51 protein-coding genes (1 of these 51 running past the window's edge) are annotated in these 56,942 nt (G+C 64.7%); 32 read left to right on the top strand and 19 right to left on the bottom strand.

The genetic code is table 11. The features are described from left to right. The 7 genes from VIM12_RS13100 to VIM12_RS13070 form a co-directional block, all read right to left on the bottom strand. On the bottom strand, positions 1-128 hold the 5' portion of the coding sequence (locus VIM12_RS13100; RefSeq protein WP_331942095.1) for a hypothetical protein. It extends 43 nt beyond the left edge of the window; the window shows 128 of its 171 coding nt (coding positions 1-128); it begins with the start codon at positions 126-128; its stop codon lies beyond the left edge, outside the window. Positions 129-218: 90 nt separating this feature from the next. Further along, positions 219-2,492, bottom strand: coding sequence for a glycogen debranching protein GlgX (gene glgX, locus VIM12_RS13095; protein WP_331942094.1), 2,274 nt, complete (start codon positions 2,490-2,492; stop codon positions 219-221). Positions 2,493-2,855: 363 nt separating this feature from the next. Then, entirely contained in the window at positions 2,856-3,260 is a 405-nt protein-coding gene (locus VIM12_RS13090; RefSeq protein ID WP_331942093.1) for an NUDIX domain-containing protein, read from the bottom strand. 109 nt (positions 3,261-3,369) lie between these two features. Next, positions 3,370-3,648: a hypothetical protein gene (locus VIM12_RS13085; RefSeq protein WP_331942092.1), complete on the bottom strand. Its 279-nt coding sequence runs from the start codon at positions 3,646-3,648 to the stop codon at positions 3,370-3,372. 148 nt (positions 3,649-3,796) lie between these two features. After that, the gene (locus tag VIM12_RS13080; protein WP_331942091.1) at positions 3,797-5,401 is read right to left on the bottom strand and encodes a hypothetical protein; all 1,605 of its coding nucleotides are present in this window, start codon (positions 5,399-5,401) and stop codon (positions 3,797-3,799) included. Positions 5,402-5,484: 83 nt separating this feature from the next. Then, complete coding sequence (locus VIM12_RS13075; RefSeq protein ID WP_331942090.1) at positions 5,485-7,296, bottom strand: hypothetical protein; 1,812 nt, start codon at positions 7,294-7,296, stop codon at positions 5,485-5,487. Between the two features lie 187 nt (positions 7,297-7,483). After that, positions 7,484-8,218 (bottom strand): hypothetical protein, encoded by a 735-nt coding sequence (locus VIM12_RS13070; RefSeq protein WP_331942089.1) that lies wholly within the window; start codon positions 8,216-8,218, stop codon positions 7,484-7,486. A 90-nt stretch (positions 8,219-8,308) separates the two neighbouring features. On the opposite strand from VIM12_RS13070, the gene VIM12_RS13065 reads away from it, so the two are divergent. From VIM12_RS13065 to VIM12_RS13035, 7 genes are all read left to right on the top strand, one after another. Then, on the top strand, positions 8,309-9,421 hold the full coding sequence (locus tag VIM12_RS13065) for an MBL fold metallo-hydrolase (RefSeq protein WP_331942088.1): 1,113 nt from the start codon (positions 8,309-8,311) through the stop codon (positions 9,419-9,421). Between the two features lie 212 nt (positions 9,422-9,633). Continuing rightward, positions 9,634-10,098, top strand: a complete 465-nt coding sequence (locus VIM12_RS13060; protein WP_331942087.1) for a sterol desaturase family protein — start codon at positions 9,634-9,636, stop codon at positions 10,096-10,098. Next, complete coding sequence (locus tag VIM12_RS13055; RefSeq protein ID WP_331942086.1) at positions 10,095-10,808, top strand: fatty acid desaturase; 714 nt, start codon at positions 10,095-10,097, stop codon at positions 10,806-10,808. Before VIM12_RS13060 ends, VIM12_RS13055 begins: the two co-directional genes overlap by 4 nt. Further along, positions 10,805-12,091, top strand: a complete 1,287-nt coding sequence (locus tag VIM12_RS13050) for a glycosyltransferase (RefSeq protein WP_331942085.1) — start codon at positions 10,805-10,807, stop codon at positions 12,089-12,091. The genes VIM12_RS13055 and VIM12_RS13050 overlap by 4 nt, the downstream gene beginning before the upstream one ends. Beyond that, positions 12,084-13,232, top strand: a complete 1,149-nt coding sequence (gene crtY / locus VIM12_RS13045; protein ID WP_331942084.1) for a lycopene beta-cyclase CrtY — start codon at positions 12,084-12,086, stop codon at positions 13,230-13,232. Before VIM12_RS13050 ends, crtY begins: the two co-directional genes overlap by 8 nt. Continuing rightward, positions 13,229-14,722 carry a phytoene desaturase gene (locus VIM12_RS13040; protein ID WP_331942083.1) on the top strand — a complete coding sequence of 498 codons (1,494 nt, stop codon included), beginning with the start codon at positions 13,229-13,231 and terminating at the stop codon, positions 14,720-14,722. The genes crtY and VIM12_RS13040 overlap by 4 nt, the downstream gene beginning before the upstream one ends. After that, positions 14,719-15,657: a phytoene/squalene synthase family protein gene (locus VIM12_RS13035; protein WP_331942082.1), complete on the top strand. Its 939-nt coding sequence runs from the start codon at positions 14,719-14,721 to the stop codon at positions 15,655-15,657. Before VIM12_RS13040 ends, VIM12_RS13035 begins: the two co-directional genes overlap by 4 nt. 6 nt (positions 15,658-15,663) lie before the next feature. On the opposite strand, the gene VIM12_RS13030 is transcribed toward VIM12_RS13035, so the two are convergent. Then, positions 15,664-16,524 carry a polyprenyl synthetase family protein gene (locus VIM12_RS13030; protein ID WP_331942081.1) on the bottom strand — a complete coding sequence of 287 codons (861 nt, stop codon included), beginning with the start codon at positions 16,522-16,524 and terminating at the stop codon, positions 15,664-15,666. Between the two features lie 252 nt (positions 16,525-16,776). Here VIM12_RS13030 and VIM12_RS13025 point away from each other — a divergent pair, with 252 nt between their 5' ends. From VIM12_RS13025 to VIM12_RS13010, 4 genes are all read left to right on the top strand, one after another. Then, on the top strand, positions 16,777-18,396 hold the full coding sequence (locus VIM12_RS13025) for a phosphoethanolamine transferase (RefSeq protein ID WP_331942080.1): 1,620 nt from the start codon (positions 16,777-16,779) through the stop codon (positions 18,394-18,396). A gap of 139 nt (positions 18,397-18,535) precedes the next feature. After that, positions 18,536-19,552, top strand: coding sequence for a tripartite tricarboxylate transporter substrate binding protein (locus tag VIM12_RS13020; RefSeq protein WP_331942079.1), 1,017 nt, complete (start codon positions 18,536-18,538; stop codon positions 19,550-19,552). A 172-nt stretch (positions 19,553-19,724) separates the two neighbouring features. Continuing rightward, on the top strand, positions 19,725-20,954 hold the full coding sequence (locus VIM12_RS13015; RefSeq protein ID WP_331942078.1) for a YncE family protein: 1,230 nt from the start codon (positions 19,725-19,727) through the stop codon (positions 20,952-20,954). A 78-nt stretch (positions 20,955-21,032) separates the two neighbouring features. Further along, positions 21,033-21,725: a Crp/Fnr family transcriptional regulator gene (locus VIM12_RS13010; protein WP_331942077.1), complete on the top strand. Its 693-nt coding sequence runs from the start codon at positions 21,033-21,035 to the stop codon at positions 21,723-21,725. A gap of 8 nt (positions 21,726-21,733) precedes the next feature. On the opposite strand, the gene VIM12_RS13005 is transcribed toward VIM12_RS13010, so the two are convergent. Both VIM12_RS13005 and VIM12_RS13000 read right to left on the bottom strand, forming a co-directional pair. Further along, entirely contained in the window at positions 21,734-23,065 is a 1,332-nt protein-coding gene (locus VIM12_RS13005) for a type II toxin-antitoxin system HipA family toxin (protein WP_331942076.1), read from the bottom strand. Beyond that, on the bottom strand, positions 23,065-23,334 hold the full coding sequence (locus VIM12_RS13000) for a helix-turn-helix domain-containing protein (protein WP_331942075.1): 270 nt from the start codon (positions 23,332-23,334) through the stop codon (positions 23,065-23,067). Before VIM12_RS13000 ends, VIM12_RS13005 begins: the two co-directional genes overlap by 1 nt. A 361-nt stretch (positions 23,335-23,695) precedes the next feature. Here VIM12_RS13000 and VIM12_RS12995 point away from each other — a divergent pair, with 361 nt between their 5' ends. Then, positions 23,696-24,040, top strand: coding sequence for a BON domain-containing protein (locus VIM12_RS12995; RefSeq protein WP_331942074.1), 345 nt, complete (start codon positions 23,696-23,698; stop codon positions 24,038-24,040). Positions 24,041-24,239: 199 nt separating this feature from the next. Here the strand turns inward: VIM12_RS12995 and VIM12_RS12990 are convergent, their stop codons facing one another. Beyond that, complete coding sequence (locus VIM12_RS12990) at positions 24,240-25,265, bottom strand: GlxA family transcriptional regulator (RefSeq protein WP_331942073.1); 1,026 nt, start codon at positions 25,263-25,265, stop codon at positions 24,240-24,242. A 233-nt stretch (positions 25,266-25,498) separates the two neighbouring features. On the opposite strand from VIM12_RS12990, the gene VIM12_RS12985 reads away from it, so the two are divergent. The 3 genes from VIM12_RS12985 to VIM12_RS12975 all read left to right on the top strand — a co-directional run bounded on the left by VIM12_RS12985 (position 25,499) and on the right by VIM12_RS12975 (position 27,831). Next, entirely contained in the window at positions 25,499-26,566 is a 1,068-nt protein-coding gene (locus tag VIM12_RS12985) for a class I SAM-dependent methyltransferase (protein WP_331942072.1), read from the top strand. Between the two features lie 261 nt (positions 26,567-26,827). Further along, on the top strand, positions 26,828-27,214 hold the full coding sequence (locus VIM12_RS12980) for a DUF4148 domain-containing protein (protein ID WP_331942071.1): 387 nt from the start codon (positions 26,828-26,830) through the stop codon (positions 27,212-27,214). 350 nt (positions 27,215-27,564) lie between these two features. Beyond that, positions 27,565-27,831 carry an MbcA/ParS/Xre antitoxin family protein gene (locus VIM12_RS12975; RefSeq protein ID WP_331942070.1) on the top strand — a complete coding sequence of 89 codons (267 nt, stop codon included), beginning with the start codon at positions 27,565-27,567 and terminating at the stop codon, positions 27,829-27,831. Between the two features lie 88 nt (positions 27,832-27,919). Here the strand turns inward: VIM12_RS12975 and VIM12_RS12970 are convergent, their stop codons facing one another. Next, positions 27,920-29,230 (bottom strand): serine hydrolase domain-containing protein, encoded by a 1,311-nt coding sequence (locus VIM12_RS12970; protein WP_414691788.1) that lies wholly within the window; start codon positions 29,228-29,230, stop codon positions 27,920-27,922. Positions 29,231-29,276: 46 nt separating this feature from the next. Next, on the bottom strand, positions 29,277-30,209 hold the full coding sequence (locus VIM12_RS12965; RefSeq protein ID WP_331942069.1) for an MBL fold metallo-hydrolase: 933 nt from the start codon (positions 30,207-30,209) through the stop codon (positions 29,277-29,279). 235 nt (positions 30,210-30,444) lie between these two features. Between VIM12_RS12965 and VIM12_RS12960 the strand changes: the two genes are divergently transcribed. Beyond that, on the top strand, positions 30,445-31,329 hold the full coding sequence (locus VIM12_RS12960) for a LysR family transcriptional regulator (protein WP_331942068.1): 885 nt from the start codon (positions 30,445-30,447) through the stop codon (positions 31,327-31,329). 101 nt (positions 31,330-31,430) lie between these two features. Here the strand turns inward: VIM12_RS12960 and VIM12_RS12955 are convergent, their stop codons facing one another. After that, positions 31,431-32,243 (bottom strand): SDR family oxidoreductase, encoded by an 813-nt coding sequence (locus VIM12_RS12955; protein WP_331942067.1) that lies wholly within the window; start codon positions 32,241-32,243, stop codon positions 31,431-31,433. 272 nt (positions 32,244-32,515) lie between these two features. Here VIM12_RS12955 and VIM12_RS12950 point away from each other — a divergent pair, with 272 nt between their 5' ends. From VIM12_RS12950 to VIM12_RS12925, 6 genes are all read left to right on the top strand, one after another. Continuing rightward, on the top strand, positions 32,516-32,938 hold the full coding sequence (locus VIM12_RS12950) for a helix-turn-helix domain-containing protein (RefSeq protein ID WP_331942066.1): 423 nt from the start codon (positions 32,516-32,518) through the stop codon (positions 32,936-32,938). Between the two features lie 393 nt (positions 32,939-33,331). Beyond that, positions 33,332-33,619, top strand: coding sequence for a hypothetical protein (locus VIM12_RS12945; protein ID WP_331942065.1), 288 nt, complete (start codon positions 33,332-33,334; stop codon positions 33,617-33,619). A 44-nt stretch (positions 33,620-33,663) separates the two neighbouring features. Next, on the top strand, positions 33,664-34,005 hold the full coding sequence (locus VIM12_RS12940) for a transcription initiation protein (RefSeq protein ID WP_331942064.1): 342 nt from the start codon (positions 33,664-33,666) through the stop codon (positions 34,003-34,005). A 418-nt stretch (positions 34,006-34,423) separates the two neighbouring features. Beyond that, complete coding sequence (locus tag VIM12_RS12935; RefSeq protein ID WP_331942063.1) at positions 34,424-34,831, top strand: DUF1428 domain-containing protein; 408 nt, start codon at positions 34,424-34,426, stop codon at positions 34,829-34,831. 346 nt (positions 34,832-35,177) lie between these two features. Continuing rightward, positions 35,178-35,666: a hypothetical protein gene (locus VIM12_RS12930; protein ID WP_331942062.1), complete on the top strand. Its 489-nt coding sequence runs from the start codon at positions 35,178-35,180 to the stop codon at positions 35,664-35,666. Between the two features lie 346 nt (positions 35,667-36,012). Then, the gene (locus VIM12_RS12925; protein WP_331942061.1) at positions 36,013-36,594 is read left to right on the top strand and encodes a GNAT family N-acetyltransferase; all 582 of its coding nucleotides are present in this window, start codon (positions 36,013-36,015) and stop codon (positions 36,592-36,594) included. A 105-nt stretch (positions 36,595-36,699) separates the two neighbouring features. Here VIM12_RS12925 and VIM12_RS12920 read toward each other — a convergent pair whose 3' ends face one another. The 4 genes from VIM12_RS12920 to VIM12_RS12905 all read right to left on the bottom strand — a co-directional run bounded on the left by VIM12_RS12920 (position 36,700) and on the right by VIM12_RS12905 (position 41,121). Further along, a complete protein-coding gene (locus tag VIM12_RS12920; protein WP_331942060.1) occupies positions 36,700-37,401 on the bottom strand; it encodes a phosphatase PAP2 family protein in 702 nt (233 codons plus the stop codon). Continuing rightward, positions 37,398-39,107: a phosphoethanolamine--lipid A transferase gene (locus tag VIM12_RS12915; protein ID WP_331942059.1), complete on the bottom strand. Its 1,710-nt coding sequence runs from the start codon at positions 39,105-39,107 to the stop codon at positions 37,398-37,400. The genes VIM12_RS12920 and VIM12_RS12915 overlap by 4 nt, the downstream gene beginning before the upstream one ends. 69 nt (positions 39,108-39,176) lie before the next feature. After that, positions 39,177-40,448 (bottom strand): HAMP domain-containing sensor histidine kinase, encoded by a 1,272-nt coding sequence (locus tag VIM12_RS12910; protein ID WP_331942058.1) that lies wholly within the window; start codon positions 40,446-40,448, stop codon positions 39,177-39,179. Continuing rightward, complete coding sequence (locus tag VIM12_RS12905) at positions 40,438-41,121, bottom strand: response regulator transcription factor (RefSeq protein WP_331942057.1); 684 nt, start codon at positions 41,119-41,121, stop codon at positions 40,438-40,440. Before VIM12_RS12905 ends, VIM12_RS12910 begins: the two co-directional genes overlap by 11 nt. 437 nt (positions 41,122-41,558) lie before the next feature. On the opposite strand from VIM12_RS12905, the gene VIM12_RS12900 reads away from it, so the two are divergent. The 6 genes from VIM12_RS12900 to VIM12_RS12875 all read left to right on the top strand — a co-directional run bounded on the left by VIM12_RS12900 (position 41,559) and on the right by VIM12_RS12875 (position 49,962). Beyond that, positions 41,559-42,935: a sensor histidine kinase gene (locus VIM12_RS12900; protein WP_331942056.1), complete on the top strand. Its 1,377-nt coding sequence runs from the start codon at positions 41,559-41,561 to the stop codon at positions 42,933-42,935. Next, the gene (locus tag VIM12_RS12895; protein ID WP_331942055.1) at positions 42,932-43,414 is read left to right on the top strand and encodes a response regulator; all 483 of its coding nucleotides are present in this window, start codon (positions 42,932-42,934) and stop codon (positions 43,412-43,414) included. The genes VIM12_RS12900 and VIM12_RS12895 overlap by 4 nt, the downstream gene beginning before the upstream one ends. Before the next feature lie 8 nt (positions 43,415-43,422). Next, positions 43,423-44,922, top strand: a complete 1,500-nt coding sequence (locus tag VIM12_RS12890; protein WP_331942054.1) for a sensor histidine kinase — start codon at positions 43,423-43,425, stop codon at positions 44,920-44,922. Between the two features lie 13 nt (positions 44,923-44,935). Then, positions 44,936-47,269, top strand: a complete 2,334-nt coding sequence (locus VIM12_RS12885) for a response regulator (protein ID WP_331942053.1) — start codon at positions 44,936-44,938, stop codon at positions 47,267-47,269. A 349-nt stretch (positions 47,270-47,618) separates the two neighbouring features. Next, positions 47,619-47,864: a hypothetical protein gene (locus VIM12_RS12880; protein WP_331942052.1), complete on the top strand. Its 246-nt coding sequence runs from the start codon at positions 47,619-47,621 to the stop codon at positions 47,862-47,864. A 379-nt stretch (positions 47,865-48,243) separates the two neighbouring features. Next, entirely contained in the window at positions 48,244-49,962 is a 1,719-nt protein-coding gene (locus tag VIM12_RS12875; RefSeq protein ID WP_331942051.1) for a tannase/feruloyl esterase family alpha/beta hydrolase, read from the top strand. 112 nt (positions 49,963-50,074) lie between these two features. Here the strand turns inward: VIM12_RS12875 and VIM12_RS12870 are convergent, their stop codons facing one another. Further along, on the bottom strand, positions 50,075-52,021 hold the full coding sequence (locus tag VIM12_RS12870) for a helix-turn-helix domain-containing protein (protein WP_331942050.1): 1,947 nt from the start codon (positions 52,019-52,021) through the stop codon (positions 50,075-50,077). 272 nt (positions 52,022-52,293) lie between these two features. Here VIM12_RS12870 and VIM12_RS12865 point away from each other — a divergent pair, with 272 nt between their 5' ends. The 4 genes from VIM12_RS12865 to VIM12_RS12850 all read left to right on the top strand — a co-directional run. Further along, a complete protein-coding gene (locus tag VIM12_RS12865) occupies positions 52,294-53,184 on the top strand; it encodes an SDR family NAD(P)-dependent oxidoreductase (protein ID WP_331942049.1) in 891 nt (296 codons plus the stop codon). Positions 53,185-53,683: 499 nt separating this feature from the next. After that, the gene (locus VIM12_RS12860; RefSeq protein ID WP_331942048.1) at positions 53,684-55,336 is read left to right on the top strand and encodes a 3-(methylthio)propionyl-CoA ligase; all 1,653 of its coding nucleotides are present in this window, start codon (positions 53,684-53,686) and stop codon (positions 55,334-55,336) included. A 126-nt stretch (positions 55,337-55,462) separates the two neighbouring features. Then, complete coding sequence (locus VIM12_RS12855; protein ID WP_331942512.1) at positions 55,463-56,656, top strand: branched-chain amino acid ABC transporter substrate-binding protein; 1,194 nt, start codon at positions 55,463-55,465, stop codon at positions 56,654-56,656. A gap of 130 nt (positions 56,657-56,786) precedes the next feature. After that, positions 56,787-56,942 (top strand): ABC transporter permease subunit (locus VIM12_RS12850; protein ID WP_414691796.1); only part of this gene is annotated, 156 nt, incomplete at its 3' end.

Genomic DNA, 56,942 nt, shown 5'->3' with positions numbered 1-56,942 from the left:
GTGGTCGTCTGCTTCGCATCCCGTTCGGCCTTCACCTTGCCGGGTGCGACGCGCTTGGTATTGCGGAATTCGCTGTACTTGGTGCCGGTCTTGTCTGCAGGGAATTTGTTGCTCGGGGTCTTGGCCATCAGGTTTCCTTTCCACGGGCATGCCGCCCTGTTCAAATGTCGTTAGTCGATTTGCCGGGCCGGGGGTTTCATCATTCTTTTGGCAGCAAGCTATTCGCCGCCAGCCGGTCCGGCCGGTTCCGCCTGATCCGGCACGCCTGCCCAGGCCTCGATGTCGGCGCGGCCGAACTCTCCGCTGCGCAGCCGCCAGTCCTGGCGTCCCGTTCCCTGCAGCACGAAGACCAGCAGGGAGCGGCCGGTGACCGTGTAGCAGTGGCCGAAATCGAAGAACGCCTCGTCCGTCCTCGACGGATCGTTGGTGTCGATCAGGATGATCCAGCCGGTCCCTTCGGGCACCGGCGGCAGCGTGAAATTCACGACATCGTGATGGGCGTTGTAGATCAGCAGCAGGGTCGCGTCCGAGCCGCGGCGGCGGATGCCGGTTGCCTGGGCGCGGCCGTCGAGCAGCATGCCGAAACACTTGCCGTTCTCGTCCTTCCAGTGGTCTTCGCCCATCTCGTCGCCGTCGGGTGTGAGCCAGGTCACGTCCTTGACGCCGAAATCCTCGTTGACGTTGCCAGTCAGGAAGCGGCCGCGGTTCAGGATGGGGAAGCTCTTGCGGATTTCCAGCAGCCGGCGGGTGAAGGCAAGCATGACATGGTCGTCCGCCGTGATCTTGTCCCACTCCAGCCAGGTGATCTCGTTGTCCTGCGCATAGGCGTTGTTGTTGCCGCGCTGGCTGTTGCCCAGCTCGTCCCCCGCCAGGATCAACGGCGTGCCGCGCGAGAGCACGAGGGTGGCCATCATGTTGCGCTTCTGCCGCTCGCGCACCGCCCTGATCTCCGGATCATCGGTGGCGCCTTCCACGCCGTGGTTCCAGGAATGATTGTTCGAGTGCCCGTCGCGGTTGTCCTCGCCATTGGCTTCGTTATGCTTGTCGTTGTACGAGACCAGGTCGTTCAGCGTGAAGCCGTCATGCGCGCAGATGAAATTGACGCTTGCCCATGACCGCCGCCCGCGTTTGTTGAACAGGTCGCCCGAGCCGGAAATGCGCGACGCGAAGTCGGCCAGCGTGCCCGGGTCGCCCTTCCAGAAGGCGCGGACCGTATCACGGAACTTGTCGTTCCACTCCGCCCAGCCCGGCGGAAACTGGCCTACCTGGTAGCCGCCCGGGCCGATGTCCCACGGCTCGGCAACGAGCTTGACGCTGGAGAGGACCGGATCCTGCCGACAGGCGTCGAGGAAGCCGCCGCCCTCGTCGAAACCGTAGGGCTCGCGCGCCAGGATCGTGGCGAGGTCGAAGCGGAAGCCGTCGACGTGCATCTCCTGCACCCAGTAGCGCAGCGAATCGGTGACCATCTGCAGCACGCGCTGGTGCGACAGGTTGACCGTGTTGCCGGTGCCGGTGTCGTTGATGTAGTAGCGCTTGTTGTCGGGCATCAACCGGTAGTAGCTGGCGTTGTCGATGCCCTTGAAGGACAGGGTCGGCCCGAGTTCGTTGCCTTCCGCGGTGTGGTTGTAGACGACATCCAGGATGACCTCGATGCCGGCTGCATGAAACTGGTTCACCATCTCCTTGAACTCGTTGGTGAACGCGGAATGGAGATACGCCGAATGCGGCGCGAAGAAGCCGATCGAGTTGTACCCCCAGTAGTTCTTCAGGCCTTTCTCGACCAGGTAGCTGTCGTTGATGAAGGCGTGCACCGGCAGCAGCTCCGCCGTCGTGATGCCGAGTGCGCGCAGATAGGCCGCGGCCTCGGCCCGCGCCAACCCGGCGAAGGTGCCGCGCTCCTCCTTCGGGATGCGCTGGTTGAGGGCGGTGAAGCCTTTCACATGCATCTCGTAGAACACCGTGTTCTCCCAGGAGACCTTCAGCGGCCGCTGGGTGCCCCAGGTAAAAGCGGGATCGATGACGCGCGACTTCGGCACCAGGTGCGCGCTGTCGCGGTCGTCGAAGGACAGGTCCTTGTCCGGCGAACCGAGCTGGTAGCCGAACACCTCGGGGCCCCACTTCAGGTCGCCGACCAGCTGCTTCGCGTACGGATCGATCAGCAGCTTGTTGGGATTGAAGCGATGGCCTGCGTCCGGCGCATACGGGCCATGCACGCGATAACCGTAGACGGTGCCGGGGCGGGCCGCCGGAAGGTAGCCGTGCCATACCTCATCGGTGTATTCAGGCAGCTCGATGCGCTCGATCTCCTGCTTGCCGTCGATATCGAACAGGCAGAGCTCGACCTTGGTCGCGTGCGCGGAGAACAGCGCGAAGTTGACGCCGAGGCCGTCCCAGGTGGCGCCAAGCGGAAACGGCTGACCCTCTCTGACCACCGAGGGCTTGAGGACATGGGGGGCGGTACCCGGGACGCCTTGCGTGGGGACTCCAGTCATTCGTTCTCCTTGGTTTGCGATGCTCGCCGCTGCGGTGCGGTCGGGGGGCGACGCGGCTCCCGGGCAGGGAGGAATCATGGCGGCGAGTGTTCCATAGAGAGTTGCAAGTATTGAATCGTTCCTGTGCGCTGATGTGCGTCGCACTTCGCGGCGGTCGGGCTTGCACTTGCCCAAGCCGGCGCGCCGGCGGGCACCCGCACCGTGGATGATGAGACCATGCAGTGCACCGCGGGAGTGCCTGAGCGGACAGGCTGCGTTGCCGGCCGGCGCGGCGAAGCTGGTATGCGCCCAGGTTGCGCCGGGGATTTCCAGACGGGGACGTTCGCTGCCTCGGCACCGGCGCGCCGCGGCGGGCGCCTCACCTCAGTCCCGTTGCCAAGACGGACGGGCCAGCCAGGCGCGGATCGCCGCCTCATGCAGCGGAAACTTCAGGGGCGTGGCGTAGGGGGCGGACAGGATGCGGGTCACTTCCGTGTTCGGCGCGAAGCCGGACGGCAGCGGCACCGGTTCGGGATAGCGGGAGAACAGCAGCAGCTTGTTGTCCGGCGTGACCGAACTGAAGAACAGCCGCCAGCGGGAGGCCTGCAGCACGATGCCCATTTCTTCCCGTACTTCCCGCGTCAGTGACGTCGCGGTGTCCTCCATTGCGTCGACGTAGCCGCCGGGCAGGGCAAGTCCGCCGTCCGAACGCTCGACCAGGATCAGCTCGCCGGCAACGGTCGAGGGAATGATGCCGATGGTGACCGGCGTGGGATTCCGGTACGTCACGGCCGGAAGACGTAGCCGCCGCACGGGGCAGCGCACCACCCGCCAGCGCGGGCGCCGCGGGGCGGCGGGCAAGCCGCGCGTTCGACCGGGGAAGGCAGGAAGGGAAGCATCACGCTGCCCGGTGGATGGGCGGTATCTTGTGGAACATCCTGGCGCGCATGCGTCGTTCGCCGAGAACGGTGCGCAGCTCCTCGACCGTCCTGCCGGCACATTCGGCCATCAGGAGCAGCAGCGAAGGTGAAACGGAAATCCGGCCGGAGCGGATGCCTTGAATGACCGGCAGTGAAATCTGCAACAGGCGGGAAAGTTGCCTGTCGTTGGCCGCGTGCAGCCAGGATGCGAGGGTGTCTAGAAGGCGATCGGGTGCGTAGGAAAGAAACTGCTTCATAAGGAAAATGTTGCCTGAAGGAGGGACTTAGTTCTCATCTTTGCAACAAAGTTCCAGCTGTTTCAACGCCCGCATGCCGTCATGTGCCGGGCGCCACTCCTGGCGGGGCGGCGCCCGGTACAGCCTGCCCGGCAATGCCGGGCGCTGCTCAGGTTGCGGTGACTGCCGCCGGCGGCGTCGCCGGGTCGGCGGCAGGGGAATCCGGCGTGGTTCCGGGCGACCCGGCGACTGGCGCCGGCGACGCGGGATCGGGCGCCGGCGAGGTCGGGGTCGGTTCCGGCGAGGCCACGACCGGCGGAGGCGTCACCGGTGCCGGGTCTGGCGCGGATGAGGTCGGCGGGGTGGCAGGCGCGGGATCGGCCGGCGCGGGAGCCGTCGGTGCCGGCGTGGTTGGCGCAGGCGCGGTCGGCGTCGGATCCGGTACGGCAGGTGTCGCCGGGGCTGGCGCGGTCGGCGCAGGGTCAGGCGTGGCAGGTGTTGCCGGCGGCGTGCCCGGCGCGGACGTGCCTCCCCCGCCGGTCGCACCGTCGCCTCCGCTTCCCGCGCCGCGATCCGGGCCCCGTCCCTCGCTCGGCCGCGGCCTGCCAAACCGGTTCACCATCTCGGCAGCCCCTTCACGCAGCGCCGCCCGCAGGCTGGACCGGTCGTAGTAGGTGCCGGCGGCAGGCGGCGTCTGCGGCTGCGCAGGCGAGGGCGGCGGCGGCGCTGCGTCGTCCACCCTGCCGTCCGTGAGGTCGGCGGCGAGCTGCTCGGTGATGCCTAGCGCGGGTGCCGGGGCGGCCGGCTGCCGTTTCGCCGCGGCCTTTGCGAGGCCGCCCAGCACGGCGGCTGCCTTGCCGTAACGGTTTTGTGGCAGTGCATCTTCCGGGCTGGTGTTATCGATCGGTGTCGGCAGCGTCTTCACCGACTCCAGGTGCAGGTCGGGGTCGACGGTCGCATTGAATCCGGCGCGCACCGTTTCATTGGCTTCGCGCACCTGGTCGGCGGTCAGTCCGCGCAGGTCGCCGGCCGCGTTGCCCTGCGGCCGCAGGTTGTCGAGCGCGTAGCGGTATCCCGCCTCCGTCAGCGGCGTCACGCCCACGTTCTCGTCAAACCGGTCGACCAGGGCGTGCAGCACCCGGCCCGGCCCGAAGTCGACCATCTTGTCCATGCCCTCGTCGTAGTATTGCGCTCCCGCCTGTCCCGTCAGGGTGATCAGCACCGGGCCGTCGGAGGCGCGGGGACGGATCGTGACCAGTCCGTGCACCGGATCGGTCACGGCGGAGCCGAGCGTCGCGCCGTCGGAAAGCCGGGTCACCGTCATCAGCGCGTTCACGACCTTGCCTTCGCCGCCGCCCGCACCGGCGCCGCCGGCGCCCGAACCGCCTGAACCACCCGAGCCACCCGAGCCGCCGGAGCCACCCGATCCGCCTGCACCGCCTGCACCGCCGCCGCCGCCGTCACCGCCGCCGGCGCTTGCGCCGCCCCCGTCAATCCCCAGCGGCGAGGAACTGCCGCAGTAGTTGAGACCGCTCTGCGGCACGCCGCCCCAGCCGTCCGCATAGACCGCATTGATGTCGCCGTTGAAACCGGTGTTGATGTAGGCAACGCAGGATGCCTGCTGCGGCGCGCCCGACTGCCCGCTGGATGCGCCGGCAGAGACGCCGTCATCGCCGCCGCCGCCGCCACCGCCGCATGCCACCACGATGGCGGCGATCGCCACCAGCGCCGTGGTCTTCAGGCGTCGGGAGAATTGTTGTGGTCGGATCCTCATTGCAGTTCCTTTCTTGTCTGGCACCATCGCCGTCGTCGCGGACAGCGACTGCGGTGCCGGGTTGTGGTCCATGCCGGCGCCTGCTACTGCGCCGCCAGCGTGCGGTCGATCAGTTCGGGCCGCCGGTACTTCTGTCCGAACCGGCCCAGCGGCGAGAACTCCGCCTGCTCGCCGTCCGGGCCGTTGATGGTCCAGCCGATCAGCTCCTCCGCGCCCGGGGCCGCGTCGAAGTAGCCGTCCTCATTCCACAGCACCCAGCGTCCGTCGCGCACCGCGAACAGCGACAGCAGCAGTGCGCCGTCCCTTGTCCTGCGCCAGCGCAGCGTGCCGTCCGCCATGGCGACCACGAGCAGGCGGCCGTCGGCGCTGACGTTGACGGCGCGGGCCTCGGTCGCCAGCGGGATCCGCCATGCTTCCTTGCCGTCCGCCTGGATGCGGCGCAGCGTGCGGCTGGTGGCCAGCACCGCCGCGGTCTCGTTCGGCAGTACCGCCACCGCGCGCGAGATCTCGGTGGGGGCAAGCGCGACCGGCCTGTTTGCCACCGTGACGTCGTAGGAGTTCTCCCAGTCCTGCACCGGGAGGCGGCTCGCCGTCGTCCGCGCCGTGCGGGTGGCCCCGCGCTCGCCGGCCTGCATGTCGCGCTCGGCGACGGAGAAGGAGAAGCGCGGCTCGCCGGGTGCAAAACGCCAGGCGACCGTCCTTGCATCGTCGCTCAGCGTCAGCAGGCCGGCCTCGTAGAACTGCGCCGCCTTGGGTCCCGCCGCGATGACCGGGCGCGCGTCCTTCAGCACGCCCCAGCCGGGTTCGACGGTGGAGAACAGCACCCGGTTGTCGGTCAGCGGCAGCAGGTCGGTGATCGAGTTGCCCGCGGCGTGCGCCTCGCTGACCACGCCCTCGGGCCAGCTCACGCGCTTGACGATGAAGTCGCGCCGTCCGCGATAGCCGGAGCCCCCCGCGAACAGCGCCGAGCCGTCGCGCTGCCAGGCAACGTTGCGCAGGTTGCCCTGCTCGATATCGTCGAACACGAACGAGCGTGCCAGCGCCTGCGTCATCACGTCGAAGACATCGACCTGCACCTGCTGCGGCGAGGTGCGCGACTGGTAACCGACTGCAAGCAGGTTGCCGTCGGGTGAGAACTGGACGCCGCGCGGGTCCGGAAGGCTGGCGCGCATCGTCGCCAGGAGACGCACCTGTCCGGCGATGCCGTAGAGCCGCACGGTGCCGTCGGAGACTGGCAGCGCAAGCAGGCCGGTGTGGGATAGCGCGACGCTCCACGCATCCGCCGGCAGCCGTTCCTCGTGCACCAGCAGGCCTTCGTCGTCGAATATGCGGAATCCGGAAGTGCCGGCGAAAGCGGCGGCAAGCAGCTTGCCGTCGGGCGACCACTGCAGGCGCTTGATGTCGCCCCCGCGCGCATTGATCGACTTCACGAAGGCCATGCTGTGCAGGTCGTAGAAATAGATCCTGTGGATGCCGCCGGCGGCGGCGGTGCTGCCGGCAAGGGCAAGCCGCCCCTGCGGCGAAATCGCGGCGGCGTACAGCCGGCCGACGTTGTCCGGGCCGACGGGAACATGAAAGGTATGCAGCAGGCGGCCGGTCGCGATCTCCCACACCCGGGCCGTCTTGTCGTCCGACGCCGTGACCAGCAGCTGTTCTTCCGGATCGACGGCAAGCTGGCGGATGGCGGCGGTATGGGTACCCGGATCGATGGTCAGCGCGGGCGCGGCGGCGGCAAAGGCACTGCCCGAGACGAGCAGGAGGAAGAGCATGACGGCGCGAAGCACACGATGCAGCGTCGCGAACCGCGCCACTCGCGCGGCGGGTCCGTCCGGAAGCAAGCGCATTGCTTCCATCCGGGCACTGCACGACGGGGTCCCGAGCATCGACGATGCCATTACGGTTTGCTCCTCCGAATATTTTTATTGCGGCTCGCGCGGCATCGATGGCCGGGTGCTGGGGCCACGCAGAAAAGGATGCAACGACGCAAGGAGTTGGCAGAGATGCCACTCAGGCAAATGGACTGCACGGAGTAAATTGAAGTTCAATCACAACCCCGGCGACAGAACGTTGACATGTCCCCGGTCAGTATCTCCGGCAGCGTTGCGGCAAATCCTTCATTGCGGCATTAATTTGCGGAAAATCGCCGCGCCCAAGGTCGGAAGTCAATGTACGGCGGCGGCAGTACGACGAAATAAAGGGGGTGATGAAGGCAGCGATACCATCCTGCAGTTGCACCTGCATGGGCAAAGCACGGCGACGTGATGCACGCGACTGAACGACGGAACGTTCGCGCCGGTCGCGTCGGCATGCCGCGCCCGTGCATCCTTGTACTCCGCGGTGCCGCGTGTGAACGCTTTGCTTCAGTCCGGCCTTCAGGGCAAGCGCCTCGCGAATCTGCCGCGCGAGATAGTCGGCGCGTATCGGCCGCAACTGGTAGCGGGCCTTGTGGCGCATCAGGATCTCGCCCAGGCCGGGAACGCTCTCCGGCGCAATGAAATTGCCGAGGATGAAGACCGGCGTATCACCGCCTGCGCAGATTTCCGACACCAGCGCCGGCAGCGTCGCCGGTGCCGGCCAGTCCGCCAGGAAGTCCAGCACATAGGCGTCGAAGGGCTGGCTGGAGTGGGCGAGCAGGAAGGCAGCGGCATCGTGAAAGGCGGTGGCGCGGCAGCCGCCGTCGTCCAGCAGACGGCCCAGGCTTTCCCCGAGCCAGGCATCGCCGTCGAGGATGGCGATCGTGAAGGGTTTGGGCAGCCAGGGCGGCGTTCGGTTCTGGTCTTTCATGTCAGAGGCGGCGCGCAAGATGGGAAGGGCCATTCTAGCCTCGGCCGGCCGCGAAGGCGGCGGCCGGCAACCCGGCGAAGTCGCCTTTATACTTGCGTCTTTCACCGGACCCTGCTCTTCCACATGCGCCACAAGACTGCCCTGGCGGCACTGACCATCATCCTCGCCGCCACCGGCTGCACCAACGTCAATCCCTACTACGACGCCGGGAAGCGCCACCATACGCCGCAGGGCTTCGTCAACAACTATCCGCCCAATCCCGCCTACCAGCGTCCCGAGACCGGCTTCATCGAAACCTGGATGACGCGCCTGAAGAACTGGACCACCGGCAGCGAAAGCCGGGAACCGCTCGCACCCATCCTGCCGGTGCAGCCGGATCTCGCCTTCATCCACCAGAACCGGACCGAGCCGGCGCTGACCTGGATCGGCCACGCCAGTTTCCTGTTTCAGACCGGCACCGGCGTCAATATCCTGACCGACCCGGTTTTCGAGGACCGCGCGTCGCCGCTGCCGTTTGCCGGTCCGAAACGTCACCAGCCGCCGGGCGTGGCGCTGGCCGAGCTGCCGCATGTCGACGCCGTGTTGATCAGCCACGCCCATTACGATCACCTTTCCATCGACTCCATGCGCGCGCTGTACCGGCAGCCGGGCGGGGCGCCGATGATCTACGCGCCGCTGGGCGTCGACCTGTGGCTGGAAAAGAACGTCACGGGCGGCGACCGTTCCCGCATCGTCAGGCTCGACTGGTGGGACAAGGCGGAATTCCGCGGGCTGGAATTGCACCTGCTTCCGGTGTTTCACTGGGCATCGCGCACGCCGTGGGACCGCAACACCACCCTGTGGGGCGCCTATGCGGTCCGGCGCCCGGGCTTCTCCTTCTTCTTCTCGGGCGACCTTGCGTATTCGAAGGACGTGCAGGACATTGCCGCCCGCTTCGATGGCTTCGACCTTGCCGCGATCGGCATCGGCGCCTACCAGCCGGTCTGGTACCGCAACTCCCATGTCAGTCCGGAGGAAGCAGTGAAGATCCACCGCGAGCTGCGCATCCGGCGCAGCGTGGGCATGCACTGGGGCACCTTTCCGATGGGCCAGGAACGCCTGGACCAGGCCCCGCGGGACCTGGCCATCGCCCGCCAGGCGCAGGGCGTGCCGGACGACGCCTTCTTCGTCATGCGGCACGGCGAGACCTACCGGCCGCTGCGGGAGCAGGGCGGGGCAGCAGCGCGACAGCCCTGATCGCACGATCCGCGATATTCCCGAACATACCGACGACGACTCGTTGACGCGCGTCTGCAGGCGCGCGCAATAAATCCGGCACCATCCGTATCTTCTTCTTGTCTGACCGGTGCGGCCCGCCGTGCAGGCGGGATAGACGCGCGCGATGGTCCTTCAACCCGGCCGGCCGGATCGGCTTGCCGAACTTCAATGGGTTCCTTTCCGGTATGCAGTTGTCCCACCTTGTCCTCGTCATCGCGACGCTGCTGCTGATGGAACTGGCGGTGACACTTTTCCACAAGCACGTGATGCATGGCACCGGATGGCGCTGGCACGCGTCGCATCACGAAGCCCGCCCGGGTTCCGGCTGGGAAAGGAACGACTGGTTCGGCGTTGTGTTCTCCTGCGCCACCGTGCTGCTCTTCGCGCTCGGCGGCTTCCACCAGCCGATATGGTGGATCGCGCTGGGCATCACGCTCTACGGCGTGCTCTACGGCTTGCTTCACGACGTTGTCACTCACCGGCGCTTCGGCATGAAATGGCAGCCGAAGAACGCCTATCTGCGCCGCCTTGTGACGGCACACCGCCTGCACCATGCCATCCGGGAGAGGGAGGGCGGCGTCTCCTTCGGCTTCCTGTATGCGCCGCCGGTCGAGACGGTGCGCAGGCAGTTGCGCGCCCGCCGGAGCAGGACATGAGCCCGCAGCGACAGGGGCGGGTCGGCCTGTCGCTTGCCGTCCCGCTCATTGCGGCCTGGCTCGGCCTTCACGTCTACGGCGTGTTCTTCGCGCCTTTGTCGCCGCCCTTGCTGGTGATCGCGCTGGTCGCCATCCAGACCTGGCTGTCGGTCGGCATCTATATCGTCGCCCATGACGCGATGCACGGCTCGCTGTTGCCGGGCAACCGCAAGATCTGCGACCGTATCGGCGCCGTGGCCGTCTGGCTGTATGCCGGGTTCACCTATCGCGACCTGGTGCCCATGCACCACGCCCATCACCGCCACGCGGGCACCGGCGACGACCCGGACTTTGCCGCGCGCACGCCGTCGGCCGCGCTGCCGTGGTACGGCCGCTTCATGCTGATGTACTTCCGGCGGCGCGAATGCGTGGTCATGCTCCTTCGGGTGGGCGCCTGCATGCTGCTCGGCGCGCCGGTCGAGAACATCCTGCTGTTCTTCGCCCTTCCCGGACTGCTGTCGTCGTACCAGCTGTTCTACTTCGGCACCTTCCTGCCGCACCGGCACGGGGCAGGCGGCGCCGCCTTCCCCGACCGGCACAACGCACGCAGCAGCGGCTACGGCTACATCGCCTCCCTGCTGACCTGCTTCCACTTCGGCTACCACCACGAACACCACCTGCGGCCGGATCTTCCGTGGTGGCGTCTCCCTGCCCACAGAAGGAGAGGATGAACCGTCCCATGCAGCAGCGCCATATCGTCATCGCCACCGCCGGCTCCCTCGGCGACCTCTACCCGTTCCTGGCAGTCGGCCGCGAACTGCAGCGCCGGACGCACCGCGTGACGGTCGCCACCAGCGCCAACCACCAGGCCGCCGTGCTGGAGGCCGGTCTGGGTTTCCGGCACATGCGGCCCGACCCGGAAAACAGCGCTGCCTTCCATGCACGCTACATGCATCCGAAGACCGGCGGCGAGTTCGTCTACAAGCACTATCTCGCGCCCGCCATCCGCGACAGCTACGACGACCTGGCCCGCGCGGCGGCGGATGCCGACCTGCTGGTCAGCCAGTCGCTGATGGCGCTGGCGGCGCCACTGCTTGCCGCCAGGACCGGCATACCCTGGGTGTCGGCGGTGCTGCAACCAATGACGCTGTTTTCCCTCCACGACCGGCCCAACTACCTGCCGGTGCCGCTGCTGCCCTGGCTGTGCGAGCGTTCCCCCCGCATCCATGCGCAGGTTTTCCATTACGTGCGGCGGCATACGGCGGAATGGGTGCGGCCGGTTTTCCGGCTGCGCGCCTCGCTGGGGATCGGTGGCGAGCCGCACCCGATGTACGAGGGCCAGCATTCTCCCGCGTGCGTGCTGGCGATGTTCTCCCCGCTGCTCGGCCAACCGCGCCCTGACTGGCCGGGCGCGACGGTGCAGACCGGTACGGCCGACTATGTTTCTCCTGCGGTGCGGCGGCAGCCGTCGCTCCAGGCGTTCCTGGCGCAGGCAGGCAGGCCGCTGGCGATCTTCACCCTGTCGGCGTCCGCCAGCAACGATGCGGGGGATTTCTACCGCGAGGCGCTGCATGCGGCGGGCATCGCGGGCATGCGCGCGCTGCTGATCACAAGCGGGCTGGCTGCTTCCGGGCGCCTGCCCGATCCCTTGCCCGACTGGGCGATGCGGGTCGACTACGCACCCTTCGAGGAGATCTTTCCGCATGCCGCCGTCGTCGTGCACGCCGGCGGCATCGGTACCGCATTCAAGGCGCTGCGCGCCGGCGTGCCGCAGATCCTGGTGCCGCACGCCCATGACCAGCTGGACAACGCCTTGCGTCTCGCCCGCCTCGGCGCTGCGACCGTCATCCATGGCAAGCGCGCCGGCCGCGCGCGCCTTGCCCGCGCCCTGCAGAAGATCGCCGGGGATGACGCGCTGCGGCGTCATGCGGCGGCACTGGCGCCGCGCGCGCGGGACGAGGACGGCGCGGGCCGCGCGTGCGACATCATCGAAAGGCAGCTTGCCCATGCATGACCTGATCCTCGTCGGGGGCGGACTTGCGAACGGACTGATCGCCTGGCGGCTGAAGATCCTGCGCCCCGACCTGCGCGTCTTGCTGGTGGAGCAGGCGCCGCGGCTGGGCGGCAACCACACCTGGTCGTTCTACCAGAAGGACCTGTCGGCCGCGCAGCATGCCTGGCTGCGGCCCGCGGTGGTCCATTCCTGGCCGGGCTACGAAGTGCGCTTCCCGGGGCACTGGCGCAGGCTCGACACCGCCTGCCACAGCATCACGTCGTCGCGCTTCCACGCGGTCCTGTCGCAACTGCTGGGCGAGGCGGCGATCTGCGGCGCAGCCGTGACCGAGGTTCAAGCCGACAGCGTGCGCATCGACGGCAGGCGCTTCGCGGCAGGCGCGGTCGTGGATGGAAGGGGTCATCTCGCCTCGCCCCACATGCGCTACGCCTACCAGAAATTCCTCGGGCAGGAGCTGGAACTGGAAGCGCCGCATGAACAGGCGCTGCCGGTCATCATGGACGCGACTGTGCCGCAGGATGGCGGCTACCGCTTCGTCTACACGCTGCCGTTCGCGCCCAAGCGCATCCTGGTCGAGGACACCTGCTACAGCAATGCGCCCGAGCTCGACCAGGCGCAGGCCCGGGCCCGGATTGCCGGCTACGTCGCCGCTCGCGGCTGGAAAGTCGCGGCGCTGGCGAGGGAGGAGACCGGCATCCTGCCCATCGCGCTGTCGGGCGACATCGACGCGTTCTGGGGAGAAGCGTGCAGGCGCCATCCGTGCAGCGGGCTGCGCGCCGGACTGTTCCACGCGACCACCGGCTACTCGCTGCCGGTCGCAGTCAATCTCGCGGACAGGATCGCGGGGCTGCCGCTACTTGATGCAAACGCGGTCTACCAGGCGATCCGCGACTACTCGGTCGCGCAATGGCACAGCCAGGGTTTCATGCGCCTGCTGAACAGGATGCTGTTCTTCGCGGGTCCCGCATCGCTGCGCTACCGCGTCCTGCAACGTTTCTACACCCTGCCGCAGGCGCTCATCGAGCGGTTCTATGCAGGGCAGCTGAACCGCTTCGACGAGCTGCGCATCCTTTCCGGCAAGCCGCCGGTTCCGGTGCTGCCGGCCCTGCGGGCGGCCTTTCGGACAGGGGAGCGGACATGAGCAAGGCAATCGTGATCGGCAGCGGCTTCGGCGGGCTCGCGCTCGCCATCAGGTTGCAGTCGGCGGGCATCGACACCCTGATCCTGGAGCGGCGCGACAAGCCCGGCGGCCGCGCCTACGTTTACGAGGATGCCGGCTTCACCTTCGACGCCGGACCGACGGTCATCACCGATCCCACCGCGCTGGAGGAGTTGTTCGCGCTGTCGGGCAACCAGCTGTCGGACTACGCGACCCTGCTGCCGGTCAGTCCCTTCTACCGCCTGTGCTGGGAGGACGGCTACTGCTTCGACTATGTGAACGACCAGGCGGAGCTCGACCGCCAGATCGGCGCCAAGTCGCCGGCCGACGTCGGCGGCTATCGCCGCTTCCTCGCGTATTCGGCGGCAGTGCTGGAGGAGGGATATACCAAGCTGGGCCATGTCCCGTTTCCGGACTTTCGCAGCATGGTGCGCGTGGCGCCGCAGCTGATCAGGCTGGAGAGCTACCGCAGCGTGTACGGGATGGTCTCGCGGTTCATCAGCGACCCGCAGCTGCGGCAGGCGTTCAGCTTCCATTCGCTGCTGGTCGGCGGCAATCCCTTCGAGACCTCGTCCATCTATGCGCTGATCCATGCGCTGGAGCGTCAGTGGGGCGTGTTCTTTCCGAAAGGGGGCACCGGCGCACTGGTCAACGGCATGCTCAGGCTGTTCAAGGATCTCGGGGGCGAGCTGAGGCTCAATGCCGAGGTGGACGAGATCGTCGTCGAGCAGGGCAGGGTGCGCGGCGTGCGGCTGCGCACGGGGGAGTCGATCGCCTGCACCGTCGCCGCCAGCAATGCGGATGTCGTGCATGCCTACGACCGGCTGCTGCGCGGCAGCCGCGTCGGGCAGCGCAAGGCCGCGGCGCTGCGCAGGAAGCGCTTCAGCATGTCGCTCTTCGTGATCTACTTCGGCCTCAAGGGGGTGCGCGACAACCTGCGGCACCATACGGTGCTGTTCGGACCGCGCTACCGCGAGCTGCTCAAGGACATCTTCCACGGCAAGACGCTGGCGGAGGATTTTTCGCTCTACCTGCATGCGCCCACGGTCACCGATCCGACGCTCGCGCCGCCGGGGCACAGCGCCTACTACGTGCTGGCGCCGGTACCCCACCTCGGCAATGCCGACATCGACTGGGGCATCGAGGGACCACGTTACCGCGACCGCATCCTCGCCTACCTGGAGCGTCATCATATCCCCGGCTTGCGGCGCGACCTGGTGACGTCCCGCATCTTCACCCCATGCGATTTCAGGGATGAGCTGAATGCGCATCTCGGTTCCGCATTCTCGCTCGAGCCGGTGCTCTGGCAGAGCGCCTACTTCCGGACCCACAACAAGGACCGCGACATCGAGGGGCTGTATTTCGTCGGCGCCGGCACCCATCCCGGGGCGGGCATCCCCGGCGTGGTCGGCTCGGCCAAGGCCACAGCGCGCCTGATCCTCGATGACGTCCTGCAAAGGAGCGCCGCATGACGGAAAGCCTGGAGGCATACAGCGAACACAGCATCCGCGAGGGATCGAAGAGTTTCGCCCGGGCGGCCACGCTGTTCGCACCGGAGATGCGGCGCAGCGTCATGATGCTTTACGCATGGTGCCGCTATTGCGACGACGTCATCGACGGGCAGGTGCTGGGATACGGGCAGCAGCAATTGAGCAAGACGGACAAGTCGGCACGCCTCCAGTTGTTGCGGGAAGAAACCGCCCGCGTGTGCGACGGCCATGGCAGCGATATACCGGCTTTCGCCGCGCTGGCGGAGGTGCTGCGCCGGCATGCGATTCCCCGCCGTTACCTGTTCGAACTGCTCGACGGCTTCGCCCTCGACGCGGCGGAGACCCGCTTCACGACGTTCGATGAAACCCTGCACTACTGCTATCACGTTGCCGGCGTGGTCGGCGTGATGATGGCCTGCATCATGGGCGTCAGGGATCCGGAGGTGCTGCACCGCGCCGCGGATCTCGGCATCGCTTTCCAGCTCACCAACATTGCGCGCGACATCCGCGAGGATTTGCAGGTAGGGCGCTGCTATCTGCCGGAACAATGGCTGGACCGCATGGGAGTATTGCCCGCGGAAGCGGAGGACGCCCGGCATGCGGCGGCCCTGCATGCGCTGGCATGCGAACTGGTCGCCCATGCCGAGCCGTATTATGCGTCGGCCCGCATCGGCCTGGCCCGGCTTCCCTGGCGTTGCGCCTGGGCCATCGGCAGCGCCTTGCTCATCTATCGTGACATCGGCTTGCTGCTGCGCGCCAACCCCGCCTCCGGCAACCGCCGCATGCAGGTGTCGGACCGTCGCAAGCTGTGGCGCGTGTGCGGAGGTCTGGCGCTGGCGGCGTCGGCGCGGGTAAAGGCGCGCCGACGCGCGGCGGCGCCGCGTGCCGGCCTGTGGACCAAGGCCGGCATGCACTGAACCGGTTCAGTGCCGCGCGAAGACGGCGTTCGTGAAGCTGGTCAGCACTTCCGCGCAGTCCTCTCCCTCTATGGCGGCGTGCGCCCGGCGCAGATGCCGCTGGAACTGCCTCTCGGCATTCGAGACGCCGATGCGCGACGCCAGGTTCAGGCCCGGCGCATCGATATCGGTGAGGTCGTCCTTCAGCTGAAACGCGAGGCCCAGACTCGTGGTGTAGGCAAGCACCTTCGCCTCCTGGGCGGGGGAAGCGTCGCACATCAGGCAGCCCGCCCGCGCTGCGGCAAGAAACAGGATGCCTGTCTTCAGGTGATGGACGTTCGTGATCGCATCGGGCGCCGCCGGCGCGGACTTCGAGGCCAGGTCGATGTACTGGCCGAGCGACAGGCCGCTCGATCCTATCGTCTCGCAGAGCAGGTGAATCATCTTGAGGCGCACCGCGGGCGGCAGGCCGTCGTGGCCGGCGAGAATCGCATGGGCATGCATCAGCAGCGAGACCGCCGCCAGGATCGAGCAGTCCTCGCCGTACACGGCATGCGTGGACGGCCGGTTGCGCCGCTCGCGGTCGTTGTCCATGCATGGCAGGTCGTCGAGGACGAGCGACGCCGCGTGGATCATCTCGACGGCGCAGGCGACCGGGACGATGCTGTCCCGCCTGGCCCCGAGGAAATCCGCCACCGCCATCATCAGCAGGGGCCGCAGGCGCTTGCCTGGCGACAGCACGGCGTAGCGCATCGCCTCGGTCACACGGGAGGGATGGGCTGCCTCCAGCAGGAGATGCAGGTGGTCATCGATCTGCTGACGGGCGGCGGAAGTCCAGTCGATGGCGACCGGTCCGGCGGTAGGGGTGGACGTGCAATCTAGCCTCATTGACGCAGAGTTCCTATCCATGCAGTTACATCGAACAAGTGCATAGATCATATGTCCTGCCATTGGGGCCTCCCGATACGACTTGTGCATCTCCTGCGTTTGCACAAATGGCGGCATGCACATCTTGCGCTGCCGGAACATGCGGATCACGGGCGGTCGCAACCCTCTTTGTTTTCATGGAAGGTGTCCGCGTTGTCGTTAATACATGCCGTCATCCCCGTAATGCGCCGCCGCCCGGCGGCGGACAAGCGCATGCTGCGCTTTCGCTCGCCGGTCCCGTTCGCCCTGATGACAGCGGGCATGTTCCTGCTTGCATTCAACCAGCGCTTCTGGAGTACGGCGCTCGCAAGCGGCGCAGGCGGGGCGGTCGATGTCCTGCACCTTGCCAGCCTCGGCATGCTTCTCCTGCTGGCGTACGCCGGTGCACTGCTGCTGATTCCGGGCAGCCTGCCGATGAAGATTGTTGCCGCGCTGCTGTTACCGGTCGGGGCAATGGCGGCCTACTGTGCCGACAGCTTCGGCGTCGTGATCGATGCCGGCATGATCCGCAACCTGGGGGAGACCGACCGCAGGGAAGTGATGGGCCTGCTCACCCCGCGGCTGCTGGTCTACATCATCGGACTGGGTGTCGTTCCGGTGTTCCTGGTGGCGCGCTCGCAGATTGCGCCGATCGGCTTGCGCAGGCAGCTTCAGCACCGCCTTGCCTTCCTGGCCATCGCCGCGGCGATGGCCGCCCTTGCCCTGGCCGCCATGCCGCGCCTGCGCGCCGCCGTGCTGGACCAGGAGCAACTGCGGCGGCTTGCCGTGCCCGGCGCGGCTGTCGTCGCCGGGGCGGACTACCTGCGCGTGGCACTGCTGGCCAGCGCGCGGGCCGGAGAGCCGGCGCCGGCCGGGCAGGCGTGGCGGATTGCGCAACCGCCGCACGCGAGGCCGCTCCTGGTGTTCCTGGTGGTCGGCGAAACGGCACGCCACAAGAACTTCCAGCTTGGCGGCTACGCCCGTCCCACCAACCCCGGCTTGTCCCGGATCGACAACCTGACCTATTTCACCCGCGCCGAGGCGTGCGGCACCTCCACCGCGGTATCGGTGCCCTGCATGCTGTCCCACCTCGGCCGCAACCGCTTTTCCCTGCCGGCCTACGACGGTGCACACAATGTGCTCGGCGCGCTTGCAACGGCAGGCGTTGCCGTCGAGTGGCGTTCGAACAATACGGCGAAATTCGATCCCGGACGCGGGGTACGGAAGGTCGCCCTGCCGGATGAAACCCGTCCCGACCTGTGCGGCGACGAATCCTGCCTCGACGAGCTGCTTCTCGTGGGATTGCCGCAGAGGCTGAGGGCAGTGAGCGCGGACAGCCTGCTGGCCTTCCACCAGATGGGGAGCCACGGCCCCGCGTATTTCCTGCGCTATCCGGCATCAATGCAGAAGTTCGCGCCTGCCTGCCGCAACAAGGACCTGGGCGCCTGCAGCGCGGAGGAGTTGCGCAATGCCTACGACAACACCATCCACTACACCGACCACCTGCTGTCGACGATGATCGCCATGCTGGCGAGGGACGCGGCGCAGACCGACAGCGCCCTGATCTACGTTTCCGACCACGGCGAATCGCTGGGGGAAAACGGCCTGTTCCTGCACAGCGCGCCATATGCCAGCGCGCCGGAAGAGCAGAAGCGGATTCCGTTCATGCTATGGATGTCGGAGGGCTACAGGAGCCGTTTCGGCATCGATTCCGCCTGCCTTCGCCACCAGCGGGACAAGGCCATCGGGCACGATCATGTATTCCACACGCTGCTGGGGATGATGGCGGCGAGAAGCACGTTCTACACGGATGGACTGGACCTGCTCGCGCCCTGCCGGACGCGTGGCGGCTGAGCCGGTCGCCCCGGGAATGCGCGGCGCCATCGACCGCGTCCACCGCCATCCACCCGCAACCGGGCCGGGGCGGTTTCATGGCACACTTGCATTTCATTCCTCTCAAGACGCCGCACCTGATTCTTACCCCGGACATCCCATGCGCACCACGATCCAGACCTCCGCCACGCCCGCCGGCCCGCGCCGGCCATTCCTCGTCAGGAAGTTCCTTGCCGCCGCCGCGATCTTCGGCTGCGCCGCCATCGCGCACGCCCAGACCTGGCCGGCGGAGCCGATCAAGTTGATCATCCCTTTCCCGCCGGGCGGAGGCACCGACATCCTGTCGCGCATCGTGGCCAACAAGTTGGCCGAAGCGAACAAGTGGACCATCGTCGCCGAAAACCGCGGCGGCGCGGGCGGCACCATCGGCGTCGGCGAAGCCGCGAAATCCGCGCCCAACGGTTATACGCTGCTGATGGGCCAGAAGGACAACATGGCCGTCGCGCCCTGGCTCTACAAGCGGCTGGCGTATGACCCGGTCCGCGACTTCAGCGCGGTGGCGCACGTCGCCTACACGCCGGTCGTCATCGTCACCGCCGCCAACTCCAGGTTCAAGACGCTGGCCGACGTCGTGACGGCGGCGCGCAGCGCGCCGGACACCATCGCCTACGGCTCGCCCGGCAACGGCACCACCATCCATCTGGCCGGCGAGGCGCTCGGCACTGCGGCAAAAATCAAGCTGGTGCACGTTCCGTACAAGGGCTCCAGTCCGGCCCTGGTCGATGCGATGGCCGGGACGGTGGACCTGGCGCTGTCGTCCGTCCCTTCCGCGCTCAGCCAGATCAAGGCGGGCAAGCTGCGGGCGCTGGCCGTGACCTCGGCCCGACGGAGCACTTCGCTGCCCGAGGTCCCGACCGTCGCGGAATCGGGCTACAAGGGCTTCGACGTCAGCACCTGGTACGGCATCTTCATGCCGGCCGGCGCGCCGAAGGAGGTGGTGGCGCGGGTCAACGGCGAAGTGAACAAGCTGCTGGCTACGCCGGAAATGATCCAGGCCATCCATGCGCAGGGCGCGGAGCCGGAGGCGATGACGCCCGATCGCTTCTCCACCTTGCTGAAGACGGACCACCGCGCGATGCAGGACATCGTGAAGCGGGCCGGCGTGACCATCGAGTAGGCAGGGCGGGCAAGGCCCCGCGTCACCCCGGGGAATGCCGGCCGGATGGCGGGGGAGGGAATCTGGGTCTTGTGTCGGGAAGCCGACAGAGCGTCGCCCGCGGCCGCCGCAAAATGCGGCGGCGAACGCTTCCGGCGCGACGCCCAGGCATAACTATTCAAACATCCGAGACATGCGAACCCTCTTCACACTGGCATCATGCGCCGCCACGGTGCTGGCGGCAGGCGCCCTGCACGCCCAGCCGGCGCCCGTCCTGCGCGACGTCGTCCTCGTCGGCAGCAACTGGGACGGCACTGCCGAGATCTTCGACCCGCATACCTTCAAGGTCCTCAAGCGTATCGATATCGCGCCCGACCGCAAGGAGCGCATGGAAGAGATCAACAGCGCCGGACTCGTTCGGCGCGCCAGCTTCCACCTGATCCGCTCGGTCATCGGCGAAGGCCACGACCAGCTGGTCGACGATCTCTTCGCTTCGCAGGACGGCCGCTTCATCTACGCATCCCGGCCCAGTTTCGCGGACGTGGTCGCCATCGAGGTCGCCACCGGCAAGGTCGCCTGGCGCACGCCGGTCGAAGGGATTCGCGCCGACCATGCGGCGATCTCGCCGGACGGCCGCATCTTCCTGGTGTCGGCATCCACCGCGCGCAAGGTACATGCCATCGATACCGCGACCGGAAAGATCGTCGGCGAGTTCGCCTCCGGCGACCAGCCGCACGAGAACACCTATTCGAAGGACGGGAAGCGCATCTACCACGCCAGCATCGGCAAGGTCTACGTGCCGACCACCGCGTCCTGGCTCGACTGGATCAAGGGCGACCGCTGGTTTCAGGTGGTCGATGCGCAGAGCTACAAGGTGCTGAAGCGCATCGACATGGGCGAGAAGCTGGCCGCCTTCGGCCGGCCGTGGATCGACAAGGCGGTGCGGCCGATGGCGGTGTCGCCCGACGAGAAACACGTGTATTTCCAGGTGTCCTTCTTCCATGGCCTGTTCGAATACGACGTGGCCGCCGACAAGGTGACGCGTGCGCTCGACCTGCCGGTGCCGGAGGAGATCGCCGCGCTCCCCTACCGCAAGTACCAGCTCAACTCGGCGCACCACGGACTCGCAATCAATGCCGAGGGCACCAGGTTGTGCGTGGCCGCCACCATGTCCGGCTATGCCGCGATCGTCGACCGCGCCAGCTTCAAGTACACGGCGGTCCAGCTGTCGCCGACGCCGCTCGGCGCCAAGCCGTACTGGGCAACCGAGAGCGCGGACGGCAAGTACTGCTACATCTCGGTCAGCGAGCAGGACCGGGTGTCGGTCATCTCCTTCGAAAGCGGCAAGGAAGTCGCCAGCGTCCCGGTCGGCGACCATCCCCAGCGCGTGCGCACCGGCAGGCTGCTGCTCGCGGCACCCTGAACGTCGCCGTCCTGCAGGCTTAGCGCGAAATCGGCGACAATCGCCTGGGTTGACAACATACGGAACGGGCGCGCAGACATGCAGGGAGAACGCGGCAAATACCTCGGGACGATGCGCGCCGGCAGCTGGTTCCATGGCCTGCCCGCCGCGCTGCAGGACTGCCTGGGGCAGCTGGCGCAAGTGCGGCGGCTGGAGGGCGGCACGCTGCTGTTCTCGCGGGGCGATCCGCCCGACGGACTGTACTGCGTGGCGGAGGGCGCGGTGCGCATCGCCAGCACCTCGCCGTCCGGCAAGGAGGCCCTGCTGGCACTGGTGGAGCCGCCGCACTGGTTTGGCGAGATCGCGCTGTTCGACGGCCAGTCGCGCACGCACGACGCATGGGCGGAGGGACCCACGGTGCTGCTGCATATACCGCAGGATGCGCTGCTCGCCGCATTGCGCGGCTGCCCCGAGTGGTGGCGGGATTTCGGCCTGCTGCTGTCGCAGAAGCTCCGCGCCACCTTCCTGGTACTCGAGGACTGGGCACTGCTGCCTGCGGCCGGCCGTCTTGCACGCAGGCTGGTGGCCATCGCCGAGGGCTACGGCGAGTGGAAGGACCGCACGCGGCGCACCATCCAGGTCTCGCAGGAGCAGCTCGCCCTGATGCTGTCGCTGTCCCGGCAGAGCGTGAACCAGATCCTCAGGCAATGGGAGGCGCGCGGCGTGGTGCGCCTGTCGCGCGGCGGCATCGAGATCGTCGACGTCGCGGCACTGCGGGCGCTGGCGGCCTGACTTTCCGCTTAGCTCGCCCCCGCCAGACGCTGCGCCTGCGCCGCGATGCCGCGGAAGACCGGCTCCGCCACCGCCTGCGGAAAGTCCGCGGGCAGGCTGGCGGCCACCCGGTCGAGGACCGCCGGGGTGCGCGCGAGCACATCCTCGATCACCGTTTCGAAATCCGGTCCCAAGGCATTGCGCCGGGCGACCGCATTCCAGTGCCGCCGCTGCACGTCCTTCATCCGGTAATGCGCATTCCGCGAGCGCACGGCCATCGCCAGCTTGACCTTCGGCCACTGGAACTGGCGCGCGCCGGGCCCGATGACCGGCCATGCGGAGACCACGTCGTACAGCGGCGTCAGCGCGAAGCGGCCGCCGGCCAGCAGATGGATGCTGAAGTTCTTCGCATGCCCGTCCGGCGCCGCCAGCATCCAGAACAGCAGTTGCGCCGTGAGGAAGCGCCTGCGATCGGTACCCGGCTCGGTGCTGCCGCGCAGCTTGTCCAGGATGGCGTCGATGCCCGGCCCGCCTTTCTCCTCGTACTTCTGTGCCGGGCCGATGCCGAAGACCTGGCAGAAGTCTTCCTGCGGCAGGCGCGCGATCCAGCCCGACGCCATCCGCCTGCGGTCGAAGCGCTCGACCACGAGCACCTTGTGGCGCCCGAAGCGCGCGATCTCGCACTGCGCGGCGGGCAGTCCGTAGGCCTGCATGAGCTTCGCGCAGAGCCACTCGTTTTCCACGGAGGTGGAGAAGTCGGCGCGCATGGCGCCGACTTCTCCCATCGGCAGCTTGAAAATGTGCGTGGTCGGGGTCGCTCCCTGCGGCAGGTGCCAGCTTCCGTCATGCAAAAGGAAAGCGGTCTTTTCCTGCGCGCCCGCGATCGAGATCCGCAGGTCCTCGTCCGCCGGCGTCCCGATGCCGCCGGCGGCGACGGTCGCGTCCAGCTGTGCTTCGATGTCGGCTTCCGTCAGCGGCCGCCCGGTGATCCTCCGCACCTCGGGAGGCGCGCTGCCCGCCGGCATCAGCTGCACGGCGCCGGCGCAATCGCGGCCGACTTTCTCCAGCAAGTCGAAAGGCTGGGTGGAGGCGGCGCCGTGGCGCAGTGCCACGCGATTGCGGATGGCGGCGCTGTCCGGCAGGAGGTTGTCGAAATACGCGGCCACCCTGGGGCCGGACTCGGGGCGCGTGCCGAGCGTAAGCGGAAGCGACAGCGAGAGGGGGCGGCTGGCGGCGTCGTCGAGCCATGACGCGTGATACGCGAAGCGCTGCACCCCGGCGGCGGACACGCTCCACTGTCCCACCAAAAGCCCGTTCATCCAGATGTCGAGATGGCGGGTGCGGGAAGGGCGGCCCGCCATTACCACGCGTCCTTGTCGGCTGCCCTTGTGCGCCGGGAAGATGCCGCCGCCTGCTCGCGCGGCTCCACCGTCAGGATGGCGTCCAGGGCCATCAGCAACGTCAGGATCTGGTCGAAGGTCACGTTCTCGGGATGGTTCTCGATCTTGGAAACGCGTTCCTGCGACAGGCCGATCTTCTGGCCGAGGGCCGTCTGCGAAAGGCCGCGTTCGGTACGCAGGCGCTTCAGGAACGGGCCGAGCTGGCCCGAGGTGGCGATAGCGGTCTTCATGCTGCAGGCTCCCGGTGCGAGGGTATTCCGGATCGGTAATAAGACAAGAATATTCTTTATAAAGAATAAGTCAAGAGTATTCTTTATAAGGCATATCGATTGTTCGACGCAATGCGCCCCGTCGTGCCGCCCCGCCACTACACGCCGCTGCTGGCATCTGGGCCGTTACCGCGCGTCCTCATGCCGGCCGTGCCTTGCGACGGCATTCTGCGCGACGGAGGCATCCACCATGCTTTCCTGCACCGGATCAGCGCGGTCGCACGCCCGAGCTGCGCCGCGCTGATCGGCATTCAGCATAAAATGCCAATCCAAGGTAGATTATTGCCCGGGATGCATTACCTAAAAAGTGAAGGAGAAACCAATGAAAACGACCAAATTGATTGCCTTGCTGCTCTCCGCCTTTGTCGTGGCGGGCTGCGGTGCGATGGGAGGCGGCAAGTCGGACGCCGCAGCAACCGCCACTCCGGCGGCCGGGGCGGCGACATCCGGTGACGAGGCGATTACCAAGGGCGTCAAGGACGCGCTGGCTGCCGATCCGGAAATCGGCGGTGCGAACCTGAGCGTCGACACGACCCAGGGCAAGGTGAGGCTGAAAGGTGAAGTGAAATCCGTCGCCGCCTTCCTGAAGGCGCCGTCCGTCGCCAAGAAGGTACCGGGCGTGGTGGCGGTGGACAACCAGATCATCGTCTGCACGACCTGCAAGTAAGTCTCGGCATCCTCCGGGCGGCAACTCTGCCGCCCGTTTCCTCTCCTCGTCCGCGCCGCCAGGCGAAGGATTCTTCCCCTTTGAAAAGACGTTTGCGATGCCACGCCGGGCGGCCGCGCCCGCAAGTCTTGCCTGCGCCGCATCCGGCTGACCCGCCCGCGTCATTCCTCGTCGGCGGACATGCCCCGGCGGGCACGCCCTAGAGCCGGGCGAAGTCCGGCAGGCGAAAGCGCTTGCGGTATTCTCCCGGCGCCAGGTGCGTGGTGCGCTTGAACAGGCGCCGGAAAAACGCAGGGTCTTCATAACCGACACGCCAGCTGATCTCTTCGACCGACGCCTCGGTCCGTTCCAGCCTGCGCTTGGCATCCTCGATCCGCAGCCGCTGCACGTAAGCCAGCGGGCTGAGGCCGGTGGCATGCGTGAAGCGCCGCTTGAAGGTGCGCTCGGCCAGCCGCGAGCGGCTGATCATCTCCTCCACCGGATGGGCCACCGAGAAGTGCGTATCCAGCCATTGCTGCGCGCCGCGGATGTCGCTATCCCCATGATCGCGCTTGCCTTCAAACACCATGAATGGCATCAGTCCGTCCTGGTGCCATTGCAGGGCGAACATGCGGGCGACGTCCTGCGCGGCGGTTGCGCCCGCATAGCGGGCAATGAGATAGAGCACCAGGTCATGCCAGGTCATCGACGCGCCCGAGGTCACAAGCTCCTCCCGTTCGCCGGAAACGACGAGCACGCGCTCCGGCTGGATCGGTATCGACGGGTAGGCCGCCGCAAAGGCATCGGCGTAGAAAAAGTGCACCGTCGCATCCCTGCCGTCGAAAAGCCGCGTCTCGGCCAGGAGAAAAATGCCCGAGCAGGCGGAGCAGAGCAGCGCACCGCACCCGTGCCTTGCGCGAAGCCACTCGACGACGCGCGGATAGCGGTCCTTCGTCCAGCCGGCAGGACCAAGCAGGACCGACGGGACGATCACGATGTCGGTCGAATCGATTTCTCCTATGGCACGCTGCACATTGATCGGCACCCCGCTCGCCAGTTCGAGCGGTCCGGCCTGCTCTCCCACGATCTCGACCCGGAACGGCACCTGCGCGGCGGGAGGGTTGAGCAGCGCGAATGCATTCATGACATCGAAGATGCCGGTCAGGGTGGAGACCGCGGCCTCCGGCAGCGCGAGGAGGCTGACATGGTGCGGATCGGATTCAAGGCAGGAAGATGGCGGTCTCATGACGGGCGGGCCTTTCGGTATCTGATGCACGCCGCACGACGAACCTCCCCGCCCGATGGCCGGCAGCATCTCCTGCCTGCCTGCGGTACCGGGGCGCATGTCCGGCGCGTTGCGGAGCGCGTGGCACAAGTGGACCGTTCCCGGGTGATTCCGGCTCTGCCTTCCAGAGCGCTGAAGTGGGATGCTGTGCGTGCAGTCTGGATCCCGCGAAGTACCAACTGGAGGCAATGATCATGGAAGCACCCGTTATCGATCAAGTGAAGCTTGAATCGTTTGTCATGCGCGCCATCGGCGACCTCTCGGCCGGGTTCGGCGGCGTGATGGTGAGCCTTGGCAGCAAGTTGGGCCTGTACAAGGCAATGGCAGGCGCCGGGCCGCTGACGGCGGACGAGCTTGCCGCCCGTTCCGGATGCGCGCGGCGTTATGTGAGCGAATGGCTCAATGCGCAGGCAGCCGGCGGCTACGTCGACTATCACGCCGCCAGCGGCACCTATGCGCTTTCTCCCGAACAGGCGGTCGTGCTGGCGGATGAAGATAGTCCAGTGTACATCGCGCACGCGTGGAATATACCGGCGTCGATGTGGTTTGACGAAGACAAGGCCATCGATGCCTTCCGCACCGGCAAGGGCGTTTCCTGGGGTGACCATCACGGCCGGCTCTACTGCGGCGTGGCGGCCTTCTACGGCAACGCCTACCGCAGCAGCCTGGTGCCGGAATGGCTGCCCGCGCTGGAGGGCGTCGTGCAACAGCTGGAGGCGGGCATCAACGTTGCCGATGTCGGCTGCGGCCACGGCCATTCGACCATCCTGATGGCCGAGGCATTTCCGCGGTCACGCTTCCATGGATTCGACGTGCATGGCCCCTCGCTCGACGAGGCAAAGCGCAATGCGGCCAGTAAGGGCCTGGAGGACCGCGTCGATTTCGGTGTGGCACGCGCCGACGACTATCCGGGCAACGGCTACGGGCTGATCTGTTTCTTTGACTGCCTGCACGACATGGGCGACCCGGTTGCCGCCGCCAGGTATGCGTACCGCATGCTCGCGCCGGATGGCACCGTCATGCTGGTCGAGCCGTTCGCCAACGACCGGGTGGAGGATAACCTGTCGCCGGTTTCCCGCCTGTACTACGCGGCCTCCACCACGCTGTGCTGCGGCCACGCGGTATCGGAAGGCGGTCATCTCGTCCTTGGTGCGCAGGCGGGCGAGTCACGGCTTGCCGCGGTATTCCGCGAGGCCGGCTTCTCGCACTTCCGCCGGGCAGCAGAGACGCCATTCAACATGATTCTCGAAGCACGACGGTAGGCAGGCGATGACGCCGGCCGACCCGGGCGAAACAACAATTTGAAAAGCAACAGTGCGGCGCCGGCAAGCGCTTGCACAGGGAGACATGGGCGCGAGCAGGGATGCATACGGAAAGCCGCCGACGGCGGCGGACTATGCATCGCCGTCCCTGGTCGCTTGATCGCTGTAATTGTTTCATCGATGCGCGCGCTGGCGCGCGGGTCACGAAGGCGGCGGGCCATTCCGCCGGCCGGGATTCAACCACTTCTCAAGGAGCTGTAAATGAACACGAAACACATGTTTGCCGCCGTTGCCTTCCTCGCCGCCGGATCGGCTTGCGCCGGGGACATCTATCCCTACGTTGACCACAGCAAGTTCACCGGCACCAGGACCCGCGCCGAAGTGCAGGCCGAGCTGAACGGTGCGGGCGCCATCGCCTCGCGCCAGCCGGAATTCGTCGAGTTCGCCGACGTCGCTGCCGACAGGACCCGCGACGAAGTCCGCGCCGAACTTGCACGCGCATACGCCGAGGGCAACCATGTCGCAGGCGGCGCCAGCGAGTTCGTCGAATTCGGCAGGGTCGCCTCGACCCGCAGCCGGGCAGAAGTCCGTGAGGAAGCCGCGGCAGCGCGGGAAGCGACGGCCGAAAGCAGGATCGCCGGTCTTTGACGCCGACTGCGTGCCGGATCGCCGGTTCCGGACCGCAGGTTCTGCAGACGCAGGCTTGCGCGTTGTGTCTCCTCCACTTTCTTCGGAGAGTGGACTTCCGCCCGCGGCGCAGGTCCACGGGTTTTTTTTGCCACCCGGTCGGCAGATCTTGTCCGCCGTCGGTGGATTGCTGCGGCGCGCATTGCCTGCAGGCGGATCGTCCATTGGAAAAGCGGGCCGGCGCTTCCGCCTCCTGGAGATGCGGGTATGATGCGCAGGAAGAAACATGAAGAGCCGAAGGCGCGCGCCTGCCCGGCGCTTGCAGGCCGCCATGCCTGTACGATCTCCCCCACTTTCTGAGCGAGACAATAATGACCCAGGACGGACCCCTGTCACCCGAGGGAATGGAGGCACTCCGCGCACGCTTCGAAGCGCAATCGCGGAAGGCCCAGGCCTACTACGCGATCATGCACAAGATGCGGGAGATTGCGGGAAGCGACGAGGCCGCGAGCGCCTGGATGGAAAAGCCGCTGCCGCATTTCGACGGAAGGAGCGCGGCACAGTTCATCGCCGAAGGCCGCGTGCAGGAGGTGCTGGACTACATCGCCGATGTATCGAAGCGGCAGGAACCAGGCTGATCCGACCGGCGGGAAACGGCACGCGCCGTTGTGGCGTGACGGGGGCGGAGCGAGAAGGCCCCCTTCGACAACACCCCTCCTGCGATACTCACTTGCGCGTCAGGTGATCCGCCAGGGCGCGGTACGCACGGTCGGTGAGCGGCAGATGCTGCAGGTTGCTTGCGACCGGATGCGACGACAACTTCACCACCACCATGCGCGCGACAGGATCGATGTAGATGCGCTGCCCATGGATGCCCCGGGCGTCGTAGGCCCGGTTGCCTTCATGCGAGACCCACCACATGCTCCGGTATGAGTAGGCCGCATATCCCGGCGCGTCCGGATAGGCTGCCTTTGCAAACTTCACGCGATCGCCGCCACGCCGTATGTCGTCGACAACGGCCTTCGGTATGACCTGCTGCTCGTTGAATCTCCCGTCCAGGCGCATCATCTCTCCAAAGCGCGCCATGTCGCGCAGCGTCAGGTTGAGTCCCCCTCCGCCGAACTCGCTGCCGGCCGTGTCGACCAGGAAGTAGCTGTCGTTCTCCATTCCAAGTTTTTGCCAGATGCGTTCCGAAAGCAGCGTGGCGACCGAGCGGCCGGTCGCACGCTTGAGGATCCAGCCGAGCACATCGGTATTGATTGTCTTGTAGGCGAATGCCTCGCCGTGATTGCCTTCCTTCTTCACCCCGAGCAAGAACGCATGCAGCGTTTTCGGACCGGCGTAGCCGGGCGGCGAGGGGAGCATGCCGCCCGCACGCGCATAGCTCCAGATATCCGACTTGGGATCGGCGTAGTCTTCCGAATACTTCACGCCGATCGTCATGTCCATCACCTGGCGCACCGTGGCGTCTCCGTACGCCGTGTCCTTCAGTTCGGGGATATATCGCGTCACCGGCGCCGCCGCGTCGATCACGCCTTCATGCGCGAGCGTTGCAGCCAATGTGCCGACCATCGATTTGGTCACCGAGAAGGAAATGTGCGGCAGTTGCGGGTGACCGGCGCCGAAGTACCGCTCATAGACGATTTTTCCCTCGTGCAGAACCAGTATCGCGTCGGTGTAGCTGCGTGCCAGCATGTCGTCCCAGGTGATGGTTTCGCCCTTGTCGTCGGTGAACTGCAGTGCGCCGATGTCGAGCGATGCGGATGCAAACCGGTGCGTTGTCGCGTCGCCGCGCCACACATTCGCGGTCGGCAGCAACTCGCGCATGTGCGAGAAACTCCAGCGCGTACGCGGGAACTGCAGGAAGCTTGCGTCACCGAAGCGCACCATCTTGTCCGCGGCAGGAGGAAAACCCTGCATCCAGCCCATCAGGTTCGGGTCGCTCGCGGCCGGGTTTTGCGGGTCCGGCGCTCCCTGGGCGTGTACGCATGCCGCCGCGAGCATGCCGGCTGCCAGTGCAATCGTCTTTGCTTTCATGTTGCCTCTCGAGTTGGTTGGCTGGAATAACGAGGTTCTCCCTTGCCTACTTCACCCAGCGGGGAAAGTAGCCGAGCGTGTTGTGCAGGGGCCCGTCGTGGGCCGGCACCACCACCAGGCCGGGGTTGCGTGCCGCGACGTCCCGGATCAGCTCGATCGTGCGCTGCGTCTTTCCGGCATCGCGGTCGACGATGCTGCGCGCCAGCCAGAACTTGGGCCGGGCTTCACTGATCGCACCCGCGCTCCAGATGACATCGCCGACGAAGAAATAGCGCTTTCCGGAATCCGCAGTGAGGAACATGCCGATAGAACCGGTGGTGTGGCCGTACATGGGGACGAACACGATGCTGCCGTCGTTGAACAGATCCAGGCTGCGATCGAATCCCTCGTAGGGCCGGGATGAAAACGTCAGCTCCTGCCATCGGATGCCGGCAGAGGCGACCTGCGAAGGCCATGCGCGTCCTGGACTGCGCTGCGCGCCGCGAATTTCCTCCATCTCCTCTTTCGCCACGGCGACCACGGCATCGGGAAAGTCGACGACGCCGCCGGCGTGATCCCAGTGTGCATGGCTGAGAAATATCCTTCTGATCGGGCCTATCCCGGCCTTGTCGAGCTGCTCGCGCACTGGCGTGACAGGCTGTTCGTACCGGAACAACGGGCGATACCACAGCGGCATGTCGGCGTCGTACTGCTCCGCCACCTTGCTGCCCAGTCCGGTATCGAAGAGAAAGTATTCCTCGCCATGCTTGACGAGAAAGGCCGAGAACGCGCTCTCGACCATCTTGGAGAGACTGCCTCCCGAGTAGGTAAGCCCTTCGCGCACCTGCAGCCCCGCGGTCTTGATGATGGCGAAGCCGACCCGGGCGGGCGCGTCGGCGACGTGCGCGCTTGACCCAGGAACCGCGGGAGCGGCGGGCTGCCCCGCGCCGCTGGGCGACACCGTGGCAAGGAAGGCGAGAAAGAGAAGTTTGTTGATCATGTCGACACTGCACCTGACGGTGCCGGTTGCGTTGCCCACATCCGGGCTGACGGCACCGGCGATGGGAGAATGGCCCTGACTTTAAGGGCTGGCACGTCATTGGCATATTATTTTTTTCCGTGGAATGATCCATAATCCGCCTATGGATCAAGGCGGGTTGCCGCGCCGTGGTGGCAGCAGTCCGTGCTTGTTCCGGATCGTCCCGTCCTACCCTCTACTTGTTACGGAGACCGCCATGTTCGACCTCAGGGCCCTCAGGTATTTTGTCGCTGCCTACGAAGAGCGGTCGATTACCGGCGCGGCCAAACGCTGCCATATCGCCCAGCCTTCCGTCAGCACCGCCGTGCAGAGCCTGGAGGAATCGCTGGGCACCCGTCTCTTCGCGCGCACCAAAAGCGGTTTGAGCCCCACGCACGACGGAGACAAGCTGTACCCGCGGGCGCGCGCTCTTCTGGCGGAATCGGCCGCCATCCTGCACAGCTTCCGGCAGCCGCCGGCGAGAGAGTTGCGACTGCGCATACAGGCCGACATGCTCGTCCGGTGCGCCGCGCCGCTCATCTCACTGCTGTGCGAGCACCTGCCGGGCGTGAGGCTGCGTTTCAGCGACGACGACGAGGCGTGCGACCTGCGGCTGGTATCGGCGCACTGCAGGCGAGACGACGAATGGCACCTGGACCTTTGGGAAGAGGACTATGTTGCGGCTATTCCCGGCACCAGCGAACTGCGCTTCAGGCAGCAGGTCGACGTCGGCGATCTGCACGGCGTCCCGTACATCGAGCGTCCGTACTGCGTTTTCAGCGACACATACAACCGCCTGCTCGAGGCCCGGCAGATCAAGCCCGATGTGCGCGCACGCGTGGTGCGCGAGGAGGAACTGCTGGAGCTGCTGGAACTGGGCGTTGGCGTGGCGATGGTTCCACGGTCGCATTGCGCCGGTCTCAGGAACGCCATCATCAAGCCGCTCTCCGGAGAGGAAGCAGTGAAGCGGCGCGTCGTGCTGGCATGCCCCGCCGCCGACATAGAAATGATCCGGCTGCTGCAGAGCATGAAACCGGCGCTGCTGGATGGGTACAAGCACCTGGTGCCCGCACGGAAGGCGAGATCCGGAACGCTCCGCTGACATCACTTCCGGCCCGATCCGTTCGCACGGCCGCTGCGAACCGGTCATGGTTAAGGTGCAGCTGGCCGTCGTCCGCCACGCCCAGCGCGCTCGCGGCGCTGTCACTGCGGGGGATTGAGCCTTGTGAACGCTTCCTCGAAACGGCCGTCGCGTTCCGCCCAGCGCTGGAAACCGGCGCGCTGAACGAGGATTTCGTCCGGGACTGGCTGTTGTCCGAACAGCGCCATCACCTCGTCCATGAATGCATTGATCGGCATGTAGTTTTCGCGAGTCGATTGTCCAGGCGTGAGCTCGGTCTGGACCGCAGGCGGAATGAGCTCGACAACCTTGACGCTGTCCTTGAGCTGCTCGCGCAGCGCCAGCGTATAAACGTGGATTCCGGCTTTGGTGGTGCTGTAGGTCGCCGCGTCGGCGCGCGGCACGAACGCCAGTCCGGAAGTCACGTTGACCACCACGGGATTCGGCTGCCGCACGAGATGGTCGATGAGTGCACTGGTGAGCCGGATCGGCCCGAGCAGGTTGGTAGTGACCTGGGCCTCCGCATCATGCAGGTTGCCCGTCTTGCGCAGATCCTCGTAGCGCATGATGCCGGCGTTGTTGATCAGGACGTTGAGGCTGGGGTGCTCGGCGGCGACGCGCGCTGCAAAGGTCCTGATCGCCTGGGGATCGTCGACGTCGAGTTCCATCGCATACATGTTCTTTCGGCCTGCGATCGTGTCTTGCAGTGCCCGCGGGCGTCGTCCGGTCACGATGACCGTGTTGCCAAGGGCATTGAAACGCCAGGCAAGTTCTCTGCCGATGCCGGAACCAGCGCCTGTAATAAGGATCGTGTTGCCGCTTGCACGCATGCTCGGGCGCTCGCCCGATTGCCGCGCTGCCGTGCGTTCAGATGAGGTTGAATCTTCAATGGGCATTGCAGATCTCCTTTCTGGAAGAAAGTCCGTTGAGTCTCTTTCGACCAGCGCAGGGAGCTATGTCGAAGAGGGGTGTTGACGCGTGAACCGCGGCTGGATCGATCATAGGCAAAACGCTCTCCACAAGGAAGTAGGCACCAGAAAGTGCCATACTTACCGGATGGTGAGTGAAGGGAAAGGCGTCCTGTCGGACCTGCGCGTCCCATTGCCCCAAGCGACGCCCGGGAGCAGGGGCCGCAGGCTGTCGAACCGAACTGAAAGAGAGTCAGGAGATGTCCGTCGATTTCGAAAAACACCTGGAAGCACAAAAGAAACTCGCCCAGGCGGAGAAGCTCGATCCCCGTGTCGAAACCTTGGTGCACGAGGTGATTGCGCGCGTCGCGGACAAGTGGACGATGATCATCCTCGACGTCCTGGCCGAGCACGGCGAGTTGCGATTCAAGCAGCTCGGCCGGCTCGCGACCGGCATCAGTCAAAAGATGCTGACGCAGACCCTGCGCGAGATGGAGCGTGAAGGCCTGGTGATCAGGACAGTGCACGCTGTCGTGCCGCCGAGGGTGGAGTACCGTCTGACCGATCTGGGGCTCAGCCTTGGTACAGCTTTTTGCGGGGTCTGGTTGTGGGCCGAGCAGAATCTCGACGTGATCGAATCGGCTCGTGCGGCCTTTGACAGGCGCGCGAGCGAAGCATCTTAGTCCACCCTTCGGAAGACGGGCTTGAATCCCCGTGGTTCGTCTTCCTGCCGAGGGCGCTGTCGTCACCGCGGGTGCCGCTTTTGTGCCGGCTTGCGCCCGTCGCCATGCAGCGACTCTGGCCGGAACCGGCCGCACCATTCGCCTGGGGGGAGGTCTGGCACGATCAAGCTATGCGCCGACGACCGTGAAGATCAACAACGCGAGGTTGAAATGCCCAATTGCGTATGCGCCACGGTCTGATTCGCGGCAAGTGAAACTTCCATCTTGGGTCGGAGCCGTCCGGAAGCACTACCGCGCTGACCGGCGACAACCGGGATTACGTCCTTGGTTTGTTGCTGCTGATGCACGCCCGCCTTACACTGGACGGTCTCAACACCCTGCATGGATCGACAAATGGATTTCCCACTGACGAAGCTACTGATCTCGGTGATCGTATGCTGGGGCGGCCTCATCGCGATCGCCGTCGGCCAGATGCGCATGAAGACGACAAAGGCGGCGGCACTACGTACCCTCCTTGGTCGGGCCGCGATCGGTAGTGTGATCAGCGGCCTGTTCATTGGCACGTTCCAGAGTCATGGCGTCAATGTCCCATGGATTGCCTCTGGTATCGCGGTTTGCCTGACCGGCTTTCTTCTTGCCGGCATCGTCGTCCTGATCTGGCGTTCGCCCGCGAACGGATAGTCATCACCATCGTCCTCATTCGCAATCTTAAGGAAAAGCACACCATGGCCAAGTACCTGATCTCCTTTCCCAGCGCGGCAATGGTCGTGCCAGACAGCGAGTGGGAAGCGGTGACGCGCGATTCGCACGCGGCGATCGACGAGGCGAAGGCCGCCGGCGTGTACGTTTTCGGCGGCGGCATCGATGCGAAGGTGCCGCCCGTGCTGGTGTCGGCCGACGGCTCGGTGGCCGAGGGCGGCTACCCGTGGGCGCCCCCGCTTGACGGCGGCTTCACCGTGCTCGAAGTGCCCTCGCGCGAGGAGGCCGTCGCGTGGGCCGCGCGCATTGCGAAGGCCTGCCGGTGCGATCAAGAGCTACGCGTCTTCGGGTTCGACCCGCAATCCTGAGCGTCCGGCTGAAATGGCGCAGAATGTGCCGCCTGACGACGCCGGCAAGACGCCGCCGCGCTGTGTCGCTTCTGGATTCAGGCGATGAAGGGCCACGTTCGCCACGACCGGAAGTCGACTTGGGTCCCGTCCCGTGCCTCCAACCTCGCGGCCAATGGCACCAAGGTAGCCGCCCTCTGAATCATTTCAGAATCATGGCGCTTATCCGGGTTGCAATGACCGTCGAACTCCGCCCGGCCTGACAATGCCGCGCGTACCGGGGCCGGGCGTGGCCATTGTATTTGCGAAGAGAAGCAGCTGTAGCTGTTACTGGCGCCGGCGCCTGCGATGCCCGCCGTGCGTTGAATCACGGCGCCCCGTGTTAGTCTGGCATTTTGCGTTTCATGACAAGTTTGTATCCTGGCTGGGAGCTACGCGGATGACCTACATCGACTGTTACCTCGTCCCGGTTCCGCGGAAGAATAAGGCGGCCTATGAGGAACTCGCGCGCATTTCGGAGTCGGTCGTAAAGGAACATGGAGCGCTCCGGGTGGTCGAGTGCTGGCTGGACGAATCAGGCCCTGATGTCACGACCTACCACGGTGCGGATGCGAGGCTCGAACCAGAACGGTACGCGACATTTCGCAGGGCCGCAGGGGCAAGCGATCAAGAAGCCGTTGTCATGTCCTTCGTGGAGTGGCCGAATAAAGATGCAAGAGATCGCGGAATGGAGCGCGTAACGCGCGACCCGCGCATGCAGTTCGCCGGCCTTCCCCCGGTATTCGAGGGCGCCCGGCTCATTGCGGGCGGATTCCTGCCAATGCTGGACTCAAGGCGCGAAGCCTGACGACGCCCGAAGAGATTACGGCGTCGCGGCGCAGCTTCACCCGGGTGTCGAATGTCTGTTTCCATGGTAGTCGACGGCAAGCTTAGCGCCGACTCTGGCCACTTGGCTTGCGTGGGCTCGCGGCCATCAGCGGATGCTGTGGCAAGTCCGCCTTCAGTCTATGGACAAAGCGTATTGGTTGATGCAGTGATCAGCAAAGTCCCGACACTTTATAATCGTCCCTGTCTTTCATTCCGAGTCTCAGTAATAATTCGCGCCGCACGGAGAGCTTGCGGAATGTGGCTCGTGATATTGGGCCGCGCCCATGTAAGTCTGACGCTTTGTGAATGGAACAGGTTAGGCAGCGATGAGAGTCCTTATTTTCGGTAACTCGGGTTCCGGTAAAAGCACGTATGCCATGCGCCTGAGCCAAGCGCACGACTTGCCCCATCTCGACTTGGACTCCATCGTCTGGGAACCTGGCGAGATTGCGGTCCAGCGCTCGCCGGAGTCCATTGCCGCATCCTTGACGGCATTCCTTGCCGAGAATGCGCGTTGGGTCATAGAGGGTTGTTACGGCGAGCTTGTCGAGGCGACGTCTGTGCACTGCACGGAGCTGGTTTTTCTCAATCCGGGACTGAAGACTTGCCTTGAGCACAATCGAAAGCGCCCGTGGGAGCCGCACAAGTACAAGACGAAGGAGGCTCAGGACGCAATGCTTGAGCACCTTCAGGCGTGGGTCGAGGGCTACTACGAGCGCCAAGATCAATGGTCGTACCGCGCGCACCGGCGCATCTTCGACGCCTTCAAGGGGCGCAAGACCGAGCGTCTTGCCGACGATGCAGTCGCGGCCTGAACGTTTGTCCAGGTCGACGCCGCCTGGCAGCACGGCTTGAGTCAGGCTTTCGACCCGCTTGCGTCACATCGACATTTCGCATTGGGCCGTCTTCGGCCGCGCGTGATAAATGGCGAGTCATTCCAATCGCAACCGGTTTGCAGTCGTTGAATTGCGATCACCATTAGGCCTTTCCTTAGCCAGACGTCGGACACTGGAGCAAGCCCGTGACGTGCGACCTTGGGGGCAATGACGGCAATCCGGGGACGGCCGGCAGGAGCGGGCCGGATATATCGATGCTGCCGCAACCATGCTTGCGCGCGCCGCACTGTGAATGCATTGAAACTTGGACAGAAGGAGCAAGAAGATGGAAGTGATCCGAACCGCGCGCCTGATTCTGCGCACTTGGCGCGCAGACGATGCGCCAGCGTTCTACAGATTGAACGCGGATCCGCGTGTGACGGAATTTCTGCCCGGAGCGCTGACCATGGAGGAGGTCGAGGCCTTCATCGTGTTTCAACAGGGGCTCTTCGCGCGTACCGGGGGCTGTTATTTCGCCCTGGAAGTCGAGTCGACGCGCGAATTGGCCGGTTTTGTGGGGCTGAAACGCCATGAGCTTGATTCCCCTGTCCGCCTGCCCTTCGCGCCATGCAGCGACATTGGGTGGCGCCTTGCCGCCCCGCATTGGGGGAAGGGTTATGCAATCGAGGGAGCGCGCGCCTGCCTTAACTTCGGGTTTCATGCCCTGGGGCTGGACGAGATCGTATCCTTCACGGTGCCGGAGAATCGTCGTTCCCGGGCGGTCATGGAAAAGCTGGGCATGCGCGAGGATACCGCAGGAGGATTCGCTCACCCGGCACTGCCGCCAACGCATCCGCTATCGCGGCATGTGTTGTACCGACTTACCCGCGCAGATGCTTTCAAGGACCGACCACGCGAAGTGGGCTGATGCAGTTTCGAGCTTTGCGCTCGTACGCCTCCGGCAGTACTGGTCAATATCACCTGGTACTTCAGGTGGCGGACCGCCGAGGCGGCACCCACTGGCCAAGAGCGGTCATGCGAGCTTGTCCCGACGTGAAATCATGTCGGCCAGCCTTGCAAGCACGACGACGATTAACACCGCGATCCACACTGACCACAGGGTATGCGTGAGGAAATGTGCTCCCCGTGCCTGTTGGGCCAGTCCCAGCGCAAACCCGGGCAGCAGGCTGGCAGCGAATGCAACGCAAGCCTTCCCCGGCTGCTCCGGCAGCCAGAATGTAGCAATCGACGGTAGCCACAGCGCGCCGGAAGCATGGCCGGCCGGAAAGCAGTGACCTGCGGTCACCCCCATCGGTAAATCGTCGAAGATGCGCAGATAGGGGGCGAATCCGCCGTAGCGGGAAAGACTCCAGGGACAGTGATGGATGGATCCTGCCTTCATTGCGCTGATGGCTGCCGGAACAAGGAGGGCGGATGCCACGACAACCACCAGGTTGCCCCTGGTTCTGCTATCGAGCAACCGACGGCCGGTGAACGCGTCCGCCAGAAGTGCCGCGACCGGCACCAGTGCAATGGCCAGCATGAATGCCTTCATCGTGTGGTGCATGAAGTCGTCGAAGAACCACTGACTGCGGCGCGGGAACGCATTGAGCTCGAAATCGAACATGCGATCGGCGAGATACAGATCCGCATGCGTAAACCTACCCAGCCAGATCAGCAGTGCAGCAAGTGCAAGCAGGACGAGGATAGATGCCCGGAACTGGCGGTCCGTCATGTGCCCGCCTCCGTCTTGTCGTGACAACCGGAGAGCACGTCGAATGCGGGATCGTAGACTGACGTTTGTACCCGCATTAGCCCCAGCATCGAGTGGAAGAGATAGTCATGGCTGGCGGGCTGTCCCGCACGCGTGCGAAGACAGGCGCCATCGACGGCGGAAGCGGCGGAAAAGCCAGGCGACAGCCACATCAGCATCGGGACTTCGGTCTGTTCCCGCGGGGCGATTGCATAGGGAAGACCGTGCAGGTAGACCCCCTTCTCGCCAAGCGACTCGCCGTGGTCAGAGAGGTAAATCAGTGCGGCCTCGTGCGAAACTTGACCTTGCAGGCGCCGTATGGTCTGGGCCAGGAAGTGGTCGGTGTAGAGCACCGCATTGTCGTAGCTGTTGACGATCTGCTCCCGGCTGCACTTTCCAAGGTCCGGATCGTCGCAAGTCGGCGTGAAGCGGCGATACGTATCGGGATAGCGATGGGAATAAGCGGGACCATGGTTGCCAAGCTGGTGCAGCACGATGACAAGATCGCGCGGGTTCTTGTGAAGCTCCGCCTCCAGGCCGTCGAGCAGAATCTCGTCGAGGCAGTGGACCTCGTTGCACAAGCGTGCGTCGCGCCTGTCTTCCGGCCGCTGAAATTCGAGACCTTCGCACGCACCCTTGCAGCCTGACTGGTTGTCGCGCCAGATGGTCTTGATTCCAGCACGTTCCATCACATGCAGCACCGATTCATGCCGCCTTATCTGCTTTTCGTCATAATTCCTCCGGCCGTACGGGGAAAACATGCAGGGCACCGAGACTTCAGTATTGGTGCCGCAGGAAGTGACGCGGGGGAAGTTGATGACGTTGCTTGCAGCAAGCTCGGGCGTAGTCTGCCGCTGGTAGCCGTTAAGGCCCCAGTTCGCGGCCCGCACCGTTTCACCGACGACGACGACGAGCAGGCGCGGTTTGCCTTCATGAGAGCTGGCGGCCGGAACGGCATCAGTGCCGATCGGGAGGCGTGGCGATTTGGCTTCCTCGGTTTCGGCTGCGGCGACACGTATGGATGAGACGATGAAGTTGCCCGGAGTGATGAGATAGCGGACCTCCTTCTGGTTGCGCAGCAGCGCGGACAGATCCTGGAAGGCAATGAGGAGGCTGACGCCGGCAGCCAGCATGGTTGCCAGCAGAAAAAGTGCGCGCATCACCAATGCGCGCTGCATCGTCCTGCGCTGCAAGTCGAGGCGCGACACGAGCAGAGCGGGAAGACAGCCATAGACGAGCACATCCCTGAGCATACCGACAGAAAGCAGTTCCCTTGCTTCACTGAGATCGGTGTGGAAGATGTTGCGCACCATGCTTGCATCGAAAAAGACGGTGTAGCGGCCCATGTAGTGCGAAGCCAGCGCTGTGAGGATGAACAATGACGCCAGCAAGGGCTTGGCAGTGCTCTTGCCGACCACCACGCCAAGGATCAAACAATGTACGGCGGTAAGCAGCACCGCAGTGACAACCGTCAGCAGCCAGCTTTCGGTCCTGCTCCAGTCCTGGCTCGCCGACCAGGCGAACCAAAACCGCTGGTTGGCGAACAGCGTGAAGAAAAGGCTGGCACCCGCAATGCAGGATTCAACGCTGCACGAAGGGCGTGCGCGGAGCGTGGCGCCGCGGTTCTGGCGGGAAACGGAGCCGCCACGGCTTTGGTGAGGCCGAAGGGTGGAAGTAAGGTGGGTCAAATGCTGCCTGCCGCGTAACTGAAAGGGGCAGCATAAGCAGCAAGGCGTTAAGGAGGCGTTAAGGCCATATCAGGACCGCAATGTCGCCGTCTCGGTCGGCGCGCCGACAGGCGCGAAGTCGAGGATGAAGCGGCTGCCACCGTTGTCGGGTCGCTCGAACCGCACGTCCCACCTCAGATGCTCCGCCACCCGCTTTACGATGGATAGGCCGAGGCCAGTCCCTTCGGTCGAATCCTTGCGTCCCTGGACGAAGCGCTCGAACAAACGCTCGGCGACGGCATCTGGCAATCCCGGGCCGGTGTCCTCGACCACGACGCGCGTTTGCTCAAGCCTGACAGTCACGTTGCCGCGCTCGGTATGCTGGATGGCATTGCGGAGCAGATTGCCGACCGCAATGCCAACCAGTTCCGGCCTGGCGTCCACCCAGACCGCACCGGCCTCCTCGATTTCGCACCGCACGAACTTTCCCTGCAGCAGAGGCAGGTAGCGCTCCAGCTCCGCATGGATGACCGTGTTGATCTCCGTACGCGAGGCAGCCAACTGTTCCGGCGCGCGCGACAACCACAGCAATGCGGCGACGCGCTCCGTAGTCTCAGCCGCCGTCCTTCTTATTCTTTCGGCAACTTCGCGCTGCGCCGGCTGGCTGGCAAGACGCAGTGTAAGCAGCTCTGCTGCGCCAAGCATGATGGTGAGCGGCGTGCGCAACTCGTGGCTGACGTCACTTGTAAATAACCGCTCACGCATGAGAAAGCGCTGCAGCTCATCAGTACGGTGAGCAAATGCGCGTGCCAGTACGCCAATCTCGTCACCGTTATCGAGGCCCGGCAGTGTGGACGAAGGGCTGTTTGCAGCTACCGCGTCGGCCAGTGCCGTGACCGGAGCGACGATGCGACGCGACGTCGCCGACCCGAGAATCACTGCCAGCACAAGACTGGAGAGAAAACCGATTCCGAGCGACGAAAAGATGATGAATTCGAGGTGTTCGAACTGCGTCATCTCCTGAACCACCGCATAGCGGTTACCGTTCGCGTCGCTGATCAGGGCCTGCGCCTCCCTCTGCTCCAGCAGCAGTTCATGGATTCCCGGCCCTCTGTTGCGCAGTTCGGACGGCAAGTCGTCATTGATGAAAACTTCGACACCTGGAGGAGGCTCATAAGGCTGCTGCCGGATATGGTGGGCAATCAGCACTTCGCTGATCTTCTCCAGTCGGTCGTCCATGACTTCGGATTCGATTACCTCGACGGCCGTATAGGAAACCAGGCAGAAAAAGGCCGCGAGAATCGCGGCCAACAGTACGAAGGACTGGGCGATGCGGCGCTTGAGGGAGGGATCAGGTCGCATTGGCGGGGGCTAAACGGTAGCCAAGGCCGGCTCGGGTAATGAGCATCGGTCGTTCGAACGGTTTGTCCAGGGACTGGCGTAACGCGTGGATATGGGTGCGCAGCGCATCGCTCTCCGGTGGATTGTCGCCCCAGACTTCCCGCTCCAGAGCCTCGCGGCTGACCAGCCGGGGTGCCTGACGCAGCAGGGCGAGCAAGATCTTGTATCCGATCGGCGTTATCGCAATGGTTTTCCCGGCCCGGGCGGCGGTACCAGTACGCATGTCCAGCTCGATCTCATCGTAGGTCAGCGTGTGCCGGACCTGTTCATTCCGCACGCGCCGGACCAGTGCCTTGAGACGGGCATCGAGTTCCAGCAGCGAATATGGCTTGACGAGGTAATCGTCCGCGCCGACGCTCAAGCCGGTCACCTTGTCGTGTTCGGTATCCCGGGCGGTAAGCATCAGGATGGGTACCGGATTGTGATGTTCTTCGCGCAGGCGACGGCAGACTTCCACCCCATCCAACCCCGGCAGCGAAAGGTCGAGCACAATCACATCGTAATTATTTTGTATTGCGAGGTGCAGGCCCGCGGAGCCGTTACGGGCGACGTCGAGCGTGTAACCAAGCGGCTCAAGAAAGCCGAACAGGTTGGCAACGATATCCGGATTGTCTTCAATTACCAGAACATGCATGTTGCGTCTTCACTTGACAGGTTCGCCTTCGCGTTGCTTGTAAATCGCGCTGGATGCGTGCAATTCTACGTCCTTCGGCAGGAGAAGGCGGAGTGACCAAAGACATTCTGGACGCATGAAGGCTCGTCTCTTCCGAGGGGCTGCCTATCCAAGCCACCATTTGTCGCCTTCAATGGCTTAAGCCCATGCGCGAATTGCATCTATAAATCTCGCGAACGAAAGGTATTTGTCAGGAGAGGAGTGCGGGCCTGCTCTCTTTCGACGGTTGCTCAGGATCGAGACCGGAAAGTCAGAATAGAGCGGTACTGCTTTTGCTTGTCGAGCAGGGCCGGCGTCGCTAGGGGATAATAGTCGCTTCCCAGGCCGTCCGAAGCTTGTATTCCTCCATGCAACGACAGTTTTCCCGGTCCTCAATCTGGTTGTGGATAGCCACTGCCTTGAGTATCGGCGTGCTGGCTGTTACCTCAATATTTGTCACAAAGAGTATTCAGCGCGAGGCCGACTCATGGCAATGGGTGGTTCATACGCGTGAGGTGCTGGAGCGGCTGCAGATGGTATTGACGTCGATCAACTCGGCGGAGGCTGCCCAGCGCGGTTTTCTGGTTTCTGGTGCCGAGGAGCATTTCGCGGCATATCGGCAAGAAGCTGAGGCGGTGCCGGAGGAAGTGGACAGGTTGCATGCCCTGACTGCCGACAATCCCGGCCAGCAGAAGCGTATTCAGGAGTTGAGGCTACTGATAGCGCAACGCGTGTCTCTTCTTGAGAATGTTCTGCAACTCAAGCTGCAGGGAGTTGAGATTGACCCGGCTCTGCTGGAATCGGGAAGGCAGCAGAAAGCGGCAATAGTGGGAAGAGCCGGTGCGATCAGGGCCGAGGAGCAGCGCCTCCTGCAGGAGCGACAATCGCGGGTTGAACGCGCCCGGCAGGAACTGGTGATCGCCGTGGGCGCTGTCTTTGCACTCTCGTTTGGCTTGCTCATCCTTCTGCGTACCCTTGCCGAGCGGGATGCCGCACGCCTGCGCTTGGAGAGTGAGCAACTCAGGACGGCGCGGCTACAACTACTGGAAGCCAACCAGATGCTGGAGCAGCGTGTCCAGGAGCGCACTGAGCAGATCACCGAGGCCAATGCCGAGTTGCAGGGATTTGCCCATACGGTCGCCCACGACTTGCGGGCGCCTTTGCGCAACGTGGAGGGCTTTGCTGCCGCACTGCTGGAAGACGAGTCGGAGCGTCTTTCGGAGGAGGGCAAGTTGTTCACCAGCCGGATCCAGGCTGCCGTTGCGCGTATGGATCGCCTCATTACGGATCTTCTGGCGTACAGCCACCTGTCTCGCAGCGAGTTGCAACTTCGGCAGGTGGATGTCGGGCGTGTCATGCAGACTGTGCAGCGCGACCTGGAGGCGCAAATCAACGAGACCGGGGCCCGGATAACCATCGAGGAGCCCATGCCACGGGTTTGGGCGAATGAAGGCATGCTGGTGCAGGTCTTAGCCAATTTGCTATCGAATGCGCTAAAATTTGTTGCTCCTGGAAAACACCCTCAGGTTCACATCTCTACCGTCGCAGTCAGCGGGAAGGCTCGGATTCTCATTGCAGATAACGGGATCGGCATCGATCCAGTGCACCGGGAACGGATCTTCAGGGTGTTCGAGCGCTTGCACGGTCAAGAACAGTATCCCGGAACAGGAATCGGATTGGCAATTGTGAAGAAGGCCATCGAGCGGATGGGCGGGACGGTTGAAGTCGACAACGTGCTTGAAGGCGGCACCAGGTTTGCAATCGAACTGCCGGTTGCGCCGAGGAGCAATGGATGAGCAGTATGGATGCCGCGTTGCAAAGGGTTGGATTGCCGTCAATTCTGCTCGTGGAAGACAATCCCGACGATGTGCTGCTCACGCGCCGCGCCGTCAGGAAGGCCGGGCTGCAGGCATCGCTGGCGGTAGCCTGCGACGGCGACGAGGCTGTCGCGTATCTTGACGGGAGTGGAGCATACGAGGACCGGCAGGCATTTCCTTTGCCATCCCTGATCCTGCTCGACCTGAAGCTTCCCAGACGTTCCGGCCTGGAAGTGCTCCACTGGATACGCGCCCGCCCCGCGTTTGCCACAACGCCGGTGGTGGTGTTGACGTCATCGGCGCAAGACGAAGACATCCGGCAAGCGTACCAGCGCGGCGCCAATTCGTACTTGCAAAAACCGATTGCGCTCAATGAACTCGTCAGGATGCTGACCGTGCTTGGCCTGTACTGGCTTGACATTAATCTGACCGCGCCGCGGGTGGCTGGCGGTGTTTGAAAATCCCGATGACGCTGACTATTCTTTTGTTGGATGACAACCCCGACGACCGTGCACTGGCGCGCCGCGAGCTTGAACGGCACTTTTCCGGCTGCCAGATAGAAGAAGTGGGAGACCGGGCTGGATTCGAACAGCAGATGCAGGCAGGGATCGCTTTCAACCTGATCATTACGGACTATCAGATGCGGTGGAGCACCGGGCTGGATGTGCTCAAGCGAGTCAAGGCATATGACCCGGAGCGACCGGTCATCATGTTCACTGCCACTGGTACCCAGGAGATTGCGGTCGAAGCGATGAAGCTGGGGCTTGACGACTATGTGATCAAGAGCCCCCGGCATTACGCGCGTCTGCCGGTGGCAGTACGCACCTGCCTGGACCGCGCGGAAATACGCTCGCGTGCCATTCGTTCGGAAACCCGGCTTTCGACCCTGCTGGAGAACATCCAACTTGGCGTGTTTCGCATGTCTCTCGAAGGCCAGGTTGAAGAAGCGAACGCGGCGTTGCGCAACATGCTGGCGGAAGACTCGGGCACTACGGATATCAACTCCCATCCGTTGATGGCAAGGATCCGGGAGAAGCTGACGGCACTGCAGAAGACTTTGGACGCGGCGGAAGTCCAAGCGCAATTTGACGACAAAAGGACGGGAAGCCGCTTCTATGTGGTCAAGCTGGTCAGGGTCAAGGTCAATGGCCACGACGCCGTCGATGGCATCGTCGAAGATGCAACCTCCTTGCGGCGCGCCGGTGCCGAGATTCATCGCCTCAATGCCGAGCTAGAGCATCGGATCCTCGAGCGTACCCGACAGCTTCAGGAAGCCAACGAGGCGCTGGAAGCATTTGGATTCTCGGTCTCCCACGACCTGCGCGAGCCCCTGCGCACCATCCAGGGCTACGCCCATGCGCTGCGCCAAGACTTCGGCACCGTGCAGGCAGCAACGCTCGCGGCTTACGTTGATCGCATCGACGCCATTGCGCGACGGGTGGACCTGATGGTATCGGATCTGCTGGAGTTCGCGCGACTGTCCCGGGCGGATATCCCAGTCGAATATGTTTCCGTGCGAGACGCGGTGCAAGAGGCCGAGGCGAACCTGCAATCCGAGTCGGCCTACAGGCAGGCGACCATCCATATCAGCGCAGATGCGAACGTCGCCGTGAAGGCGCACCGGTCTACACTGGTCCAGGCACTGACGAACCTGCTGTCGAATGCATGCAAGTTCGTGCAGCCCGGCCGTCGCGCATCAGTTTCGATCAAGGCGGAAGCGGTAGCCGATGGCAGCGGTTCCGCAATCAGGATTATGGTGCAGGACAACGGCATCGGGATCGAGGAGCAGGCATTCGCCCGCATCTTCAATGTCTTCGAGCGGCTGCACGGCGAGGAAGAGTTTCCGGGGACAGGGATCGGGCTTGCGATAGTCAAGAAGGGCATCGAGCGGATGGGCGGGCGCGTCGGCGTGGATTCGACGCCGGGCGTGGGATCCACCTTCTGGATCGAACTTGGACGCGCTTGAGGTGAACAGAAACATGACAAACCTCACTGTCTTGCTGGTAGACGACAACCCGGACGACCGAGCGCTGGTCGAGCGCGAGCTGAAACAGCATATCGAAGGCGTGCAGGTCGAACATGTTGGGGACCCGCAGGCGCTTGCGGCGGCGAGCGAGCGCAACAGGTTCGATGTCGTCATTACGGATTACCATCTGCGCTGGAGTAGTGGCACGGAAGTTCTGCGGGAGATGAAGCGGCTTTTTCCCGACAAGCCGGTCATCATGTTTACCGGCAGCGGCAACGAGGAAGTCGCCGTCAGTGCCATGAAAGAAGGACTGGACGACTACATTACCAAGACAGCCAAGCACTATCCGCGCATTCCTTACGCGGTGCGAGCGTGCGTAGACCGAAGCCGGCAGCGTGAACAATTGTCCCAGGCGCTGGAGCGGGAGACTTTGGCAAAGGTACGGCTGGAGATCGCACTGGCCTCGGCACGCATGGGCACGTGGCAGGTGGACCTTCAAAGCAATGAGGTCTTCTACTCATCCGCCATAGGCCCGATGTTCGGCCGGCCAGAGGGATTTGCTCATGCCAGTTTTGACGATTGGCTGAACGACGTACATCCGGACGATCGGCCCGGGGTGACCGCGTCGTGGGAAGCAGCCCTGGACGGCGAGCGCGACTACGCTGCCCGATTCCGGGCCCGCGGCGAGGACGGTCATTGGCGTTGGATTGCGTCGAGCGGGAGAGTGATCCGAAGCACCCGCGATGACCCGAAGATGGTCATCGGCACTGCGCGGGACGTGAGCGATGAGGTTGCCGTCCGGGAGGAGTTGTTGCGCCAGCAGGAAGAGCTGCAGACCATCCTGAACGTGCTGCCGGTGGGTGTAGCCATCAGTCGCGATCCCCGGGCCAACAGCATCATGTTCACGCCTTACATCGCCGACCTGCTTGGAATAAAGCCGAATCTGGATATATCGGCTGGTGCGACGGACACCTCCGCGCAGCCTTTCCAGTCGTTTCGCAACGGGTTGGAAGTCCCGCTGGAGCAGCTGCCGATGCAGCATACGGCGCGAACAGGTCTGGATGTTCGTGGAGAAGAGATCGAGGCGCGGCTTCGGGACGGGCGGACGATCAACCTGCTCGTCAATACATCCCCCTTGAGAGACAAGGCAGGCCAGGTGCGTGGAGCGGTGGGCGCCTTCATGGACGTTACGTCGCTCAAGCAGACCCAAAGGGAACTGGAAACCGCCAACCGGCAGAAGACAGAATTCTTGTCGGTGCTGTCGCACGAATTGCGCAATCCGGTGGCGGCCATTGGCTACGCCATTGAACTGCTGCGGCATGTCGGCTCGCCGGAAGTTATCGACAAGGCCCGCGCCGTCATTGACCGTCAGACGGCACACATGGGCAAGCTGCTGGACGATTTGCTCGATTTGAGCCGCATCACCCGCAACAAGATTGAGCTCGAATTGAAACCGCTGGATATGCGTCGCGTGATCGAGCTCGGTTATGAAAGCGCCAAGCCGCTGATAGAACCGTTCGGACACGAGGTCGCCATGAACCTGCCCCAGTCGCCGATTTACGTGCAGGGCGATGAAGTGCGGTTGACCCAGGTCATCGCCAACATTCTCGGGAACGCTGCCAAGTTCACGCCCCCCGGCGGACGCATCGCCATTTGGGCGGAAGCAGCCGGTGGCAAGGCCACCATCGAGATTACAGACAATGGCATCGGCATTGAGCCTGACAAGCTGGACCAGGTGTTCGAGATGTTCTACCAGGGCCAGTCAAAGGCCGGCGGGGGTACGATTGGTCTTGGAATTGGCCTGGCAGTCGTGCGTACGCTCGTTGGCTTGCACGGTGGGTCGGTCAAGGCTGATAGTGAGGGTTCTGGACGCGGAGCTCGGTTCAGGATCACATTGCCGCTGCAATCGCATGCTGAATCACATCCCTCTCCGCAGGAGCCGGCATCCAGATCCGCACGTCATGGAAGGATTCTTGTAGCGGACGACAACGTGGATGCCGCTGACCTGCTCAGCGACGTACTTCGCATGGAAGGGTACACCGTCTGCACTGCCTATGACGGGCGATCCGCCATGCAGTTGGCGAAGGAGGCGCCTCCCCACGTAGCCATACTGGATATCGGGATGCCGTTCGCGACAGGGAACGAGGTCGCGAGGTGGATCCGCGAACAAGCTTGGGGAAAAGGCATGACGCTAGTGGCCGTGACCGGCTGGGGGCAGGCCGAGGACCGGAACGCAACAGCAAAGTCCGGATTCGACGTCCACCTGGTCAAGCCGGTCCATGCGAGCCAAATCGTTCGCCTGATCTCTGAAGCGCTGCTGGGAAACATCGGTGGATCAGCGGCATGACATGGCGCGCGAATCGCATGTGGCACTCGTTGCGGTTGCGGACCAGGTGATGTATTGCTTAGACGGCCAGGATGGACAGGTTCTGCTTGCCAAGGCTTTGGAGCCGGCGCCAGCCTAAGCTCCACCTTCAGTTACGCGATTCTGGTGTCTCCCGGAACCGGCCGCACGGCTGCATCGCGTCGAGAGCCGACTTTGGTACATCCCTGTCGTTAATGATGAGGGAAACAGGCCAGGCGAGGGGCAGTGCGGCCCGTCGCTATCGATCGTAAAGGTATATCCTGCGTACCCGCGACGCCATCCATTCCAGACAGACGGCGTGGTCGCAGGCAGCCACAATTCAAGGAATCCTATGAGCGTATTTTCCAAGCCCGTGTTCGAAGGCACCGTCGAAGTGGACGGCAACGAGCTGTTCAAGGGACAAGGCGCCGCGAGGCAATGGGCGCAGCAGGTCGGCAGCGAGCTGGGGGTCACGGTCCAGCCATGCAGGATAGGCAGCGGCTGGGCACTGTGCGCCACCCTGGACGGCGTGGAAGTCGTATGGGGCATCTTCGGCCAGCGCCTCAAGCGGATTTCGCCTTCCGCCGGTCAGGACTGAGCCGCGCGTTTCCTTCAACTGTCTGCCGCCGGCGGTCCTGCCGCGGCGCACCGTCACCGAGGTCACCGGCGCCGGCGCCGTCCGCACACCGTTTCATGATCCCTTCGCGCCGCCGACGCGGCCACTATCCCCAATATATCTCGGCAGAGAAAGATATCTGTCGCACCCCGTCGCTTCGTCGTGCCCTGGATGGCCGCCGACGACACAAGCGCATCATCTTTATGTCTCCCGTGCACATTGAGGCATTCCGCAGCGTGCATAGAATCATTTGACGTCCTGTTGCGCCGGCAGCCCTGCCGTCGGCGTCCGCGTTCTTCATGCGCGGTGCGCGGGACGAACAAGGCGCTCGCCCGGGCGCCAACTTGATAACGGAGACAACATGAAAGATCTGAAGGCTGCAATACCGGTTTCATGCCCCGCCCTGGTCGTGATGATGCTGACGGCATGCGGGGGTGGCGGGGGTGGCAGCGCGACATCGGCCCCGCCGGCAACGCTGCTGCCGACGGCCTGTGCACAGCTCGAGGGCGCGACCATTCCTGCCGCATCGATCGGCATGCCCACCTCGGGCGGCGTGGTGACCAGCGCCGCGGTGGTCGCAGCCAGCGGCAGCGGCGCGAACACGATCCCCGAACACTGTCTTGTCAGCGGCAGCATTGCGCCGGACGACAAGACCGCGCCGGAAATCCGCTTCAGGGTAGCCATGCCGACCGAGTGGAACCGAAAGGTCGTCATGTTCGGCGGTGGCGGATTCGACGGCAGCATTCCGAGCGTCACCGCCAACGTGCCGGCGGGGCCCGCCGACCAGTTGCGGCCTGTCGCCCGCGGCTACGCGACCTTTGCCAGCGATTCCGGACACCAGGCCAACGAGTATGGCTCGCAGGACGGATCGTTTGCACTGAACGAAGAAGCGGCCCGCAATTTCGGCGGCGATGCGTTGAAGAAGACCCGCGATGCGGCGATCCACCTGATCAAGGCCCGGTATGGCGTGGACAGGATCGAGAAATCCTACTTTGCCGGCGGGTCGACCGGCGGCCGCGAGGCGCTCGCGGCAATCACGCGCTGGCCCGCCGACTGGGACGGCGCGATCGCGTGGTATCCGGCATGGAACGATACGGGCGCCCTGCTTGCCGGCCAGCGCGTGACCCGGCTGCTGGCACAGCCCGGTGCCTATCCCAGCCCGGCAAAGCGCGCGCTGGTCTATAACGCCGCCGTTGCCGCATGCGACGGTCTCGATGGCGCAACGGACGGCCTGATCAGCAATCAACGGCTCTGCAATGCGACGTTCGACCCATCCACCGCCGTCCACAACGGCGATCCGGTGCGTTGCGCCGGCGGTACCGATGCAGGCGATACCTGTCTTTCGGACACCCAGATCGCCGCCCTCAAATCGCTCGACCAGGATACCCGCTTCAACTTCTCGCTTGCCAGCGGCGAGACACGCTATCCAGGGGTGAACGTCTGGGGCGCGGACCTCGGCATCACGTCCAACCCGTCACCGCTGCAGCCTACGGTCACCTTCCTCGCGCTCGGTACCTCACAGCCGGCCATGCCCATGCCGCGCACTGCGCCCTATGTCAGCGTCCTGGTGGATCAATGGATCAAATATTCGGTGACGCGCGACCCGCTCTTCAACTCGCTCACGCTGGACCCGGAAAACCCGGGACCGTGGGGCGGGCGCATCAGCGAGCTGAGCACCCTGCTGGACACCCGCGTGAATCTGGATGCGTTTGCAGCCAGGGGAGGAAAGCTGCTGCTGGCGCACGGACTGTCCGACATCCTGGTGAGCAGCCGCGCGACCGAGGACTATTACCAGCGGCTGCAGAGCCGGATGGGGCCGTCGGAAGTCGGCAAGTTCGCCCGGTACTACGAAGTGCCCGGTTATGGACATGCCGCCAGCACGACCTTCAACGCGGCGTGGGACTCGCTCGCCGCACTGGAGAACTGGGTGGAGAAGGGCGCCGCTCCGGCGAGCCAGGTGGTGACCGACACAGCCGGCGTACCCGGCCGTACCCGGCCGCTGTGCGACTATCCGAAGTGGCCGAAATATAACGGCAGCGGAGACGTGAACCGGGCTGCGTCCTTCACCTGCGCCAACTGAACGGCCAGAAGACGGCGATCGAACCCGGCCTCGTGCCCGGGTTCGACCTTGCAATCCGACGTCCTTCTCGGAGCAGGCCGGCCGATGTGCGGCGCACGACGCCGCCAGCGGGTCAGGTGTCGAACCCGGTCAGACTGCGCAGGCGCAGCGCGACATGGATTTCCAGCACGCGGCTCGAGCTGCTCCACTGGCCGAGCAGCTCATCGACATTGGCCAGCCGCTGCCGCACGGTGTTGACGTGTATGCCCAGGTTGCTTGCGGTCGACTTGGCGTTCTGGTTGCTGTCCAGGTAGTTGAGCAAGGTCTCCGCTATCTGCGTGCCGCGCTTCTGGTCGTATGCGACGAGCGGTCCGATGCTCGCGTTGATGAAGGCTTTCAGGCTTTCCCGGTCGTGGGACTCGAACAGCACCGAATACAGGGCCATCTGATTCTGTTCGATGATCCGTCCCTTTGCGCCGATCCTGCGCAGGACCGACAGTCCCCGGCGCAAGGCGCCGTACACGCCCGGCACCGCCCCGTGCCATTGCATCGGCTTGGACAGGATGCCGCGGTACGGGCCGCCGAGCTCGCGTTCCGCCATCGCCGAAAACACCTGCACGACCTCCTCTGTCCGGGCGGTCGCGCAGACGATCACGACCGCGCCGTCCACCTCGTCCAGAAGGACACCCTGCGGCATACGCGCGCGCAAGCGGCGGGCGACAAAGTCGGGCTTGGGTTGCTCCGTCTCGATGAGGATGAGTGACAGCGACTGGGCAAGGTCCAGGCCAAGGTGCCTGGCCTGCTCCGGCATCGAGGCCCGCGCCTCCGAGTGGGCCGAGATGAGCGAGCGCAGGAACCCGGCGACCTCGCTGTGCCTGCTTGCCTCCATCCGTTCCTGCGAGAGCAGCATGATCCCGATCACGCTGGCGCTTCGCTCGAAGGTACGGACCGGGATGTCGGCAAGATCCTCGGGCCGGAACAGCAGGACCGCACCGAGCAGGTCGCTGCCGCCGATGACCGCGACGACCCGGCAGACTTCGGTGTCCTCGCGCCAGGCGATCACCGACCGGCCTCCCTGCCGGCTGGCCCGGATGGCCTGCGTGATGGCGGCGCTCCGGTCGCTGTGCGGGGCATAGTTTTCCGCGGCCTTGCTGGCATAGCCCGGCGCACTGGCGCGGTCGATGACCTGGAAGGCTTCGTCCAGGACCAGGACGGCGCCCTGCAGCAACTGGGCGACGGTTTGCACTAGCGTGGCCAGCGACGCGCCGCGCGCGAGCAGGGAGGTGAGCTGTTCGTGCGCTTCGGCGGAGTCCTGCACACCGCGCGCGTAGCGCTCCAGCGCCTCCCGCGCACGGTCTGCCTCCTGCAGCGCCGTGCGGGCCTGCTCGAACGCCTTCGCATTGTTGACCGCGACCGCCGCGTGGCTTGCCATTGCGCTCAGGATGGAGATGCTCGACGCGCTGTAGGTGCGGTCGTAGCGGTCGGCGACGAACAGCAAGCCCACCACGCTGTCATTGAGCAGCAGCGGAACACCCGCCATCCCTGCCACGCCCTCGTTGCGGAAAATGTCGTCGAGTTCGGCGTCGTGCGGAAAGCGCTGGTCGAGCAGGTAGTTCGGCGTGTGAAACGGCGCCTGCGTCGCCAGCACCACCCCGGCGATGCCGTACTGGTGGCTGACCGTCATCCTCGTCGTGCCCGAGGAGGTCGCGCCGGCCGTCGCCAGGACGCGAAACTGCGCCGTCTCTTCGTTGTACACGGTAAGCCACGCGAGATGCGATCCGAGCAGGTTCCTTGCCCGGTCCACGATGGCATTGAGCAGGCTGGTCAGATCCAGCTGGCTGGACAGGTCCTTGGCCGAGTCGACCAGCGCCAGCAGCCCGCGCTCGCTGGACTCGTGCTGCTCCAGCCGCCGCTTGACCGCCATCGCCATCTCCACCGTGGCGGCGGCCGCGGCTTTTTCATCGGTTCCGCCAGGAGACGCCTCCAGCCTGGCAAGGCGGGCGCTGAATTCCTCTAGAGTGGCATTCCGGTGCAGGAGTCCGACCAGATCGAGGGCAAGTTCTTCAATGCGATGGCTCATGAACGTCCTGCTGCGTGTGGAATGGGATGACCGGCAGCCCACCGTGCAAGTGCAGGCATGGCATCAAAAGGCGGCTGTGCCTGCCGCACGCCGGCCGACCGAGGCGCGTGTGTCACATTGACACACGTGGAGACGGCAAAAGTGTGCTGTTCAACATGGATTATAGCCTTGCAATCCGTGACACTGCCAGCAGAGCAAGGGATGGTATCCAGCGGGGCACGCCGTCCTCGCCGGGGGCGCCCGCACACGCATACCCACAAGGAGAAAGAGCAATGAACAAGCAACTGGACGGCCGCGTCGCCATCGTTACCGGCGCCGGCAGCGGCCTCGGTCGCGCGCACGCGCTTGCCCTCGCCAGGCACGGGGCCAGGGTGGTGGTCAACGATATCAACGGAAGCGGCCCGGGCACGCCCGGCAGGGAAGTCGCGGACCGCATCCTTCGCGAGGGCGGCGTCGCCATGGCCGTGGGCGGCGACGTCAGGGACTTTGCGCAGATGGAGGACATGGTGGCGCGCGCAGCCGGTGAATGGGGCCGCGTCGACATCCTGGTCAACAACGCCGGCATCCTGCGCGACAAGAGCTTTTCCAAGATGACGCTCGACGACTTCCGTCTGGTGCTGGATGTGCATGTGATGGGCGCCGTCAACTGCACCAAGGCGGTCTGGGAGCGGATGCGCGGGCAGCAGTACGGCCGCATCATCATGACCTCGTCCTCCTCCGGCCTCTACGGGAATTTCGGCCAGGCCAACTACAGCGCCGCGAAGATGGCAGTGGTCGGCCTGATGCAGACCCTGGCGCTGGAGGGAGCCAAGTACAACATCCGGGTGAATGCGCTCGCGCCAAGCGCCGCGACGGCAATGACGGAAGGCGTCCTCTCCCCGGAGGAACTGGAGGGACTCAGCCCGGAGGCGGTCAGTCCGGCCGTGGTCGCACTCGCGGCCGAGGATGCGCCGACGCGCATGATCTTGCTGGCGGGGGCGGGGAGCTTCGAGGCCGCGCACATCACCATGACAAAGGGCATCTTCGTCGGCAGGACGGATGACCCGGTGAGGGATCTCCAGGCACGGCTAGGCGAAATCAGGGACCGCCGCGACGAGATGGTGCCGGGCTCCGGTTGGGAGCAATACCGCCTGGAGCTCGCCAAGGCCGGCTTCTCGCGCTGAGCGCCTTAACCGCGGTCGGTGGGGCGGGGCACCGATGCGCCGCTCTTCCTGGGCGGCGCGCGACGCGAATGACCGCGACTCTCATCGGCTTCACCGCACCGTATCAAGCTCACCTCACTCCGCCTCGCCTCACCTCGCAGATCGGCGTACGTTGCCATCGCTCGCCGCGCGCCTCTTTGAACATCGTCCGTCCCGTAACCGCCGTGGGGTGCACGGAGCGGTGGCGAGCAGCGCCACCGTCGGCACGCCGGCCGTGTATGGCACGACGTGCCATGCGCATCCCGGCGGGATCATGGTCGCGCGGCTCGCGACACGAAGTGGATTAAACACACAAGATCACTAAATCGATGTGGAAATGAACATAGCAATTCCACATGCAATCCCCGACACTCCTCCTGCACGCCGTCGCGTCGGACACGATAGCGGAAGCCGCCGCGCATGAGCAGGAAGCGGCCGTGCAGGAAGAACCAACGCTCGCCATACGAAATCCCGGGAACCGATGTCACATTACCCAAAGAGCCCCTTGATGGGCCAGATGATGCAGCAGCCCTTGCTGATCTCCAGCCTCATCCAGCATGCGGACCGCCACTTCGGCGGCAACGAGATCGTCTCGCGGCGGGTCGAAGGCGACATCCACCGGTACACCTACCGCGAATGCCACCAGCGCGCGCGCCAACTGGCGTCCGCACTGCAGGCCCTCGGCGTCGGGATGGGCGACCGGGTGGGCACGCTGGCCTGGAATGGCTACCGCCACCTGGAGCTGTACTACGCCATTTCCGGCTCGGGGGCGGTGAACCACACGATCAACCCGAGACTGCATCCCGACCAGGTCGCCTACATCATCAATCATGCCGAGGACGGCTGTCTCTTCTTCGACCTGACGTTCCTTCACCTGGTGGAATCGGTCGCCGCGCGCTGCCCGACGATCAAGCGCTATGTCGCGATGACGGACCGGGCTCACATGCCCGCCGGGGCGCGGATTCCCGGCCTGCTGTGCTACGAGGAGCTGATCGCGCAGAACGCGGATGACTTTAGGTGGCCCGTGTTCGACGAGAATGCCGCCGCGACGCTCTGCTATACCTCGGGCACCACCGGCAATCCCAAGGGTGTCCTCTACTCGCACCGATCCACAGTTCTGCACACCTACGCATCCTGCATGCCCGATGCGCTGAACATCTCCGGCCGCGAGGTCGTGCTGCCGGCCGTGCCGATGTTCCATGTGAACGCCTGGGGCATCCCGTATTCGGCACCGCTCACCGGCGCCAAGCTGGTGTTCCCCGGGCCGGCGCTGGACGGCAAGTCGCTCCATGCCTTGTTCGAGCAGGAGAAAGTGACCTTCTCGGCAGGGGTGCCGACGGTATGGCATGGCCTGCTCGAGTACGTCGAACAGAACCAGCTGGCGTTCACGAGCTTCCGTCGGGCGCTGGTCGGCGGTTCGGCCTGCCCGCCGGAGATGATGAAGGTGTTCCGGACGCGCTACGGGGTGGAGCTCGTGCATTCCTGGGGAATGACGGAGATGTCGCCGCTCGGCACCGTCTGCCACCTCCAGCACCATCACCTGCACTTGCCCCGCGAAGCGCAGGAAGCGATCCTGCGGCGACAGGGCCACGTCATCTACGGGGTCGATGTCCGGATTGTCGACGACGGCGGAAGTGAATTGCCGTGGGATGGAAAGACCTGCGGCAACCTGCAGGTCAGGGGGCACTGGGTGGCCAGCGGCTATTTCCGGACTGCGGACAAGGCGGCGCTGGATGACGGCTGGTTCGTCACCGGCGACGTCGCGACCATCGACGTCGAGGGATACATACAGATCACCGACCGCAGCAAGGATGTCATCAAGTCGGGCGGCGAATGGATCGGCTCCATCGACCTCGAGAACATCGCCATGGCGCATCCCGCCGTGAAGCAGGCGGCGTGCATCGGCGTGTTCCATCCGAAGTGGGACGAACGTCCGCTGCTCGTCGTCGTGCGCAAGCCGGACGGCAGCGTGACCAGGGACGAGCTGCTCGCGCATTACAACGGCAAGATCGCGAAGTGGTGGACACCCGATGACGTCGTCTTCGTCGATGCATTGCCGGTCGGCGCCACCGGCAAGATCCTGAAGAACGAGATTCGCGACCAGCTCAGACACTACACGCTGCCTGGCGCCTGAGATGGCAGTCACCAGCGCAGTCACCAGCGCAGCACTTACCGCAGCAACCACGATAACTACCTCAGGAGATACCAGATGAAACTCTCGCTTCGCTCTTCGGCCTTGGCCGCCTCCGCCGTTCTTCTCATGGCCGGCCCAGTCGCGGCGTTCGCCGACACCGTCCGGATGGCATTCATCGACCCGCTGTCCGGGCCGTTCGCGCCGATCGGGCAGAACACGCTCAAGAGCTGGCAGTTCGCAGCCGAGATCGCCAACAAGGACAAATGGGCGGGCGACCACACGATCGAGGTCGTCGGGTTCGACAACAAGGGCAGCCCGCAGGAGTCGCTGGTCGTGCTGAAGACCATCATCGACCAGGGCTTCCGCTACATCATCCAGGGCAACGGATCCGGCGCGGCGCTTGCGCTGGTCGATGCCGTCAACAAGCACAACGAGCGCAATCCGGGCAAGGAGATCGTCTTCTTCAACTATGCGGCAATCGATCCCAACCTGACCAACAGCAAGTGCAGCTTCTGGCATTTCATGCTGGATGCGAACTCCGACATGAAGATGGAAGCGATGACTTCCGTCATGGAGAAGGACAAGGGCATCAAGAAGGTGTACATCATCGGCCAGAACTACGCGCTCGGCCACCAGGTGACCAAGGCCGCCAAGGAATACCTGAAGCGCAAGCGACCGGACGTTGAGATCGTGGGCGACGACCTGCACCCGATCGGGCAGGTGAAGGATTTCTCGCCCTATGTCGCAAAGATCAAGGCATCCGGCGCCGACAGCGTCATCACCGGCAACTGGGGCACCGACCTGGCGCTGCTGATCAAGGCAGCCAAGGATGCCGGGCTCGAAGCGAATTTCTACACCTACTACGGCGCGACCACCGGTGTGCCGACCGCGATGGGCGCGGCCGGCGAAGGCCGGGTCAAGACAGTGAGCTACTGGAACGTCAACGGGCCCGGCGCCACCGGCCAGAACATCGTCGAGGCGTTCAAGAAGAAGTACAACGACGACTACTACATGTCGGCGACCTATACCGGTGTCGCGATGCTCTCCAAGGCGATCAAGGAGACCAGGAGCATCGATCCGATCAAGGTCGCGCTGGCGATGGAAGGCATGAAGGTGACCAGCCTTAACGGCGAGGTGGAGATGCGCAAGACCGACCACCAGCTGCAGCAGCCGCTGTATGTGGCCACCTGGACGAAGGTCAACGGCAAGGACGTGAAGTTCGACCAGGAGAACACCGGGTTCGGCTGGAAAACCGACCAGAAGGTGGAGCGGCATGTGGCAACGCAGCCGACCTCCTGCCAGATGAAGCGTCCGGGATAAGCGCTCGTCCTCATGCGCGCGTGCGGGGTTTTGCGCCGCACCCGTTCCCATCGAAACATTCTCTGCGCGCCTGCCGGCGGCGGTCACCTGCGGGTGCCTGCGAGCCGCCTCTGCGCGCCCCGGGGCCAACATGGAATTCGCTGCTATCACCTTGCTGAACGGCCTGAGCTACGGGCTCCTGCTGTTCATGCTGTCGTCAGGACTGACGCTGATCCTGAGCATGATGGGCGTGCTCAATTTTGCGCATGCCAGCTTCTACATGCTCGGCGCCTACTTCGCTTACGCG

It is taken from the genome of Noviherbaspirillum sp. (genome assembly GCF_036563305.1).
In the GTDB taxonomy this organism is placed as follows: Bacteria; Pseudomonadota; Gammaproteobacteria; order Burkholderiales; family Burkholderiaceae_D; genus Noviherbaspirillum.
Note: the sequence above shows the minus strand (reverse complement) of the source record. Positions and strands in the feature narration are given on the sequence as shown.

Excerpts from the sequence above, each read along its gene's own strand:
- glgX (WP_331942094.1), bottom strand. The coding sequence starts at position 2,492 with ATGACTGGAGTCCCCACGCAAGGCGTCCCGGGTACCGCCCCCCATGTC.
- VIM12_RS13085 (WP_331942092.1), bottom strand. The coding sequence starts at position 3,648 with ATGAAGCAGTTTCTTTCCTACGCACCCGATCGCCTTCTAGACACCCTC.
- VIM12_RS13080 (WP_331942091.1), bottom strand. The coding sequence starts at position 5,401 with ATGAGGATCCGACCACAACAATTCTCCCGACGCCTGAAGACCACGGCG.
- VIM12_RS13075 (WP_331942090.1), bottom strand. The coding sequence starts at position 7,296 with ATGGCATCGTCGATGCTCGGGACCCCGTCGTGCAGTGCCCGGATGGAA.
- VIM12_RS13070 (WP_331942089.1), bottom strand. The coding sequence starts at position 8,218 with ATGGCCCTTCCCATCTTGCGCGCCGCCTCTGACATGAAAGACCAGAAC.
- VIM12_RS13065 (WP_331942088.1), top strand. The coding sequence starts at position 8,309 with ATGCGCCACAAGACTGCCCTGGCGGCACTGACCATCATCCTCGCCGCC.
- VIM12_RS13055 (WP_331942086.1), top strand. The coding sequence starts at position 10,095 with ATGAGCCCGCAGCGACAGGGGCGGGTCGGCCTGTCGCTTGCCGTCCCG.
- VIM12_RS13050 (WP_331942085.1), top strand. The coding sequence starts at position 10,805 with ATGAACCGTCCCATGCAGCAGCGCCATATCGTCATCGCCACCGCCGGC.
- crtY (WP_331942084.1), top strand. The coding sequence starts at position 12,084 with ATGCATGACCTGATCCTCGTCGGGGGCGGACTTGCGAACGGACTGATC.
- VIM12_RS13040 (WP_331942083.1), top strand. The coding sequence starts at position 13,229 with ATGAGCAAGGCAATCGTGATCGGCAGCGGCTTCGGCGGGCTCGCGCTC.
- VIM12_RS13035 (WP_331942082.1), top strand. The coding sequence starts at position 14,719 with ATGACGGAAAGCCTGGAGGCATACAGCGAACACAGCATCCGCGAGGGA.
- VIM12_RS13030 (WP_331942081.1), bottom strand. The coding sequence starts at position 16,524 with ATGAGGCTAGATTGCACGTCCACCCCTACCGCCGGACCGGTCGCCATC.
- VIM12_RS13025 (WP_331942080.1), top strand. The coding sequence starts at position 16,777 with ATGCTGCGCTTTCGCTCGCCGGTCCCGTTCGCCCTGATGACAGCGGGC.
- VIM12_RS13020 (WP_331942079.1), top strand. The coding sequence starts at position 18,536 with ATGCGCACCACGATCCAGACCTCCGCCACGCCCGCCGGCCCGCGCCGG.
- VIM12_RS13015 (WP_331942078.1), top strand. The coding sequence starts at position 19,725 with ATGCGAACCCTCTTCACACTGGCATCATGCGCCGCCACGGTGCTGGCG.
- VIM12_RS13010 (WP_331942077.1), top strand. The coding sequence starts at position 21,033 with ATGCAGGGAGAACGCGGCAAATACCTCGGGACGATGCGCGCCGGCAGC.
- VIM12_RS13005 (WP_331942076.1), bottom strand. The coding sequence starts at position 23,065 with ATGGCGGGCCGCCCTTCCCGCACCCGCCATCTCGACATCTGGATGAAC.
- VIM12_RS13000 (WP_331942075.1), bottom strand. The coding sequence starts at position 23,334 with ATGAAGACCGCTATCGCCACCTCGGGCCAGCTCGGCCCGTTCCTGAAG.
- VIM12_RS12995 (WP_331942074.1), top strand. The coding sequence starts at position 23,696 with ATGAAAACGACCAAATTGATTGCCTTGCTGCTCTCCGCCTTTGTCGTG.
- VIM12_RS12990 (WP_331942073.1), bottom strand. The coding sequence starts at position 25,265 with ATGAGACCGCCATCTTCCTGCCTTGAATCCGATCCGCACCATGTCAGC.
- VIM12_RS12985 (WP_331942072.1), top strand. The coding sequence starts at position 25,499 with ATGGAAGCACCCGTTATCGATCAAGTGAAGCTTGAATCGTTTGTCATG.
- VIM12_RS12980 (WP_331942071.1), top strand. The coding sequence starts at position 26,828 with ATGAACACGAAACACATGTTTGCCGCCGTTGCCTTCCTCGCCGCCGGA.
- VIM12_RS12975 (WP_331942070.1), top strand. The coding sequence starts at position 27,565 with ATGACCCAGGACGGACCCCTGTCACCCGAGGGAATGGAGGCACTCCGC.
- VIM12_RS12970 (WP_414691788.1), bottom strand. The coding sequence starts at position 29,230 with ATGAAAGCAAAGACGATTGCACTGGCAGCCGGCATGCTCGCGGCGGCA.
- VIM12_RS12965 (WP_331942069.1), bottom strand. The coding sequence starts at position 30,209 with ATGATCAACAAACTTCTCTTTCTCGCCTTCCTTGCCACGGTGTCGCCC.
- VIM12_RS12960 (WP_331942068.1), top strand. The coding sequence starts at position 30,445 with ATGTTCGACCTCAGGGCCCTCAGGTATTTTGTCGCTGCCTACGAAGAG.
- VIM12_RS12955 (WP_331942067.1), bottom strand. The coding sequence starts at position 32,243 with ATGCCCATTGAAGATTCAACCTCATCTGAACGCACGGCAGCGCGGCAA.
- VIM12_RS12950 (WP_331942066.1), top strand. The coding sequence starts at position 32,516 with ATGTCCGTCGATTTCGAAAAACACCTGGAAGCACAAAAGAAACTCGCC.
- VIM12_RS12945 (WP_331942065.1), top strand. The coding sequence starts at position 33,332 with ATGGATTTCCCACTGACGAAGCTACTGATCTCGGTGATCGTATGCTGG.
- VIM12_RS12940 (WP_331942064.1), top strand. The coding sequence starts at position 33,664 with ATGGCCAAGTACCTGATCTCCTTTCCCAGCGCGGCAATGGTCGTGCCA.
- VIM12_RS12935 (WP_331942063.1), top strand. The coding sequence starts at position 34,424 with ATGACCTACATCGACTGTTACCTCGTCCCGGTTCCGCGGAAGAATAAG.
- VIM12_RS12930 (WP_331942062.1), top strand. The coding sequence starts at position 35,178 with ATGAGAGTCCTTATTTTCGGTAACTCGGGTTCCGGTAAAAGCACGTAT.
- VIM12_RS12925 (WP_331942061.1), top strand. The coding sequence starts at position 36,013 with ATGGAAGTGATCCGAACCGCGCGCCTGATTCTGCGCACTTGGCGCGCA.
- VIM12_RS12920 (WP_331942060.1), bottom strand. The coding sequence starts at position 37,401 with ATGACGGACCGCCAGTTCCGGGCATCTATCCTCGTCCTGCTTGCACTT.
- VIM12_RS12910 (WP_331942058.1), bottom strand. The coding sequence starts at position 40,448 with ATGCGACCTGATCCCTCCCTCAAGCGCCGCATCGCCCAGTCCTTCGTA.
- VIM12_RS12905 (WP_331942057.1), bottom strand. The coding sequence starts at position 41,121 with ATGCATGTTCTGGTAATTGAAGACAATCCGGATATCGTTGCCAACCTG.
- VIM12_RS12895 (WP_331942055.1), top strand. The coding sequence starts at position 42,932 with ATGAGCAGTATGGATGCCGCGTTGCAAAGGGTTGGATTGCCGTCAATT.
- VIM12_RS12890 (WP_331942054.1), top strand. The coding sequence starts at position 43,423 with ATGACGCTGACTATTCTTTTGTTGGATGACAACCCCGACGACCGTGCA.
- VIM12_RS12885 (WP_331942053.1), top strand. The coding sequence starts at position 44,936 with ATGACAAACCTCACTGTCTTGCTGGTAGACGACAACCCGGACGACCGA.
- VIM12_RS12880 (WP_331942052.1), top strand. The coding sequence starts at position 47,619 with ATGAGCGTATTTTCCAAGCCCGTGTTCGAAGGCACCGTCGAAGTGGAC.
- VIM12_RS12875 (WP_331942051.1), top strand. The coding sequence starts at position 48,244 with ATGAAAGATCTGAAGGCTGCAATACCGGTTTCATGCCCCGCCCTGGTC.
- VIM12_RS12870 (WP_331942050.1), bottom strand. The coding sequence starts at position 52,021 with ATGAGCCATCGCATTGAAGAACTTGCCCTCGATCTGGTCGGACTCCTG.
- VIM12_RS12865 (WP_331942049.1), top strand. The coding sequence starts at position 52,294 with ATGAACAAGCAACTGGACGGCCGCGTCGCCATCGTTACCGGCGCCGGC.
- VIM12_RS12860 (WP_331942048.1), top strand. The coding sequence starts at position 53,684 with ATGTCACATTACCCAAAGAGCCCCTTGATGGGCCAGATGATGCAGCAG.
- VIM12_RS12855 (WP_331942512.1), top strand. The coding sequence starts at position 55,463 with ATGGCCGGCCCAGTCGCGGCGTTCGCCGACACCGTCCGGATGGCATTC.